This is a genomic window from Nonomuraea sp. MTCD27, assembly GCF_041950495.1.
Classification (GTDB): Bacteria; Actinomycetota; Actinomycetes; order Streptosporangiales; family Streptosporangiaceae; genus Nonomuraea.
Genome location: NZ_JBGNUW010000011.1, coordinates 55,914 through 103,443 on the forward strand (window position 1 = coordinate 55,914; position 47,530 = coordinate 103,443).

General features: G+C 72.4%; 42 protein-coding genes and 2 pseudogenes (1 of these 44 running past the window's edge). 20 read left to right on the top strand and 24 right to left on the bottom strand.

The genetic code is table 11. The features are described from left to right. On the bottom strand, nucleotides 1-723 hold the beginning of the coding sequence (locus tag ACBJ59_RS30000; RefSeq protein ID WP_375113560.1) for an MFS transporter. The gene continues 744 nt to the left of window position 1, outside the view; only the first 723 of its 1,467 coding nucleotides appear in the window; it begins with the start codon at nucleotides 721-723; its stop codon lies beyond the left edge, outside the window. A 303-nt stretch (nucleotides 724-1,026) separates the two neighbouring features. Between ACBJ59_RS30000 and ACBJ59_RS30005 the strand changes: the two are divergent. Beyond that, nucleotides 1,027-1,388: pseudogene (locus ACBJ59_RS30005) on the top strand (helix-turn-helix domain-containing protein); the annotation flags it as partial. 312 nt (nucleotides 1,389-1,700) lie between these two features. Here the strand turns inward: ACBJ59_RS30005 and ACBJ59_RS30010 are convergent. Further along, nucleotides 1,701-2,504, bottom strand: a complete 804-nt coding sequence (locus ACBJ59_RS30010; RefSeq protein WP_375113561.1) for an SDR family NAD(P)-dependent oxidoreductase — start codon at nucleotides 2,502-2,504, stop codon at nucleotides 1,701-1,703. 83 nt (nucleotides 2,505-2,587) lie between these two features. Between ACBJ59_RS30010 and ACBJ59_RS30015 the strand changes: the two genes are divergently transcribed. Both ACBJ59_RS30015 and ACBJ59_RS30020 read left to right on the top strand, forming a co-directional pair. Further along, nucleotides 2,588-3,253, top strand: a complete 666-nt coding sequence (locus ACBJ59_RS30015; RefSeq protein WP_375113562.1) for a TetR/AcrR family transcriptional regulator — start codon at nucleotides 2,588-2,590, stop codon at nucleotides 3,251-3,253. Nucleotides 3,254-3,396: 143 nt separating this feature from the next. Further along, complete coding sequence (locus ACBJ59_RS30020; protein ID WP_375113563.1) at nucleotides 3,397-3,996, top strand: RICIN domain-containing protein; 600 nt, start codon at nucleotides 3,397-3,399, stop codon at nucleotides 3,994-3,996. Nucleotides 3,997-4,212: 216 nt separating this feature from the next. Here the strand turns inward: ACBJ59_RS30020 and ACBJ59_RS30025 are convergent, their stop codons facing one another. The 4 genes from ACBJ59_RS30025 to ACBJ59_RS30040 form a co-directional block, all read right to left on the bottom strand. Then, entirely contained in the window at nucleotides 4,213-4,425 is a 213-nt protein-coding gene (locus tag ACBJ59_RS30025; protein WP_364117273.1) for a helix-turn-helix transcriptional regulator, read from the bottom strand. Next, entirely contained in the window at nucleotides 4,425-5,030 is a 606-nt protein-coding gene (locus tag ACBJ59_RS30030) for a DUF2975 domain-containing protein (RefSeq protein ID WP_375113564.1), read from the bottom strand. Before ACBJ59_RS30030 ends, ACBJ59_RS30025 begins: the two co-directional genes overlap by 1 nt. A gap of 182 nt (nucleotides 5,031-5,212) precedes the next feature. After that, on the bottom strand, nucleotides 5,213-6,112 hold the full coding sequence (locus ACBJ59_RS30035; RefSeq protein ID WP_375113565.1) for a zinc-binding dehydrogenase: 900 nt from the start codon (nucleotides 6,110-6,112) through the stop codon (nucleotides 5,213-5,215). 66 nt (nucleotides 6,113-6,178) lie between these two features. Further along, the gene (locus ACBJ59_RS30040; RefSeq protein ID WP_375113566.1) at nucleotides 6,179-9,256 is read right to left on the bottom strand and encodes a BTAD domain-containing putative transcriptional regulator; all 3,078 of its coding nucleotides are present in this window, start codon (nucleotides 9,254-9,256) and stop codon (nucleotides 6,179-6,181) included. A gap of 128 nt (nucleotides 9,257-9,384) precedes the next feature. Between ACBJ59_RS30040 and ACBJ59_RS30045 the strand changes: the two genes are divergently transcribed. Both ACBJ59_RS30045 and ACBJ59_RS30050 read left to right on the top strand, forming a co-directional pair. Further along, nucleotides 9,385-10,386: an NADP-dependent oxidoreductase gene (locus ACBJ59_RS30045; RefSeq protein ID WP_375113567.1), complete on the top strand. Its 1,002-nt coding sequence runs from the start codon at nucleotides 9,385-9,387 to the stop codon at nucleotides 10,384-10,386. Between the two features lie 412 nt (nucleotides 10,387-10,798). After that, complete coding sequence (locus ACBJ59_RS30050) at nucleotides 10,799-11,611, top strand: class I SAM-dependent methyltransferase (protein ID WP_375113568.1); 813 nt, start codon at nucleotides 10,799-10,801, stop codon at nucleotides 11,609-11,611. Between the two features lie 163 nt (nucleotides 11,612-11,774). On the opposite strand, the pseudogene ACBJ59_RS30055 reads toward ACBJ59_RS30050, so the two are convergent. After that, nucleotides 11,775-13,218: pseudogene (locus tag ACBJ59_RS30055) on the bottom strand (ABC transporter ATP-binding protein). 74 nt (nucleotides 13,219-13,292) lie between these two features. On the opposite strand from ACBJ59_RS30055, the gene ACBJ59_RS30060 reads away from it, so the two are divergent. The 3 genes from ACBJ59_RS30060 (at nucleotide 13,293) to ACBJ59_RS30070 (ending at nucleotide 18,984) form a co-directional block, all read left to right on the top strand. Beyond that, the gene (locus ACBJ59_RS30060; protein ID WP_375113569.1) at nucleotides 13,293-14,066 is read left to right on the top strand and encodes an ABC transporter ATP-binding protein; all 774 of its coding nucleotides are present in this window, start codon (nucleotides 13,293-13,295) and stop codon (nucleotides 14,064-14,066) included. Nucleotides 14,067-14,343: 277 nt separating this feature from the next. Beyond that, nucleotides 14,344-17,688 (top strand): S8 family serine peptidase, encoded by a 3,345-nt coding sequence (locus tag ACBJ59_RS30065; RefSeq protein WP_375113570.1) that lies wholly within the window; start codon nucleotides 14,344-14,346, stop codon nucleotides 17,686-17,688. 189 nt (nucleotides 17,689-17,877) lie between these two features. Beyond that, a complete protein-coding gene (locus ACBJ59_RS30070) occupies nucleotides 17,878-18,984 on the top strand; it encodes a GTP-binding protein (RefSeq protein ID WP_375113571.1) in 1,107 nt (368 codons plus the stop codon). Nucleotides 18,985-19,139: 155 nt separating this feature from the next. On the opposite strand, the gene rpmF is transcribed toward ACBJ59_RS30070, so the two are convergent. From rpmF to rpmG, 5 genes are read right to left on the bottom strand one after another with little or no spacing between them, the layout of a single operon-like run. Further along, a complete protein-coding gene (gene rpmF, locus ACBJ59_RS30075) occupies nucleotides 19,140-19,307 on the bottom strand; it encodes a 50S ribosomal protein L32 (RefSeq protein WP_375113572.1) in 168 nt (55 codons plus the stop codon). 2 nt (nucleotides 19,308-19,309) lie between these two features. Then, nucleotides 19,310-19,609, bottom strand: a complete 300-nt coding sequence (gene rpsN / locus ACBJ59_RS30080; protein ID WP_375113573.1) for a 30S ribosomal protein S14 — start codon at nucleotides 19,607-19,609, stop codon at nucleotides 19,310-19,312. Further along, entirely contained in the window at nucleotides 19,609-19,845 is a 237-nt protein-coding gene (gene rpmB / locus ACBJ59_RS30085; protein WP_364117255.1) for a 50S ribosomal protein L28, read from the bottom strand. The genes rpsN and rpmB overlap by 1 nt, the downstream gene beginning before the upstream one ends. Continuing rightward, a complete protein-coding gene (locus ACBJ59_RS30090; protein WP_364117253.1) occupies nucleotides 19,845-20,090 on the bottom strand; it encodes a type B 50S ribosomal protein L31 in 246 nt (81 codons plus the stop codon). The genes rpmB and ACBJ59_RS30090 overlap by 1 nt, the downstream gene beginning before the upstream one ends. Then, complete coding sequence (rpmG, locus tag ACBJ59_RS30095; protein WP_049563842.1) at nucleotides 20,087-20,251, bottom strand: 50S ribosomal protein L33; 165 nt, start codon at nucleotides 20,249-20,251, stop codon at nucleotides 20,087-20,089. The genes ACBJ59_RS30090 and rpmG overlap by 4 nt, the downstream gene beginning before the upstream one ends. Before the next feature lie 73 nt (nucleotides 20,252-20,324). On the opposite strand from rpmG, the gene ACBJ59_RS30100 reads away from it, so the two are divergent. The 3 genes from ACBJ59_RS30100 (at nucleotide 20,325) to ACBJ59_RS30110 (ending at nucleotide 22,993) form a co-directional block, all read left to right on the top strand. Continuing rightward, complete coding sequence (locus tag ACBJ59_RS30100) at nucleotides 20,325-21,467, top strand: CobW family GTP-binding protein (protein ID WP_375113574.1); 1,143 nt, start codon at nucleotides 20,325-20,327, stop codon at nucleotides 21,465-21,467. Beyond that, entirely contained in the window at nucleotides 21,464-21,691 is a 228-nt protein-coding gene (gene rpsR, locus ACBJ59_RS30105) for a 30S ribosomal protein S18 (protein WP_375113575.1), read from the top strand. The genes ACBJ59_RS30100 and rpsR overlap by 4 nt, the downstream gene beginning before the upstream one ends. Nucleotides 21,692-21,787: 96 nt before the next feature. Beyond that, nucleotides 21,788-22,993, top strand: coding sequence for an MFS transporter (locus ACBJ59_RS30110; RefSeq protein ID WP_375113576.1), 1,206 nt, complete (start codon nucleotides 21,788-21,790; stop codon nucleotides 22,991-22,993). A 64-nt stretch (nucleotides 22,994-23,057) separates the two neighbouring features. Here the strand turns inward: ACBJ59_RS30110 and ACBJ59_RS30115 are convergent, their stop codons facing one another. Further along, a complete protein-coding gene (locus tag ACBJ59_RS30115) occupies nucleotides 23,058-24,998 on the bottom strand; it encodes a heavy metal translocating P-type ATPase (protein ID WP_375113577.1) in 1,941 nt (646 codons plus the stop codon). A gap of 129 nt (nucleotides 24,999-25,127) precedes the next feature. On the opposite strand from ACBJ59_RS30115, the gene ACBJ59_RS30120 reads away from it, so the two are divergent. The 5 genes from ACBJ59_RS30120 (at nucleotide 25,128) to ACBJ59_RS30140 (ending at nucleotide 29,747) form a co-directional block, all read left to right on the top strand. Beyond that, on the top strand, nucleotides 25,128-25,526 hold the full coding sequence (locus ACBJ59_RS30120) for an ArsR/SmtB family transcription factor (RefSeq protein WP_375113578.1): 399 nt from the start codon (nucleotides 25,128-25,130) through the stop codon (nucleotides 25,524-25,526). 379 nt (nucleotides 25,527-25,905) lie between these two features. Then, nucleotides 25,906-26,571 carry a glycosyltransferase family 2 protein gene (locus tag ACBJ59_RS30125; RefSeq protein WP_375113579.1) on the top strand — a complete coding sequence of 222 codons (666 nt, stop codon included), beginning with the start codon at nucleotides 25,906-25,908 and terminating at the stop codon, nucleotides 26,569-26,571. 23 nt (nucleotides 26,572-26,594) lie between these two features. Further along, nucleotides 26,595-27,260 carry a TIGR04282 family arsenosugar biosynthesis glycosyltransferase gene (locus ACBJ59_RS30130; RefSeq protein WP_375113580.1) on the top strand — a complete coding sequence of 222 codons (666 nt, stop codon included), beginning with the start codon at nucleotides 26,595-26,597 and terminating at the stop codon, nucleotides 27,258-27,260. Next, nucleotides 27,257-28,246: an NAD-dependent epimerase/dehydratase family protein gene (locus ACBJ59_RS30135; RefSeq protein ID WP_375113581.1), complete on the top strand. Its 990-nt coding sequence runs from the start codon at nucleotides 27,257-27,259 to the stop codon at nucleotides 28,244-28,246. Before ACBJ59_RS30130 ends, ACBJ59_RS30135 begins: the two co-directional genes overlap by 4 nt. A 55-nt stretch (nucleotides 28,247-28,301) precedes the next feature. Next, nucleotides 28,302-29,747, top strand: coding sequence for a glycosyltransferase 87 family protein (locus ACBJ59_RS30140; RefSeq protein ID WP_375113582.1), 1,446 nt, complete (start codon nucleotides 28,302-28,304; stop codon nucleotides 29,745-29,747). On the opposite strand, the gene ACBJ59_RS30145 is transcribed toward ACBJ59_RS30140, so the two are convergent. Together ACBJ59_RS30145 and ACBJ59_RS30150 are read right to left on the bottom strand one after the other, a co-directional pair. Then, on the bottom strand, nucleotides 29,656-30,138 hold the full coding sequence (locus ACBJ59_RS30145; protein ID WP_375113583.1) for a hypothetical protein: 483 nt from the start codon (nucleotides 30,136-30,138) through the stop codon (nucleotides 29,656-29,658). The two genes, ACBJ59_RS30140 and ACBJ59_RS30145, sit on opposite strands and share 92 nt — an antisense overlap. Next, nucleotides 30,135-31,415: a molybdopterin-dependent oxidoreductase gene (locus ACBJ59_RS30150; protein WP_375113584.1), complete on the bottom strand. Its 1,281-nt coding sequence runs from the start codon at nucleotides 31,413-31,415 to the stop codon at nucleotides 30,135-30,137. Before ACBJ59_RS30150 ends, ACBJ59_RS30145 begins: the two co-directional genes overlap by 4 nt. A gap of 279 nt (nucleotides 31,416-31,694) precedes the next feature. Between ACBJ59_RS30150 and ACBJ59_RS30155 the strand changes: the two genes are divergently transcribed. Both ACBJ59_RS30155 and ACBJ59_RS30160 read left to right on the top strand, forming a co-directional pair. Beyond that, the gene (locus ACBJ59_RS30155; RefSeq protein WP_375113585.1) at nucleotides 31,695-32,321 is read left to right on the top strand and encodes a TIGR04282 family arsenosugar biosynthesis glycosyltransferase; all 627 of its coding nucleotides are present in this window, start codon (nucleotides 31,695-31,697) and stop codon (nucleotides 32,319-32,321) included. Then, nucleotides 32,318-32,929: a methyltransferase domain-containing protein gene (locus ACBJ59_RS30160; protein ID WP_364117231.1), complete on the top strand. Its 612-nt coding sequence runs from the start codon at nucleotides 32,318-32,320 to the stop codon at nucleotides 32,927-32,929. The genes ACBJ59_RS30155 and ACBJ59_RS30160 overlap by 4 nt, the downstream gene beginning before the upstream one ends. Nucleotides 32,930-32,946: 17 nt before the next feature. On the opposite strand, the gene ACBJ59_RS30165 is transcribed toward ACBJ59_RS30160, so the two are convergent. From ACBJ59_RS30165 to ACBJ59_RS30205, 9 genes are all read right to left on the bottom strand, one after another. Beyond that, nucleotides 32,947-34,230, bottom strand: a complete 1,284-nt coding sequence (locus ACBJ59_RS30165) for an MFS transporter (protein WP_375113586.1) — start codon at nucleotides 34,228-34,230, stop codon at nucleotides 32,947-32,949. Then, nucleotides 34,227-35,081 (bottom strand): polysaccharide deacetylase family protein, encoded by an 855-nt coding sequence (locus ACBJ59_RS30170; protein WP_375113587.1) that lies wholly within the window; start codon nucleotides 35,079-35,081, stop codon nucleotides 34,227-34,229. The genes ACBJ59_RS30165 and ACBJ59_RS30170 overlap by 4 nt, the downstream gene beginning before the upstream one ends. A gap of 82 nt (nucleotides 35,082-35,163) precedes the next feature. Further along, entirely contained in the window at nucleotides 35,164-36,291 is a 1,128-nt protein-coding gene (locus ACBJ59_RS30175) for an ROK family protein (RefSeq protein WP_375113588.1), read from the bottom strand. Between the two features lie 226 nt (nucleotides 36,292-36,517). Next, nucleotides 36,518-39,355 (bottom strand): beta-L-arabinofuranosidase domain-containing protein, encoded by a 2,838-nt coding sequence (locus tag ACBJ59_RS30180; protein ID WP_375113589.1) that lies wholly within the window; start codon nucleotides 39,353-39,355, stop codon nucleotides 36,518-36,520. Nucleotides 39,356-39,631: 276 nt separating this feature from the next. Next, complete coding sequence (locus ACBJ59_RS30185; RefSeq protein ID WP_375113590.1) at nucleotides 39,632-41,602, bottom strand: hypothetical protein; 1,971 nt, start codon at nucleotides 41,600-41,602, stop codon at nucleotides 39,632-39,634. A gap of 32 nt (nucleotides 41,603-41,634) precedes the next feature. After that, complete coding sequence (locus ACBJ59_RS30190) at nucleotides 41,635-42,711, bottom strand: LLM class flavin-dependent oxidoreductase (RefSeq protein ID WP_375113591.1); 1,077 nt, start codon at nucleotides 42,709-42,711, stop codon at nucleotides 41,635-41,637. Continuing rightward, nucleotides 42,708-43,430, bottom strand: a complete 723-nt coding sequence (locus ACBJ59_RS30195; RefSeq protein ID WP_375113592.1) for a hypothetical protein — start codon at nucleotides 43,428-43,430, stop codon at nucleotides 42,708-42,710. Before ACBJ59_RS30195 ends, ACBJ59_RS30190 begins: the two co-directional genes overlap by 4 nt. Nucleotides 43,431-43,536: 106 nt before the next feature. Beyond that, nucleotides 43,537-44,580 carry an alpha/beta fold hydrolase gene (locus ACBJ59_RS30200; RefSeq protein WP_375113593.1) on the bottom strand — a complete coding sequence of 348 codons (1,044 nt, stop codon included), beginning with the start codon at nucleotides 44,578-44,580 and terminating at the stop codon, nucleotides 43,537-43,539. 267 nt (nucleotides 44,581-44,847) lie between these two features. After that, on the bottom strand, nucleotides 44,848-45,654 hold the full coding sequence (locus ACBJ59_RS30205; RefSeq protein ID WP_375113594.1) for a class I SAM-dependent methyltransferase: 807 nt from the start codon (nucleotides 45,652-45,654) through the stop codon (nucleotides 44,848-44,850). Between the two features lie 517 nt (nucleotides 45,655-46,171). Here ACBJ59_RS30205 and ACBJ59_RS30210 point away from each other — a divergent pair. Continuing rightward, entirely contained in the window at nucleotides 46,172-46,561 is a 390-nt protein-coding gene (locus ACBJ59_RS30210) for a hypothetical protein (RefSeq protein ID WP_375113595.1), read from the top strand. Between the two features lie 344 nt (nucleotides 46,562-46,905). Beyond that, nucleotides 46,906-47,382 (top strand): hypothetical protein, encoded by a 477-nt coding sequence (locus ACBJ59_RS30215; RefSeq protein WP_375113596.1) that lies wholly within the window; start codon nucleotides 46,906-46,908, stop codon nucleotides 47,380-47,382. Nucleotides 47,383-47,530 lie beyond the last annotated feature (148 nt).

Consider the following 47,530-nt stretch of genomic DNA (forward strand, 5'->3'; position numbering starts at 1 on the left):
GGCGGTCATGCCGGTCGTGGACGCGACGGCCCCGCCGACGTCGAGACGGGCCGGCGCGCGGGGCGCCTCCGGCACCAGCAGGCGTACCCCGACCAGGACGACCAGGCCGATGGGGACGTTGACGAACATCACCCATTCCCAGCCGAGGGAGGTGGTCAGCAGCCCGCCGAGCACCAGGCCGAGCCCGGCGCCGATGCCGATGGACAGCACGAACACGCTCATCGCCCGGGCGCGCTGGGGACCGGGCCTGGTGATCGACATCAGCAGCACGAGGGTGCCCGGCGCGGCCAGTGCCGCTCCCAGGCCCTGCAGGACGCGGGCGGCGATGAGCATCGCCGGCGTCGTGGCCGCACCGCCCAGCGCCGAGGCGACGGTGAAGACGGACACGCCGATCAGCAGGGCGCGGCGCGGCCCGATGATCGACCCCACCTTGCCGCTGAGCAGGACCAGACCGCCGAAGACCAGGGCGTAGGAGGTGACCACCCAGGACAGGCCGGTCGCGGAGAAGCCCAGCGCGTGGCGGATCTGCGGCAGCGCGACGTTCACCACGCTGCTGTCGATCACCAGGATGAGCTGGGTGAGGCACAGCACGATGACCGCCGGGTAGCGCAGCCGCTGTGTGGAGGGCGCCTGGTCGCCGCTCGCCGCCGGCCGCTGATCCGGCGGGGTGACGCGGTCGCGCCCCGGATCGTGCCCGGAGCTCTGGAGGGGTTGGGTGCTCACCGTGAGCGTCCTTTCTGACTGTGGCGGACTCTGGCCGCGGCGGGCGCGGACATGTGGTCGGCGCCCGGCTGTGCTCGGCGCCTGGCCGGCGTCGCACGGCTGGGAGTCTGCGTCACCCCAGGACGCGGACACACGAAAATTTGCCGATTCGGCAAGAGACGCCCTGCGGGAATGCGAGCGCACGCGTGGCCGGTTGACGCCGTCGCCGGACATCAGAGCCGTTTCCGGCTTCTTGCCTCGTTGCCGAGTCAGCATGGATGGCCACTGTGGACGACGATCTCGACGCCGCGCTGTCGGTCATGGGCCCGCGCGGGCATCTCGCAGAGCACCCTGTCGCGCCTGGAGAGCGGCGAGCGGCGGCCGAACCTCGAACTCCCGGCACCCAGGCGTACAAACTGATCATTCCTGGGGCGGCAGGCCCCGCCGACCCCGATCCACAGCGCCACGAAGGCTACGAGTGGCTGTACGTGCTCAACGGCCGGCTACGGCTCGTGCTCGGCGACCAGGACCTGACCCTGGGGCCAGGCGAGGTGGCCGAGTTCGACACGCATGTCCCGCACTGGATGGGCAACGCCGGGCCCACGCCGGTCGAGCTGCTCATCCTGTTCGGACCTCAGGGCGAACGCGCTCATGTACGCGCCCGGCCGCGCCCGAACGGCACCTGACGCGCGGGTGCCTCCGCTGAGACCCCCGCGACTCCCAACGGCGTAGCCGAAGGGCGGCGTCACCCTGAAAAGCATCGCGGAGACGATCACTCGGGCCTCGATCCGCCCCCGGTCTCCGGCTCTTGCACCCAGATTCAGCCCGTCTGGTCGCCCACCCACCCGGCACGGCTCGACGACCTGGAGCACGGCGACTACTTCGCCACGCCGGCCGGCCTCCTGTCCGCGCCTGGCGCGATACCGGGGACCGGCGGGGCGGGCCACCGCTGCCCGTCCCGCCCCGGAGACACAAAGGTCAGTGAGAACCGTGCGCGATCAACGGAACGCGGCCAGCGCGACCGGCTGCCACTTCTGCCACGTGGCAAGCCGCTCCTCGTACTCGGCCGCCACCGGCTCGAACGACCTGCCGAAGAAGATCCGCGCCGGCGGGTCGTCGGTGTCGGCCAACTCCAGGATCGGACCGCGCGTCGCCTTCGGGTCGCCCAGCTCCCACACGATATCGGTGGCCGTGCGGACCTCGGCGTAGTCGGGGTGCTCGGCACTGGTGCGGATGCTGCCGCCGCCGAAGTCGGTCGAGTACGGGCCGGGCTCCAGGCAGATCACGTCGATGCCGAAGTGCGCGACCTCCTTGCGCAGCGATTCCGACAGCCCTTCCACGGCCCACTTCGAGGCGTGGTAGGCGCCGATACCGGGGTACGCCCGGACGCCGCCCTCGCTGGTGACCTGGATGATCCGGCCGTGACCTTGCGCGCGCAGCACGGGCAGGACCGCCTGCGTCACCCAAAGTGTGCCGAAGAAGTTGGTCTCCATCTCGGCGCGGATCTCGCTCTCGGTCAGCTCCTCGACCATGCCGAAATGGCCGTAGCCGGCGTTGTTGATCACCACGTCCAGCGTGCCGAAGTGCTCGGACGCCTGTCGCACGGCGGCGAACACGGCCGCGCGGTCGGTGATGTCGAGCCGCAGGGGCAGCACGGCGTCGCCGTACTTCTCGGTGAGGGGGCGCAGGTGGTCGAGGTCACGTGCGGTGGCGGCGACCCGGTCGCCCCGCTCGAGGGCGGCCTCCGCCCACTCGCGGCCGAACCCCTTCGACGTGCCGGTGATGAACCACGTCTTGGACATCCTCTTCACCTCTCCACAATCGATGCCATCCATTGCAACAGTAGCATGGAATGCATTAATTCCTCTTATGCTATTCTTGCCGCATGGAGGGCAGGCGAGACAGGAAGAAGCGGCAGACCCGCGAACGGATCCAGACCGCGGCACTGGAGCTGTTCACGTCGCACGGCTATCGCAACACGACCATCGCGGCGATCGCCGAACACGCCGACGTCGCGACGCGGACCGTCACGCTGCACTTCCCCACCAAGGAAGACCTGCTGTTCGCCGACGACCCGTTCGCCCCGGAGACGCTGACCGCCCACCTCGGCAGCCGGCCCGGCACCGCCCTCGATGCCGTCGGCGAGTGGATGCGCGACACGATGCGCGCCCTCGACGAACGCGACGCCCAGCAGGGCCGCCAGCCGGGTGAGACGTGGTCCCTGCGCACCAAGCGCGCCACCCTGATAGCCGAGGACGAGGACCTCCGCGGCCGCGCCCGCGCGAGCTACTACGAACTGGAACGCCTGATCGCCGCCGCCATCGGCAAGGACCTGGGCCTACCGCCCGGCGCGCTGGCCCCGCGCCTGACCGCGTACACCGTGGTGGGCGGCCTGCGCGAGCTGTACATGACCCATGAGGCCCATCACCGCGACACCGCCACCGAGGAGTTGCTTCCCCTGGTGGACCGCGTATTGGACTTCGCCCGGGCAGGCCTGGCGACGCTCATGACCGAACCCCCGCTCCACTCGATCCCCGAGTCGCGCCGCTAGCGGCGTCGTCACTCGCCAGGACGAGGTCCCAGCGAGTGACGACGCCGTACGTGTCGCCAACTTGAGTAGGGATCTACTCATGCCTGCCGTGATCCCGAGGTCCAGCCTTCAAGGGACAAGAAGGACGCCGGAGGGAACGTGTCATGCACAATGACGTGAATCATCGATGGAGCGGCCGCCGAGCGCTGCTCGCCGTGCTCGTGGTCCTGTCTCTCGCCGTGCCCGTGTGGTGGCCCGCGCCGCCGGCCGTCGGCGCGGTGGCGAGGAGTGCGCAGGCAGCGGATACCTGGTCCTACCTCTTCGAGATCCGCCGACGTTTCCCCGCGCCGGAAACATGCGTGGACGTCGACAACGGCTACACCCACGACGGCGCCAACGTCAAGCAGTGGGCCTGCGCCAACGTGCCCCAGCAACGGTGGCAGTACCTCCGGGTGACGCCCGGCAGCGAGTGGTTCTTCATCCGCGCCCAGCACAGCGAAAAATGCCTGGACGTCGACAACGCGTACACCCACGACGGCGCGAACGTCAAGCAGTGGGCCTGCGGGAATGTCCCGCAGCAGATGTGGCGCTGGAAGTACGCCTACACCGACGCCTGGTGGAACACCTTCTATCACCTGGAGAACAGACACAGCAGCAAATGCCTCGACGTGGACAACGGCTGGACCCACAACGGCGCCAACATCCAGCAGTGGACCTGCGACCAGTACGCCGGTCAGCAGCTGTGGTACTTCCGGGCCGTGTAGCCGGCGCCGAGCACGCACACAGCACGAACCCGTGCGGAGGGGGTGGCGCCGGCCGCCGCCGACCTCACCCACCTCCGCCGACACCGGCCACCGCGCGTGGATCGCGTCGCCTCTGTCCCCCTCGTTCTCGCCGTCGGTCTCCCACAGGCCCCGCCAGCCGTCGAGGAAGAGGGAGTCGTCGTGCCGGGATCGCCGTAAGGGCGCGACACGGGGGTGTCACCGGTCGTAGCGGAGGAGATCGCCCGGTTGGCAGTCGAGGGCATCGCACAGGCGCATGAGCGTGGAGAAGCGGATCGCCTTGGCGTGGCCGTTCTTCAGGATCGACAGGTTGACGACGGTGATCTGGACCCGGTTCGACAGCTCGGTGAGCGTCATGCGGCGCTCTTTGAGCAGGTCGTCCAGCCGTACGCGGATGGTCGGGTCGGCCATCAGATGGTGGCCTCGACCTCTTCGAGCAGCACCAGGCCACGCCGTACGATCTCCGACACGGCCAGCATCGCGACTCCCGTCACCACTCCGGCCAGCACCTCCCCCGGCGGGGGGTAGAACGGGTGGCTCTTGTCCAGCAGCATCGAGGCCAGGATCGGCTCGGCCACCATGCCGAGCAGGCCTGTGGCGAGCGAGCCGATGATCAGGATCCAGCCGAGGCGGCGCAGGTGAGCGGCAGTGACGGCCGAGAACAGCGCCCTGTCTCCCGATCTGGCCCGGCCCAGCGCGCGGACGACGGTGAACAGGGCGAGCAGAGTGGTCACGACGCCCGGCGCCCACAGAAGCAGGTAGAGCAGGCCGACGAGCGGCGCGGGACCCTGGTGGCGGACGGTCACGTCAGCGGTAGCGCTCTCGATCACGGCATCCGGAGCCGCCATACCCGCGATCGGCATGTCGAACACTCGCAGCGGAACGCCGATGCCGTTGGCGTTGCCAGCGAAAGCGATCAGGACGGTGGAGAGCAACAGGGCCAGGGCGCCCAGGCAGGCCAGGACCAGGAAGAGGGACAGGAGGGTTTGGAGTCGGGTGAGCCATCTCGCAGACATAACGATAATCGTAAATAACGATATTCGATATGTCCAGGGCCGGCGGACGGCGAACCCGACGCGCGGGAGCCTCCACGCCACAATGTCCACCGCACACCTCCGGCGGCCTCCTCAGGCCACCGGGACCTGGCTCTTCCACCGTCCGGAGCGCGGGCCGAGCAGGCTCAGCACGGCTCGGCGGGTCATACGTCGAGGACCGCCTTTCCGGCGACGCGGCGGGCGAGCAGGGCATCGGCGGCCTCCGTCACCCTGTCCCACGGCCCGCGCCAGCCGACCTGCGCGTCCAGCTCGCCGGCCGCCAGCAGCCCGACCAGGTGGGCGAGGTCGGCGCCGAACGGCGTGGTCACGTTGAAGTTCTCGATCCGCCCCCGCGCCGATCGGGTGCCCGCCAGCTCGAAGTCGATGACCGTGGCCTCGCGGGCCGCCCGTCCGACGGCCATGGCCACGCCGTCGTCCTCCAGCCGGTAGAACGCCTGCGCGAGCTGCCGCCCGCCCACGTTGTCCAGCACGCCGTACACGCGGCCCTCCAGGTTCTCCGGGCCGAACACGATCTCCGCGGCGCCGAGCTCACGCAGGCCCCGCGCGCGGGCGGGGCTGCCGGCCGAGGCGACGACCTGCGCGCCCGCGCGGGCGGCGAGCTGTACGGCGAAGCGGCCGACGCCGCCGGACGCCCCGGTGACCAGGACGCGCCGGCCCGCCACCGGGCCGAGCCGGCGCAGGGCCTGCAGCGCCGTGACCCCGGCGACCGGCAGGGCGCCGGCCGGACCCAGGTCGACGGCGTCGGGAACGACGGCCAGGTCGGCGGTGTCCACGGCGCGCAGCTCCGCCCACGCTCCCGACCAGCCGAAGGTGACCACGCGGGTGCCGGCGGCCGGTCCCGTGCCGTCGGCGGCAGGCTGGACGACCACTCCGGCGGCGTCCCATCCCGGGACGTGGCCGGGCCGGGCGTCCGCGCCGGCGTAGGCGATCTCGCCGAAGTTGAGGGAGAAGGCCGCCACCTGGATCAGCGCCTGGGAGGGCGTGGGCACCGGGTCGGGCACGACGTCGAAGGAGAGGTCCGGGTTGAAGGTCAGGGCGCGCATCGTTACTCCTGCATCAGTGGGCGACGGGTACGACCCTGACGCTGCGCGCGCACGATCGGCTGGGGGTCAGCGCACGGGCCCCTCCTCACCCAGCCCAGCGCGGACGGCGGCCGCGATCCGGTCGACGTCGCCGCGTTCCGCGGGTGGCAGGGGCGCGCCGACCGACTCCCTGAGCGCGGCCGCCTCGCTCAGCAGGGCCGCGGCCTCCTCGTGGGCGCCCTCGGCCGCCGCCGCCCCGGCCAGCCCTTCCCGGGCCAGGGCGATGGCGCGCGGATCGCCGAGCTCGCGGGCCGCCGCGAGCCCCTCCTGGTGCAGTGACCTGGCGGTGGCGGGGTCGCCGCGCTGTTCGGCGATGAAGCCGAGCTCGGCCAGCAGCAGCGTCACCCCGTAGAAGGGCACGCCGTAGTCGGCTTCCAGGCGGCGGTTCCAGGCCAGCGACTGTTGGAAGAGCCGGTGTGCGGTGTCGAGGTCGCCCGCGCGGCGGGCGACGAGGCCGAGGCCGACCCGGGCGAACTCCTCGGCGAAGCGGTCGGACTGCTCGGCGGCCAGGCGCAGGCCGCGCTCGTGCAGGTCCCGGGAGCGGTCCAGGTCCCCGGCCAGCAGGGCGAGTCGCCCCAGGCTGGACAGCCGGTAGGAGGCGTCGGTCCACAGCCGCAGGTCCTCGGCGACGCGCAGGCCCTCCCGGTGCAGGTGGGCGGCGCGTTCGTAGCCGCCGGTGATCTCGGCGAGGTAGCCGAGCATGTCGGAGGCCTGCAGCCGTCCCCATCCGTCGCCCAGATCGTCGAAGATGGCCAGGCTCTGGGCGCCGGACCGCTCGGCGAGGGCGTGCTCTCCCCGGAACATCGCCTGCTTGGCCCGCCCGGCCAGCGCCGCCGCCTCACCCCAGCGGTCGCCGGCGGCGCGGAACCCGGCCAGCGCCTCCGTCAGCAGTCCCTCCGCGGTGGCGGCGTCCCCGAAGCTCAGATGCGCGAGCGCGAGGAACCAGCGCGCGCGGGCGTCGCCGGAGCCCAGCGCCCGCGCCGCGGTACGGCTGCGCTCCAGCAGGTCGGTGCCGTCGCCGGTCAGCATCGCGAACCCGGCCTCCCACGCCGCCGTCACCGGGCGCTCCGCTCCGGGCAGCGCCAGCGCCGCGGCGAACGAGGCGTGGCCCTCACGGTGTCTGCCGCGCAGGTACCAGTACCAGCCCAGGGCGATGACCAGGCGCGATGCCAGTGCGGGGTCGGTGGTGTGCTCCAGCGTGGCCCGCAGGTTGGGCGCCTCGGCGTCGAGGCGGTCCAGCCACCGCCGCTGGGCCGCACCTCGCAGGTGCGGCTCGGCCTGTTCGGCCAGGTCGGTGTAGTAGAGGTCGCGGCGCTGGAAGACGGAATCGCCGGGGGCGAGCCGTTCGAGGCAGTAGGCGGCGATCGACTCCAGCAGCCGGTAGCGGTTCCCGCCGGAGGATTCGACCATCGACCGGGCGACCAGCTGGTCCAGCAGATCGGCCACGTCAAGCCCGGGGCCCGCGCAGACCGCCTCGGCTGCCTCCAGAGTGCAGCCGCCCGGGTGTACGGCCAGCCGGAGCAGGATCAGCCGCTGTTGCTCGGTGAGCTGCTCCCAGCTCCAGTCGATCACCGCGCGCAGGGTCTGCTGGCGGGCGGGCCGTCCCCGGCCCGAGACGGTGAGCAGGTGGAAGCGGTCGTCCAGCCGGTCGGCCACGCCGCGGACGCCCAGCGCGCGGACGCGGGCGGCGGCCAGTTCCAGCGCCAGCGGCAGGCCGTCCAGCCTCCTGCAGATCGCCGCCACCGACGGCGCGCTGGCCTCGTCCAGCACGAACCCGGGCGCGGCGGCCGCGGCACGGGCCACGAACAGCTGTACGGAGCCGGCTCGCGCGGGATCCGCTCCCGGCACCGGAAGCTCCAGCGGCGGCACCGCGTACAACGTTTCCCCGGGGATCGCCAGCGACTGCTGGCTGGTGGCCAGCACCCGCAGGCCAGGGGCGGCCCGCAGCAGCAGGTCCACCAGCTCGGCGACCGGTTCTGTCAGGTGCTCGCAGTTGTCCAGCACGAGCAGCAGCCGCCGGCCGCGCAGGGCGTCGGCGAGCCGGTGCGCCGGCTCGGCCGGCCGCACGCCGGGACGCGAACCGGTCGCCGTGTCGTCGCGGACGCCCAGCTCGGCGGCCACCACCTCGGCCACGGTCGCGGTCTCGCCCGAGGTGCCCGCCAGCTCCACCAGCCACACCCCATCGGGGAAGGCGTCGGCGGCGCGCTCGGCGACCGCCAGGGCGAGCCTGGTCTTGCCGACGCCGCCCGGACCCGTCAACGTGACCAGGCGCGCCGAGCCGAGCAGGGCGCCGGCCTCGGCCACGTCCTGCTCGCGGCCGATCAGTGCGGTCAGGGGGGCGGGCAGGGGGGCGGGCAGGGGGGCGGGCAGGTTCGTACGCGGCCGCGGCGGCGCGAGCGAGGGATCCTGGCGCAGTATCGCCCGGTGGAGGGCGGCCAGCTCGGGTCCGGGGTCGAGGCCCAGCTCGTCGGCGAGCCGGTGCCGCAGCTCGTCGTACCCGGCCAGCGCCTCCGCCTGCCGTCCCGACCGGTAGAGCGCGCGCAGGTGGGCGGCGCGCAGGCGTTCGCGCAGCGGGTGCGCGGCGACCAGCTCGCCCAGCTCGTCGGCCAGCAGGGTGTGCTCGCCCAGCTCCAGCCGTACCTCTGCCCGTTCCTCCAGCGCGGTCAGGCGCTGCTCCTCCAGCCGGACCGCGGCGCTCCGGGCGAACTCTTCGTCGGCGAAGTCGGCGTAGGCCGGACCGCGCCACAGCGCCAGCGCGTCCGACAGCAGCCCGGCCTTCGCCCGCGGGTCGGTGGCGGCGCGGGCCCGGTCGAGCAGCGCGGCGAACCGGAGGGCGTCCACGTCGGTGGCGCGCAGGACATAGCCCCGCGTCCGGAAGGCCACCAGCTCGCGCCCTCCCGGCTCGGTCTGCTCCAGGGCGCGGCGCAGCTGGGACACCTTGGTCTGCAGCGTGTTGGCGGGGTTGCCCGGCGGGTCGTCCCCCCACAGGTCCTCGGCCAGACGGTCGGCCGACACCGGACGTCCCTCGTGGGCCAGCAGGTCGGCCAGCAGTGCCCGGACCTTCACCTCGGGCACCCGTACGGGCCGCCCGTCGTCGGTCCACACAGAAAGAGGGCCAAGCACACCGAATCGCACCAGGTCACCGTACCCGCAGCGAACCCTCAGCCGATCATGCGCGCCCCTGCCCAGAGTGGAGGCCGACGCAAGAGAGCACCACGAGCGAGGAGCCCACCATGACCGTGAACCGTGAGATCCACCTGGCCGCCCGCCCCTCCGGCGAGCCTGGCGCGGAGCACTTCGAGCTGGTCACCACCGCGTTGCCCGAGCCGGCCGAGGGCCAGGTACTGGTCCGCAACACCTGGATGTCGGTCGACCCCTACATGCGCGAGCGGATGCACGACGCCGAGTCCTACCTGCCCCCGTTCCAGCTCGGCGCGCCCCTGGACGGCTCGGCGATCGGCGAGGTCGTGGCCTCGCGCTCAGCCGGCGTCCCGGTGGGCGCGACCGTCGTGCACTTCCTCGGCTGGCGCGAGTACGCCGTGGTGGACGCCGCAGCCGTGACCGTCGCCGACCTCACCCTGGCCCCCGCCGAGGCGTGGCTCGGCGCGCTGGGCACCACCGGGCTGACCGCCTACGCGGCCCTCACCCAGGTGGCCCCCGTACGGGAGGGCGACGTGGTCCTCGTCTCGGCAGCGGCCGGGGCGGTCGGCAGCATCGCCGGGCAACTGGCCCGCAAGCTCGGGGCCTCCCGGGTGATCGGTTCCGCCGGCGGGACACTGAAGGCGAAGAAGCTCGTGCAGGACTTCGGCTACGACGCCGCGATCGACTATCGTGCCGGTTCGGTCGCCGGGCAACTGGCCGAGGTCGCCCCCGACGGCATCGACGTCTACGTCGACCACGTCGGCGGCGACCACCTGGTGGCGGCCATCGACGCCCTGCGCCACGGCGGCAGGATCGCGATGGTCGGCGCGATCAGCTCCTACAACGCCACCGAGCCGGTCCCCGGCCCGGGCAACCTGTTCGCCCTGGCCGCCAAGGACGCCACCCTGCGCGGCATGCTGATCAACTCCTACTTCCACCTGTTCCCCGAATGGATCGCGAAGGCGGCCGGCTGGCTGGCGGACGGCTCCCTGCACACCGAGCTGACCGTGGCCGAGGGCATCGAGCGGGCACCCGCCGCGTTCCTGGACATGATGCGCGGCGGGAACATCGGCAAGATGCTGGTCAGGCTCTGACCCGCCGCGGACCCGGTCCGGAAACTTGCCGCCACGCCGCACGGCCGGGCGGGAACGGTGCGCACGCTTTCGACCCGCGGCACGCGGTCACCGTCGAGTCCCGGGCGGGCGTGCGCGCGCGATCATCCGCCGAGCCCTGCCTCGCGCTCCGTTCCCGCCCTCGCCGATGTGATGGGTTACGCATTGATTCGACAATGATTATCATCTGCGGTACTTGTCGCGATCTGGATGACTTCTGCAGCGAAGGATGACCGCATGTCCGCTCCTACGGTTCCATCGGCGCGCCGCGCGCTGCGGGGAGCCGGCACGTGATCCACCTCAAAGACGTGCGCTGGACGTACGCCGGCACCGGCGCGCCCACCCTCGACGGCCTCACCCTGCACCTCCAGAACCTTCCAGACGGAGAATCCGCATGACATCCGCCGGCATCGGCACCATCTTCGACAGCGCCGCCACCCAGTACGCCGAGGTCTCACCCGTGCTGTGGGACCGCATCGGCGAGGCGACGGTGACGGCAGCGGCCGTCCGAGCAGGCGAACGCGTCCTGGACGTGTGCTGCGGCGCGGGCGCCTCGGCCATCCCGGCTGCGAAGGCGGCCGGACCGCAGGGGCACGTGGACGCCATCGACCTCGCCGGCGAGCTCCTCGCCCACGGCCGGCGCCGCGCCGCCCTCGACGGGCTGCGGAACGTGCGCTTCGTCCAGGCGGACGCCACCACCTGGGAGCCTGTCGAGGGCCACAGCTACGACGTGGTGCAATGCGTCCACGGCGTCTTCTTCCTGCCGGACATGGACGCCTCCGTCTCCCGCCTGACCGGCCTGCTCCGGCCCGGCGGACGGCTGGTCGTCACGGCGTGGGCGCAGGGTGCGATGGAGGGCTTCGGCCGGCTGTTCGCCGAGGCGGTCGCGCGAGTGCGCGAGACGCCGACGGCTCCGCCCCCCAGCAAGCAGGCGGCGTCCCGGCTCGACACCGAGGAGGCGTTGGGCGCCTGGCTGGCCGCCCGAGGGCTGACGCAGGTCACCGTGACCCGCTCCCCCTTGCGCATCCCCCTCGACGCCGCGCTCGCCTGGCAGGTGGCGCTCGGCAGCGGCTTTCGCGGCATGCTCGCCGGTCTGGAGGGGTCCGCCGTCGAACGGGTGCGCACGGCCTTCGTCCATCTCCTCGACGAGCGGGAGATGGACGAGCTGGACGCCACGTCCCTGGTCGGAGCGGGAACGCGCCCGTGATCGGCGGCGGCGCCGGATCGCGGTTCTCGCCGCCCCGTCCGATGCGACCACCTGGAGCCGCACCACCCGGGCGATCCGGGCCACGAGCGGCCGCCAACGCCGGCGCAACTGCCCGCCCGCAAGCCATGAGCCCGCTCCGCGGAGCACCGCGTCCTGCCGCCCTTCACGACTGCCGGGCGAACAGAGGGGACAGCCGCTCGCGGAGCTCGTCGTAGGAGCCTTCGGCGGCGACCCGGCCCTCCTCCAGCAGCACGATGTGGTCGGCTTGCCGGATGGTGGACAGGCGGTGGGCGATGACCAGCGTGGCCCGTCCCGTGGCGGCCTGGCGGAGCGCCTCGGTGAGGCGGGCCTCGTTGTCGGGGTCGAGGTTGGCCACCGCCTCGTCCAGCACGAGCACCGGCGCCAGCGTGGCCAGCGCCCGGGCGACGGCCACCCTGGCCCGCTGGCCTCCGGAGAGCGTGACGCCTCGCTCCCCCACGGGGAGGCCCGGGTCGATGGTGAGCTGGGCGGTGTGCAGCGCACCGGCTACGTCGGCGTCGGGGGCGCCGAGCCGTACGTTCTCCCCGATACGTGCCGGCGAACAGGTGCACGTCCTGTGGCACCACCGTGACGTGCCGGTGCAGGCCGGCGATGTGCGGCAGCGGTACGCCGCCCACCAGGATGCGGCCGCCGTCCGGGTCCCAGTGGCGCAGCAGGAGCGACACGCAGGTGGACTTGCCCGCGCCCGAGGCGCCGACCAGGGCGACGGTCGTGCCGTACGGGATGCGGAAGGACACCCCGCGCAGAACGTCGGGCCCGTCCGGGGTGTACCGGAAGCGCACGTCCTCGAAGACCACGTCCGGCCGGGCGGCCACCTCGCGGGGTGCCCGCGGCGGGAGCACGTTGGCGGGTGCGGTGACCAGCGTGTGCACCCGGTCGGCCGCCGCGCGCAGCGTGCCGTACTCCTTGAGCAGCAGCGCCACCTGGGCGGCCGGGCCCAGCGAGCTGGCTGCGAGCAACATGGCCGTCGGGGCGTCGGCCGGGGTTCGGATCACCGTGGCGACCACGAGCAGCGTCCCGGCCGCCGCGACGGCGAGCAGCAGGTCGGTGAGGGCCGCCTCCAGCCCGCCGCGGGCCGCGTTCGCCGCCTGCGCGCGGGCCAGCCGGCGGGTCTTGCGTGCCAGCAGGTCCCTGCGGCGTTCCAGTGCGCGGAAGGCCGTGAGCTCGCGCATGCCCTGGACGGTGTCGACCACGTCGGAGGTGAGCTCGGCGGTGGCGGCCCGCAACTCCTCGCCGTGCCGCCGCGAGGCCTTGCGCAGCCACAGCGGCACGGCGAGCACGCATGCGGCCACCGGCAGCGACACGGTCAGCAGCAGGGGGTCGATCATCGCCGCGGCCACGCTCCCGGCCGCGAGCACCGTGCCCGCCGTGATGAGCTGTGCCAGGGTGTGCGCGAACAGCCACTCCAGGGTCTCGATGTCGGACAGCACGGCCGCGGACAGGTCCCCGCTGCGGCGGCCCAGCAGTCGGGCCGGGGCGATCCTGGCGACCGCGTCGTACACCTGGCCCCTGAGCCTGGCCAGCGGACAGCCTCGCCCAGCTCGCCGGGCACCCTCGACGGCACGCACCGGCTCGGGGTCCCGACCGGCGTGATCACCGCTCTGGCCGGCGCCGCCGTCCTCATCAGACTGGGAAGGTCTCAATGAGCGTCATGGTCCAGGACCTGCACTTCTCGTACGGCACGCGCCCGGTCCTGGCCGGGGTCGGCCTCACCATCGAGCCCGGCGAGTTCGTGGCCCTGGTCGGCGTCAACGGATGCGGCAAGAGCACCCTGCTGCGCCTGATCGCGGGCCTGCTCAAGCCATCGTCCGGCCGGATCCTGCTCGGCGGCGCGGAGCTGGCCTCCCTGTCGCGCAGGCAGGTGGCACAGCGGCTGGCGGTCCTGCACCAGAGCCTGCCGCCCGTCCCCGCGCTGACCGTCCGCCAGCTCGTCCGCCAAGGCCGGTACCCGCACCGGGGGCCGCTGGGACTGCTCCGGGAGACGGACTCCATGGACGAGGCGCTGGAGCTGGCCGGGGTCACCCATCTTGCCGACCGCGTCCTCGACACGCTGTCCGGCGGCGAGCGCCAGCGCGTACGCCTGGCGCTCGCCGTGGCCCAGAACACCGGCATCCTGCTCCTGGACGAGCCGACCGCGCACCTGGACATCCGCCACCAGCTGGAGGTTCTCGACCTGGTCCGCACCCTGCGGGAGGCGCGCGGCCTCACCGTCGTGACCGTCCTGCACGAGCTGGACCACGCGGCCCGCTTCGCCGAACGCGTCGTCGCGCTCCACAAGGGACAGGTCTGGGCCGACGGCGGACCGAGGGAAGTGATCACACCGGACCTGCTGGCCGAAGTGTTCGGCGTGGCCGGGCGCGTGATCACCGACGAACTGCACGGGACTCCCCGCTGCCTGCTCGACGCGGCCCTGTGACCCCCGCCGCTCAAGGCGGGTCGACGGCATGCAGCGCAGGCGGCCGCTGTCGATCGTGAACTGTGCCGGATTCCCGGCGGAATTCTGGCAACTCGGCAGGGTTCCTTGTCAAGAGATCACTGCGTACACTCCGGTCGGAACGGAGATGAGTTTCGTTCCCGCTCGTCACCCGCCGGGGAGGGTCAGTGCTCTCTCCGGCGCGCCTGCGAGCTGGGTGACCTGACGCCTCCCGGGCGGCGCGGCGAGTCCACGCAGCCCCTCGACGAGGAGGATCTCCGTGTCATCCAGCGCCCTGTTATCCCGCGCGCGGCGACTCGTCCCGGTCGCCGCCGCCTTGAGCGTCGTCCTGGCCATGAGCCCGGCGACCGCCACGGCGAGCCCGGCCCCGTCCCCACCGGCGAAGCGGTGGACGGCCACTCCCCTGGCCCCGGCCGAGGTCGTGGACGGCGCCAAGTCCCCGACGGGCAAGCTCGCCAAGAGCGACCCGGCCCTGCTGAGCAACACCTCTCCCGCACCGGTCAACGTCGTGGTCAAGCTGGACTACGACTCGCTGGCCGCCTACCAGGGCGGCCTGCCCGGCCTGCCGGGCACGAGCCCCTCCGTCACGGGCCGAGCCCTCGACACCAGGAGCGCCGACGCCCGCCGGTACGCCGAGCACATCCAGGACGTCGAGAACGCCTTCCTGGCCGAGCTGGCCGCGAAGGTCCCCGGCGCCGTGACCGGCCAGCGGATCAGGACGGTGTACGGCGGCATCGCGCTGCGCATCCCCGGTGACAAGGCGGCCGAGGTGCTGAAGCTGCCCGGCGCCGTCGCCGTCCAGGAGGACAGGCCGCAGCAGCTGCTCACCGACTCCAGCCCCGCGTTCATCGGCGCCCCCGTGATCTACGGCAAGCTCGGCGACACCGGCAAGACGGCCGGCAAGGGCGTGATCGTGGGCGTGCTGGACAGCGGCGCCTGGCCCGAGCACCCGTCGTTCGCCGCCCGCTCCGGCCTGCCGGACCCGCCGCCCACCAAGGACGGCACGCCGCGGGTGTGCGACTTCGGCGACAACCCGACGACTCCCGCCGCCGACCCGTTCGCCTGCAACAGCAAGCTGGTCGGCGGGCGGCCGTTCCTGGAGACGTACAACGCGGTGTTCGGCGGCGAGGTCTATCCCGACAGCGCCCGCGACTCCAACGGCCACGGCACCCACACCGCCAGCACGTCGGCCGGCGGACCGGTGGCCGACGCGACGCCGCTGGGCATCAGCCGGGGCCCGATCCACGGCATCGCGCCCGGCGCCGCCGTGTCGGTGTACAAGGTGTGCGGCGCGGAGGGCTGCTTCCCCTCCGACTCGGCGCAGGCGGTGGCGCGGGCCATCCTGGACGGCGTCCGCGTGATCAACTTCTCGATCTCCGGCGGCAGCGACCCGTACAGCGATCCGGTGGAGCTGGCCTTCCTCGACGCGTACGCGGCCGGCGTGCTGGTCTCGGCGTCGGCGGGCAACTCCGGGCCCGGCGCGGACACCACCGACCACCTCGGTCCGTGGACGACCACGGTGGCCGCCTCCACGCAGACCAGGACGTTCCAGTCCACGATCACGCTGACCGGCGGGGGCGCCACGGCGACGATCAAGGGTGCCTCCATCACCCTGGGGATCGGCTCGCCGCTGCCCGTGGTGCTCGGCTCGGCGCCGCCGTACTCGCGGCCGCTGTGTGACGCCCCGGCGCCCGCCGGGCTGTTCACCGGGAAGATCGTCGCCTGCGAGCGCGGCCCGAACCGGGTGCTGAAGGGCTACAACGTCATGCAGGGCGGCGCCGCCGGCATGATCCTCTACAACAGCTTCCCGTTCGACGTCTTCACCGACGCCCACTGGATCCCCACGGTGCACCTCGACAAGCCGGAGGCCGACACCCTGCTGGGCTTCCTGTCGGCGAACCCGGGCGCCGCCGCGTCCTTCACCCAGGGGGCCAAGAGCACCTGGCAGGGCGACGCGATCACGCACTTCTCCTCCCGGGGCCCCGGCGGGGACTTCCTCAAGCCGGACGTCACCGCGCCCGGCCTGCACATCATGGCGGGCATGACCCCGACGCCCGAGTCGCCGCTGGAAGGGCCGCCGGGCAACCTCTACCAGGTCATCTCGGGCACCTCGATGTCGGCACCGCACGTGGCGGGATCGGCCGCGCTGCTGTTCGCCCTGCACCCGGACTGGACGCCGGGACAGGTCAAGTCCGCGCTGGAGACCACGGCCAGGACCGCGGTCACCAAGCAGGACCGTACGACGCCGGCGGACCCGTTCGACATGGGCGGCGGGCGCATCGACCTGACCAAGGCCGGCGACCCCGGCCTGACCCTGGACGAGAGCGCCGCCGGCTTCGTCGCCTCCGCGGCCGACCCGCTCAACCGGATCGACCTCAACCTGCCCTCGGTGAACGCCCCCACCATGCCGGGCGTCATCACCGCCACGCGCACGGTCACGAACGTCACGAACAGGACGCTCACCTTCACCACCGCCGGCAAGACCGTCAGCGGCGCGAACATCGCGGTCCTGCCGCCGCGCTTCTCCGTCGCACCGGGCAGGAGCGCCAAACTGAGCATCGTCATCACCGCGCCCGACCTGCCCGACGGGCAGTACTTCGGCCAGGTGGACATCAAGCAGGCCGGCGGCTCCCGCGCGCTGCACCTGCCGGTCGCGTTCTTCCGCCAGGAGGGCGCGGTGCCGGTCGACCAGACCTGCGCGCCGGCCACCGTCCCCAGGAACACCGGCGAGTCCACCTGCACGGTCACCGTGCGGAACAACACCGCCCAGGACGCGGAGGTGACCGCCGTCAGCACGCTCGACGCCCGCCTGCGCCTCAACGCCGTCACAGGTGCCACCAAGATCGGCACCCAGGTCGCGACCGCCAGGACGACGCTGGCCGCCAGCCAGCCCGCCAGGCCCTCGATCGCACCGGGTGCGGGACCGGCCGGGTACCTCCCGCTCGACTCCTTCGGCGTCACCCCGATCCCGATCGGTGACGAGCAGGCGGTGAACCTCACCCCGCCCGCGGCGTTCACCTTCGCCGGCGAGAGCTACACCAGGCTCGGCGTGACCTCCAACGGCTACAGCGTGGCCGGCGGAGCCGCGTCGGCGGACATCTCGTTCACCCCGCAGACACTGCCCGACCCGGCACGTCCCAACGGCGTGCTGGCCCCCTACTGGACCGACCTCGACGGCACCGGAGCCCCCGGGGTCCTGGCCACGGTCCTGTCCGACGGCACGAACCGCTGGCTGGTGGTGGAGTGGCGGGTCAACCTCTTCGGCACCGCGGACCTGAAGGTGTTCCAGCAGTGGATCGGGCTCAACGGCGCGGAGGACGTCAGCTACGCCTACGACCCGGCCAACCTGCCCGGCGCGCCGCCCGCCGAGTACGGCCTGACCGTGGGCGCCGAGAACGACGAGGGCACGGCGGGCGACCAGATCACCGGGCCGCCCACCGAGGACCTGGTCGTCACCAGCACCCCGGCCGTCCCCGGCGGCACCCTGACGTACTCGATGAAGGTCAGGGGAGTCAGCCCGGGCGTCGGCAAGGTCACCACGGCCACCTCGACCCCCCAAGTCCGAGGCATCACCGTCGAAGTGGACCGGATCACCGTCCAATGACATGACAGCAGCCGCGGGCGGCGCGACCGCCCGCGGCCGCGGGACGAGCCGGCAACGCGTCTGAGCGCAGGCCTTGCCTGCTCGCGCGAACCCCCGAAGCAGCGCCCGGAACCCCGATTGGGCTGCCCGGATTGGCGATACATGCGATGATATCGAAAATGATTTTCATTTCGTAGAAAAGGGGGTTCAATGCGCACTCCTGTCGCCTTGATCGCGGGCCTGCACCACATCGCCCGGACCGCCGCGGTCGATCGGCTGCTGCGCCGGCACCCGGGAGCCGTCGCGATCCACCACCACGTTCGCTCCACCGGTGAGGGCCGGATCGAGCGTGTGGTCCGCGACGTCTCAGGCGTCCTGAGCCGGACCGAGGTACGCCCCGCGCACGGCTGCGTGACCCGCACCGTGCGCGAGGACCTCCTTTCCGAGCTGCCGCGCCACTCCGCCACGGCGTCACTGCTGGTAGCCGACCTGTGGGACGCGGCCGAGCCCCGCCCGGTGGCCGAGGCCCTGGCCGGACAGGAGCGGCTTCGCCTGGCGTGCGTGCACACCGCGCTGGACGCCGAGCACATGCCCGTGGACATCTGCCGCGGCGACCGCCTGAACGAGACCGGCCGGGCCGCTCCCGGCGACCGGCGCTTCCTGGCCGGGGTGCTGGCCCGGCAGATCGAGTACGCCACCAGCCTCTCCCTGCACGGCGGCGACGCCGAGGACGCGGAGCTGTCGGCCACCGTGCTCGCCCACCTGGCCCCGCACACGCCGATCGTCCGCTGCCCCGGCCTCGCCGCCGGCGCCCTGTGCGTGCACGAGCTGGCCGGACGCGTCGATCCGGCCACCGCGCAGCTCCCCGCCGAAGGGCGGAGCGGGGAGATCACCACGGTGGTGTGGCACCGCCTGCGCCCGCTGCACCCGGTCCGGTTGTTCGACGTCATGGAGGAGCTGGCAACCTCCACGGTTCGCTCCCGCGGCCGGTTCTGGCTGGCCCACCGGCCCCACCGCATGCTGGCCTGGGACGCGGTGGCCGGCGCGGTCTCCGTCGAGGACGCCGGGCCATGGCTGGCCGCGCTGCCCGAGGCGATGTGGGAGCTCACCACCCCGGCCCGGCGCGCGGTCGCCGCCCTGGACTGGAACCCGATCGTCGGCGATCGCGTGCAGCACCTCGTCTTCACCGGGCCCGGCCTCGACCGCGACCGCATCGTCTCCCTGCTCGACTCGTGCCTGATCGACCAGGACGACGCCCTGCCCGGCGCCGCCGAGTGGGCCGGCCACGACGACCCGTTCGCCCCGTACTGGAGGTGAAGGCCTGATCGCGGGCGGCCTTCGACCAAGGGCGATCCTGGAAGCACGCGCCCCCGCGCCGCGGTTCCGTCGCCGCCCTGGCCACCGGGCCCCCGCCGTGCCGCCGCGCCCGGCGTGTCCCTGGCACGGCGGAGCGGCCCGGTGGCCGGGTGACCTCAATCGACCGTGATCAACCCCCGCTGGTAGGCGCGGACGAGATGGCGGGGCACGAGCAGCTCGCGCCCGTTCACGGTGATCGGGACGAGGTCGGGCGCGGCGGCCTTCCACTGGCTGCGCCGGTGGCGGGTGTTGCTGCGCGAGGTCTTGCGCTTGGGTACCGCCATGGCTACCAGCTCGCTTTCGTGATGCCGGGCAGCTCGCCGCGGTGCGCCATCTCGCGGAAGCGCACGCGGGAGAGCCCGAACTTGGTCAGGTGGCCACGGGGGCGGCCGTCCACGGAGTCGCGGTTGCGGACGCGGGTGGCGCTGGCGTCGCGCGGCTGTCGGGCCAGCTCGCGTACGGCGTCCGCCCGCTCCTGCGGGGTGCCGGTGCGGACGAGCTCCTTCAGCTCGGCGCGCCGCTCCGCGTGGCGTGCGACCACGGCCTTGCGCCGCTCATTGGCCGCGATCTTGCTCTTCTTGGCCATCAGACCTTCTCTCCCCGGGCGCGGATCCGTGCGACGGCCGCCTCGACGCCGATCTTGTCGATGGTCTTGATCGCGCGGGCGCTGACCGAGAGCCGGACGAAACGGTCCTCGCTCGGCAGCCAGTAGCGGCGCTGCTGGATGTTGGGGTTCCAGCGGCGCCGGGTGCGCCGGTGGGAGTGGGAGACGTTGTTGCCGAAGACCGGCTTGACGCCGGTGAGCTGGCAGTGCGCGGACATCAGGTCCTTCCGTAGCGCTGGTTGAACCGCTCGACGCGGCCCGCGGTGTCCAGGACGCGGTTGCGTCCGGTGTAGAAGGGGTGGCTCGCCGAGGACACGTCGACGTCCACCACCGGGTACGTCCTGCCGTCGGTCCACTCGATCGTCTTGTCGCTCGCGATCGTCGAGCGGGTGAGGAACGCGAAGTCCGCACCGGGATCCCGGAAGACGACCGGGCGGTAGTCGGGGTGGATGCCCTTCTTCATCGCTCCTCCCTGAACAGCACGTGCCGGCGGATGGTGGGGTCGTACTTGCGCAGGGTGAGCCGGTCGGGGGTGTTGCGCCGGTTCTTCCTGGTCACGTAGGTGTAGCCGGTGCCGGCCGTGGACTTGAGCTTGATCACGGGTCGCACCTCGTTTCTCGCCAAAACGATTCCTTCCTCCTTGCGAAGCTGTGCCATGATAACGAGAACGGTTTTCATTATTGCAACAGGAGGCTGAGTGCCCACCCCCGTCGTCCTCGTCGCGGGCCTGCACGGCACCGCCCGCACCGCCACCGTCGAGCGGCTGCTGGCCGGACATCCAGGCTCGCTCGCCGTCCATCACGACCTGAGCGCGGTCGCCGACGGACTCGTTAGGCGCACCGTCCGCGACGCGACACGCGTTCTGGACACAACCGACGTGCGGCTCGCCCACGGCTGCATCACCTGCACCGTGCGCGAGGACCTCATCCCCCAGCTCGTCATGCTGGCGCCCGCATCAGCGCTGCTGATCGTGGACCTGTGGGACTCGGTGGAGCCGCGCTCGGTGGCCGAGGCCATCGACTGCGACGAGGCGAAGGAGAGCCTGCGGCTCACCGCCGTGCTCACCGCGGTGGACGCCGAGGCCATGCCCGACGACATCACCCGCGGCGAACGCCTGCGCGAGGTCGGCAAGCCCGCCGCCGCCGGCGACCAGCGCTACCTGGCCGAGGTCCTCGCCCGGCAGCTCGAATACTCCACCGGCCTGGTCCTGCACGGCGGTGACGAGGACGATCGGGAGCTGTCCCGCACGGTCCTGGCCCATCTCACCCCCGTCACCCCCGTCCACACCGTCGGCTCCCTGCCCCCGGTCACCGGCGCCGCCATCTGCACCGGAGAGCTGGCCGAACGCGTGGACCCGGCCACCGCCCAGCTCCCCTGCGACGCCGAGACCGACGAGATCGTCACCACCGTCTGGCGCAGCCGCCGCCCCCTGCACCCCGCCCGCCTCTTCGACGCCGTCGACGAGCTCGTCACCGAGTCCGTACGCTCACGCGGCCGCTTCTGGCTGGCCACCCGCCCCGGCCAGCTGCTGGCCTGGGACGCGGTCGCGGGCATCGTCTCGGCCGAGGACGCCGGCCCCTGGCTGGCCGCGCTCCCCGAAGCCGCCTGGGACCTGGTGTCCCCCGCGCGCCGCCTGACCGCCGCCCTCGACTGGGACGACGCGCACGGCGACCGCGTCCAGCACCTCGTCTTCACCGGCCCCGACCTCGACCCCGCCCGCTTCCACGCGCTGCTCGACTCCTGCCTGCTCACCCAGGAGGAGGAAGCAGCGGGCCCGGACGCCTGGGCCGGCTACGACGACCCGTTCGCCCCCATCCTCAACATCAAGGAGACCGCGTGAAGATCCGCCGCGCCCCGCGCAAGAAGCCCAACCCGCTGCTGAACGTCGACCACGTCGACTACAAGGACACCAACCTGCTGCGCAAGTTCGTCTCCGACCGCGGCAAGATCCGCAGCCGCCGCGTCACCGGCGCCACCGTCCAGCAGCAGCGCCAGATCGCCAAGGCCATCAAGAACGCCCGCGAGATGGCCCTGCTCCCCTACGCCTCCCGCCCCGGCGCATGACGGTGTTCACCGAGCTCCGCGGCACCGACGTCACCGGCGCCACGCCGGGGTCATCGTCCCCCACATGAGCCACGTTTCGGAGAAGGGCCCTTCCTGGTGCGCAAAGCACTGATTCCGCTGCTCATCGCCGTCCTGGTGGTGTACTCGGCACAACAATTGCTCACCCCGGTCCTGGCGCCGCTCTCGCGCGAACTGACGCTGACCGAGACCCAGCTGGGCCTGGTCATCACCGTCGCGGCCACGGCCCTGACCATCGCCAGCCCGCTGTGGGGACATGCGCTCCAGAAGCTCGGCCTGCGCCTGGTCCTGCTGCTGGGGCTCGGGCTGACCACGGCGGGTCTGACCGGATTCGCGATCGTCGCCGCCGTCGGCCTCGACGGCACGATGCCCACGCCCATGGTCTTCGCCCTGATGCTGGCCACCCGCAGCATCGTCTTCGGCGCCGGCGTCGCCGCCCTGCCGGTCGCCGCCCTGGCCGTCGCGGGCACGGCCACCACCACCGAGGCAGAACGCACCCGCGCCACCGGCCTGGTCGGCGCGGCCCAGGGCGTCTCCATGGTCCTGGGTCCCGCCGGAGGGGGCGCCCTGGCCGTGGTGTCGCTGACGCTCCCCCTCTACCTCGCCCCGGTCCTGTGCCTGCTCCTCTCCCTCTGGGTCCTGGCGGCCGTACGCCCGCCGGCGGCCAAGGCGGCTTCCGGACCCGGCGGCCCGCGGTTGCGCCCGTGGGACGCGCGGCTGTGGCCCCTCCTCGCGATCGGCTTCTTTCTCTACCTGTCCCTCGGACTGGTCCAAGTGATCATCGGTTTCCTGGTCGCCGACCGCCTTCACCTCGGGCCGCAGGAGACCGCGGGCGCGGTCGGCATCGCGCTGTTCACCGCCGGGCTGATCCTCGTCGCGGTGCAGGGCGGCGCGGTGCCGGCGCTCGGCTGGCCGGTCCTGCGCCTGCTCCGGGCCGGCATCCCCATCACCGTCGCCGCCTTCGCGCTGCTCGCCGTCGCCGACAGCCTCTGGCTGATCTCCGTGTCCTTCGGCCTGCTCGCTCTCGGGCTGGGCCTCGCGATCCCCGGCTTCACCGCCGCACCGACCCTCGTCGCCGAGCCCGCCCAGCAGGGCTCGATCTCCGGGCTCGTGAACGCCACCATCGGCGCCACGTTCATCGTCGGCCCCCTCCTGGGCACCGCCCTGTACGAGATCAGCCCGGCCATCCCCATCCTCACGGCCCTTGGCGCCGTCGCGACCGCGCTCGTCCTGGCATGGGCGTCGCCCGCCGCCCGGCGCGCACGTGTGGCACCGGCCCGGTAGCGGTGTCACGCCCCGCGGCGCCCGGTCGTCGGCGCTCGGGACGGCGTCATCATGGGGGGACCGGTCAACGTGGCGCAACCTCGCGGGGAGGCGGCGCCGAGGCCGCCTTCCGCCAGGCCGCGTCGCGCAGCAGCCGCAGGCCGTTGAGCCCGACGATGACGGTGGAGCCCTCGTGCCCGGCCACCCCCAGCGGCAGGGGCAGATCACCGAGGAGGTCCCAGGCCACCAGGACACCGATGAACGTGGCCGCAATGGCGAGATTGGCCACCACCAGCCGCCTGGCACGGCGGGACAGGGCGATGACGGCGGGCACCGCGGACAGCTCGTCCCGGACGACGATGGCGTCAGCCGTCTCCAGGGCGAGGTCGGATCCGACGCGGCCCATCGCGACCCCGGCATGCGCGGCGGCCAGCGCGGGAGCGTCGTTGACGCCGTCGCCCACCAGCAACACCCGCTGCCCGCCGTGCTGGAGTGCCCGCACGGCCTCGACCTTGCCCTCCGGCAGCAGCCCGGCCCGTACGTCGGTGATGCCCACCTGCGCGGCGAGCCGTTCCGCCGCGCGCGGGTTGTCACCGGTCAGCAGCACGGGCCTGGCCCCGGTCAGGGCGACGATCCGCTCGATGCTCTCCGCCGCGGCCGGGCGCGGCCGATCGGCCAGGCCGAGCACTCCGGCGGCCTGACCGTCCAGCCTCACCAGCACGGCGGTCTGCCCGCCGCTCTCCAGTTCGCTGATCAGGTCCGCCATCTGGTCGCCGGCACCCGGCAGGTGGGCGGGGCTGCCGACCTCGACCCGGCGGCCGGCCACCCGGGCGCTGACGCCGCGGCCCGGAGCCGAGGAGAACTCACCGGCTTCCGCGACCGTCAGGCCCTCCTCGCGGGCGGCGCGCACCACCGCGCGGGCGATCGGATGCTCCGATGGATGCTCCGCCGCAGCCGCCAGGGCGAGCAGTTCCCTCGCGTCGACCGGGGCGCCGGGCAGCGGGCGGGTCTCGGCCAGGCGCGGCATGCCCTCGGTGAGGGTGCCGGTCTTGTCGAAGGCGACCACGCCGGCGGCTCCGATCTGTTCCATGGCCACGGCGGACTTGACCAGCACGCCGTGCCGTCCTGCGGTGGCGATGGCGGCCAGCAGCGGGGGCATGGTGGCCAGCACCACCGCGCACGGCGAGGCGACGATCATGAAGGTCATCGCGCGCAGCAGCGTCGACTCCAGGTCGGCGCCGAAGACCAGCGGAACCGTGAACAACGCCAGCGTGACGGCCACCATCGCGATCGAGTACCGCTGCTCCACCTTCTCGATGAACAGCTGCGTGCGGGCCTTGGTGGCGCCGGCCTGCGCCACCATGGCGACGATCCGGGCGACCACCGTCTCGCCGGCCGGGCGTCCGACCCGCACCCGCAGCGCGCCGGTGCCGTTCAGCGTGCCGGCGAACACCTCGTCCCCGGTGGCCTTGGGCACCGGGAGCGGCTCGCCGGTGATCGTGGCCTGATCCACCTCGCCGGCTCCGTCCAGCACCGTGCCGTCCGCGCCGATCCGTTCGCCCGGCCGGACGATGATCACGTCGCCGACCGCCAGTTCGGTCGTGCGCACCACCTGTTCGGTGCCGTCCTCCCTCAGCCTGGCCGCCGTGTCCGGGGCCAGGTCCAGCAGCGCGCGGACCGAATCCTCGGTGCGCTGCGTGGCGTAGGCCTCCAGCGCGCCGGAGGTCGCGAAGATCACAATCAGCAGGGCGCCGTCGAAGACCTGGCCGATCGACGCCGCGCCGATCGCCGCGGCGATCATCAGCAGATCGACGTCCAGCCGGCGCTCGCCGAGCGCTCGCAACCCGGACAGCGCGGGCTCCCAGCCCCCGGCCGCATAACAGGCCAGGTACAGCCCCCACCACACCCAGCTGGGCGCACCGGCCAGCTGGGCGACCCCGCCCACCGCGAACAGACCGGTGGCCGCCAGGGCCCACCGCACCTCCGTCAACCGCAGGAAGCGGGTACGGCGACGGCCTGCCGGCACCGTTCGGTCACTTCCCGCGTGCTGCCGCCGCCCGAGAGCGGCGGTATCCGATTCGATTATCACCGTGGCAGCATATATGCGCACATGCGAAGGTAAGCAAGTAGTTCGCCCTTGCACTATCCTTCAGACATGCACGAGTCGATAGCGGACTTCCGGATGCCGACGGAGGAGCAGGTCCATCTGGCGGCCGAATCGCTGCGGCTGCTGGCCGATCCGACTCGCATGAAGATCCTCTGGGCCCTGCTGCAAGGCGAGTCGTCGGTGGCGTGCCTGGCGGAGCTCGTCGGCGCCGCCCCCACCGCCGTCAGCCAGCACCTGGCCAAGCTCCGCCTGGCGGGGCTCGTCCGCGGTCGCCGCGAAGGCACCTTCGTCTACTACTCGGCGGCCGACGTCCACGTCCGCCGCCTCCTGGAAGAGGCGCTCTTCCACGCCGATCACGCCGACCGCGACCTGCCCCACCATCCCCCGGACGACACCTCCGCCCACCGGCCGGCCCACTGGCCGACAGCGACTCCCACTCCCGGCTGAGCGCCGCCCGCACGCCGCGCAGGACGGCCGCGCGCAACACGCGACATCGAGGCCGGCGGGTGAGACGGTCATCCCACCGTCCGCCCAGGCCCGCACCGGTCCCATGAAGGCGCCGGGCACGCGGGTCGGGCGAGGCCGGTGCCGAGCCGCAGGGGACAGCGCGTGTGGCGCCCCGTTCGCGGCAGGTCCGTGGTGCCGTGCCGCCGCGCCGAAGGTTGGAGCGGCCTTTGCCGGAGGCGTAGGGTCGCCGACGTTCTGTTTGCGATCAGCGGCCTCGGTCGCGCCGCGGCCCTCGTGGTGGGTCTGAGCTGGTCATTTCTCGGAAAGGCAGTCCTCTTGGCGAGGGTGCGGGCCGGGGTGTCGCGTTAGCGTCGGCGGCGTGGAGATCGATGTGGTGCTGCCCTGCCTGGACGAGGCGGCAGCCCTTCCGTGGGTGCTCGAGCGGATGCCGGACGGCTTTCGCCCGATCGTGGTCGACAACGGCTCGACCGACGGTTCCGCGAAGATCGCGGCCGGGCTCGGCGCGATGGTGATAAGCGAGCCCCGTCGCGGGTTCGGCGCGGCGTGCCATGCGGGGCTGGTGGCCGCGGTCTCGGACGTCGTCTGTTTCATGGACGCCGACGCGTCGCTGGACCCCGGTCAGCTGCCTCGGGTGAGCGGACCTGTCGTGGCCGGTGCGGCGGACCTCGTCCTCGGCCGCCGGGTTCTCCGGCCGGGCGCGTCATGGCCGGTGCACGCCCGGCTCGGCAACGCGGTGCTGGCTCGGCGGCTGCGCCGACGTACCGGTGCCGAACTGCACGATCTGGGGCCGATGCGGGCGTGCGGGCGGGTCGCCCTGCTCCGGCTGGGGCTCGCCGACCGGCGTTTCGGCTATCCGCTGGAGATGGTGCTACGCGCGGGGGCGGCGGGCTGGCGCATCCGCGAGACCGAGGTGGACTACCTCCCCCGCGAGGGCAGGTCGAAGGTGACCGGCACGGTACGCGGCACGCTGCGGGCGATCGGCGACATGCGCCGGGTCATGGCCCGTCGGGACGGGGCGGCGTGAATCCGGCGGACGATCGGGGCGGCGTGAATCCGGCGGACGATCGGGACGCCGGGCTCCGCCCGCAGATCCTCGTGATCGCCAAGGAGCCCGTGCCAGGAAGGGTGAAGACCCGGCTCGTTCCGCCTCTCACCCCCGGTCAGGCCGCTGCTCTGGCCGGCGCCGCGCTGGAGGACACGTTGCGGACCGTCGCCCGGGTGCCGGGCGTCCACCGGGTGCTCGCCCTTGACGGCGCTCCCGGGCCCTGGCTTCCCGGCGGCTTCACGGTGCTCCCGCAGCGCGGTGACGGTCTGGACGAACGGCTGGCCGCGGCCTTCGAGGACGCCCACCGGCTGCGGCCCACCCCCATCGTGCTCATCGGCATGGACACCCCGCAGGTGTCCGCCGCTCTGCTGACCGAGGCCGTGTCCCTGCTGGCCGGCCACGACGCGGTGCTCGGCCCGGCGGCCGACGGCGGCTTCTGGCTGCTCGGGCTGCGTGTTCCCGTCCCGGCGCTGCTGCTCGGCGTGCCGATGTCGGAGCCGGCCACCGGTGAGATCCAGCTGCGAAGACTGAGGGAGGCGGGGATGAGCATCGCCTTGATGCCGTGCCTGACGGATGTGGACACCATCACGGACGCGATCGAGGTGGCGGCGATGGCCCCGCGGTCGCGCTACGCCGCCGCGCTCGCCGGGATCGGAGCGGCGACATGACCAGGGTGCTGGTGACCGGTGCGGCCGGGTTCATCGGGAGTCATGCGGTCGAGGCGCTGGAGGCGAACGGCCACGAGGTGGTCGGGCTCGACCTCCGGTCCGGCGACGACGTTCGCGACCGGGCCGTTCTGGACCGGCTGCTGCCGGAGGTCGATGTGGTCGTGCACCAGGCGGCCAAGGTCGGGCTCGGCGTGAACGTGGCGGACCTGCCGGACTACGCCTCGGTCAACGTGTACGGCACGGCCGTGCTGCTGGCGGCGATGGCGGAGCACGGTGTTGGGCGGCTGGTGCTGGCGTCCTCCATGGTGGTCTACGGTGAGGGCGCCTACGAGTGCGCGCGGCACGGCCGGGTACGGCCCGGTCCCCGCTCCGCCGCGGACATGTCGCGAGGCTCCTTCGAGCCCCGCTGTCCCCGATGCGGTGAGGGCGTGGCCTTCGCCGCCATCGACGAGGACGAGCCGGTGGATCCGCGCAACGCGTACGCCACCACCAAGCTGGCGCAGGAGCATCTCGCCGCCAACTGGGCGCGCGAGACGGGCGCGACGGCGACCGCCCTTCGCTACCACAACGTGTACGGCCCCAGGATGCCGAGGGACACCCCGTACTCGGGCGTCGCGGCGATCTTCCGGTCCGCGCTGGAGTCCGGTCGCCCGCCGCGGGTGTTCGAGGACGGCGGGCAGCTGCGCGACTTCGTCCACGTCCGCGATGTCGCCGACGCCAACGTCGCCGCCCTCACCCGCGACGAGCCCGGAACGCTGGCCGCCTACAACATCGCGAGCGGCGAGCCGCATACCGTCGGCGAGATGGCCTCGGCCCTGGCGGCGCAGCGGGGCGGCCCGGAACCGGTCACCACCGGGGAGTTCCGGCTGGGCGACGTTCGCCACATCGTGGCGGCACCGCACCGGGCAGCGGTCCAGCTCGGCTTCCGGGCGCGGATCGGATTCGCGGAAGGGATGAAGGAGTTCGCCACCGCGTCCCTGGCCTGACCGCTCGAATGCCGACTTCGGCGGATCCGTTCCGGCGCCTCCCGCGGACGGGGACATGACGCCGGGCGGCGTGGCCCGCTGCCGCCTCGCCGGCACGGTCGTGCTCCTGCTCCTTCTGGTCTGCGTGCTGGCGCTGACCGTCGGCGCGGGCTCGTACTACACCGACCGGGCCGGCCTGCTCCGGTGGTACGGGCTCGCCTGGGCGCTCTTCGCCGCGGCGGCGTGGACCCTGCGCAAGGTGCCGCGACGCCAGGCGACGTTCCTCGTGCTCGCCGGGGGCGTCGCGGTGACCGCCACGGGCCTCCTCGCGCCCCCGGCCACCAGCACCGACGCCTACCGCTACGCCTGGGACGGCCGCGTGCAGGCGGCGGGCGTCTCTCCCTATGACCACGCCCCGGCCGACCCCGCGCTCGCGCGGCTGCGCGACCGCTGGCTCTTCCCGGAGGGCGCCGGCTGCGACGAACCGGGCCGCTACCCGATCCCGTCCGGCGAGGGGACCCGGTCGTGTACGCGGATCAACCGCCCCGCCGTCCACACGATCTACCCGCCGCTGGCCGAGGCGTACTTCTGGGTCGTGCACCGGCTCTCGCCCGAGGGGTCACGGCACAAGCCGCTCCAGATCGGCGGCGCGCTGCCGGCGCTGGCGACGGCCCTCGTCCTGCTGATCGCGCTCCGGCCCAGGGCTCCCGCGAGGGCCGCCTGGTGGGCGTGGTGCCCCGCCGTTCCGATCGAGTCGGTGAACAACGCCCATGTCGAAGCGCTGGGCGTGCTGCTCGCCGTCCTCGCCCTGATCATCGCGCACCGGCACAGAGCCGGCGGCGGCCTGCTGCTCGGCGCGGCGACCGCCGTCAAGCTCCTGCCCGCCACGGTCGCACCCGGGATGCTCTCCGGGCTTCTGGCCGGAGGCGGGCCTCCCCTGCGACGGCGCGTGATCGACGCCCTGGCGGTCCTCGGGCCCGCCCTCCTCGTCGTGACGCTCGCGTATCTGCCGTACGTGCTGGCGTCCCACGAGTCGGTCCTCGGCTATCTCTTCGGTTACCTGAATGAGGAGGGTTACGCCGGAACCGGCGACAACCGCCGCTACGCGGTGCTCCGTCTGGTCCTGCCCGACTCGTGGGCCCTGCCCGCCGCCCTTGCCGTTCTCACGGCCGCGGCGCTGCTCGTCCTTCGCCGGGGCGACGGCCGCCGCCCGTGGCGGGGAGCCCTGGTGGTCACCGGTACCGCGTTCCTCGTCTTCACGCCCGGCTACTCCTGGTACGCCCTGCTGGTCGTCGCGCTGGCCGCCCTCGACGGCCGCTGGGAATGGCTCGGCATCCCGCTCGCCGGTGCCGTCTCCTACCTGAGCCCTCAGGCCGGCCTCGGAACGGCCGCCTACGCCGTCGCGGCACTGGCGGTCGTCGCCGGCTGCGTCACACGCAGGGTGCTCGACGATCCGCCCTGCTCGACACACCGCGCCGCACCGCGTACAGCAGCCCCGAGACGCCGAAGAGCACCACGGTGATCAGCAGCCAGCGCGCGAGATAGGGGGAGGTGCTCAGTCCGACCGCCCCGCGATAGTCGCGCTCGGCACCGCGGAGGACGAGCGGGAACCACACCAACAGCAGCAGCCCGGACAGCGCGGCCGGCACCCGCAGGTGGTTGATCGCAGCGGGCCGTGGCGTCCGGCGCGATGCCCGCCTGGTCAGGGCCTGGGTGGCGGCGTCGGCGGCGGAATACACGGGATACAGCACCAGATCGTGCAAGATGATCGCACCCACGAGCCATGCGGCGAACCCCAGCCAGATGCCGGCGGCGACCACCCGGGTGGTGACATAGCCCGCGACCATGAAGCAGGCCACCAGCAGGAGAAGGTGCCACAGGGGGGCACCGTAGCCGCTCACCCGCCGGCTCACGCGGTCTCCACGCGGAAGTCCAGTTCGCGCACCCACTTGGTGTTGTGCACCCCCGGGGCGTTCGGCACGATGATCCGCGCCGGGTATCCGTGGTCGAGCGACAGGTCGGCGCCGTTCACCCGCAGCGCGAGCAGCGAGCGCGGGTCGGCCACCTGCCGGGCCCTCAGCGACGCCTGGCCGAAGTAGCCCACACGCTGCAGGGACCTGGCCGTGACCCCCGCCGAGCCGGGCGGCACTCCGGCCAGGCGGGCCAGGTCCGCGAGCCGTACGCCGGTCCAGGTCTGCTCGGTCGACCAGCCCTCCACGCAGGCGATCGGAAGCGCGTAGGTGTGCAGCGGCATCGCCAGCAGGTCCTCGCGGGACAGGTGGAGCCGGCCCGGGCCGGCGACCGTCAGCCGCCACCGCGCGCCCGTCTCCGCCGCGGTGACGCCCAGGCTCGCCGCCGTCTTGTTGATCTGGAAGTCGTTGGGCCCGGTGCCGTAGTCACGGCCGTGCGGGGCCAGCAACGCCGTACGGCGCAGCGGCCCGTCCAGCGTCTGCCCCACCGACAGGCCGAACATCATCACCGACCCCCCGCCGACGAACGCCAGCAGCCCGCGCCGGGACATGGTGGGCGGCGCCGGGTCCGTGGCCACCAGGCCGTCGGGGTCGGGCGGTTCCGGCCGCGTGCCGGCCAGGCCCGTGCGCAGCTCGCGGCGCAGGTCCCGCGACCGCACCGCCCGGATCGCCTTCGGCAGCCGCACGACGACGTGGACGGCGAGCGCGGCCAGGAAGATCCACGCACCGTACAGATGCGCCGGGTAGAAGGAGAACGGGAAGACGTAGAAGATCTGGATGTTGAGGATCCCGGTGGCGAACTGGAACACCGCGCCGCCCACCAGGAGCACCAGGCTGGCCCGCTCGACGGCCTCGGCGATCGAGCGCGCGGGCGGCCAGGCGAACAGCTTCGGGATCACCGACCACAGCTTGGCCAGCAGCACCGGCACCAGCGTCAGCCCGACGACGACATGGGCGCCCTGGGTGAGCCGGTACAGCCAGGCCGGATCCGTGGGCCAGTCGAAGAGATAGAAGCCGAGCAAACCCTTGGTCGGGGTGGTGTCGTTCCCCGGCAGTCGCGGCTGGTAGGCGGCGTACGACAACAGCCCGGTGACCGCGACGATGACCAGCCCGGCCAGCAGGACCAGGCCGAGCACCGACGTGAGCCACGGGCCACGCAGCGGGCTGCGCCAGAACCCGGGCCGGAACGGCCCGGGAGGCCCCGCCCGCAACCACGCCACCGGCCGCGACTCCCGACCGGTCGCGTCCTGCTCCCGGGCACGTCTGGGCGGCGTATCCGGCATTGATCCCCCCGAAGCCGATGTCGGATGCTGCTCTCCTTACCGGTTACCTCACCTTCTATGCCTCGTCACGGTACGCATTTGGCCGGTCCGATCCCCTCGACCGGCGACTCATTTCGGGACTCGTGGCCGCCGTACGCCGCCATCCTGCGGACCGAACGGGCCGCCGTCAGCATGTCGTAAGGATTGAGCACCCTGCGTCGTCTTACTGTCGATCACGTGGTCCAAATTATGATCATCGCCAAGGAGCCGGTGGCCGGGAGGGTCAAGACCCGGCTGACCCCGCCGTACAGCCCCGACCAGGCAGCGGCCCTCGCCGAGGCCGCTCTCCGCGACAGCCTGCTCGCCGTCTCCGCGGCACCGGCGACCCAGCGGATACTCGCCCTGGACGGGCTGCCGGGCAGCTGGCTGCCGCCGGGTTTCGTGGTGATCCCGCAGCGCGGCACGGGCCTGGACGAGCGTTTGGCGGCGGCGTTCTCCGACGCGTACCGGCTCCGGCCGGAAGCCGTCGTGCTGATCGGCATGGACACTCCGCAGGTGACTCCCGCGCTGCTCGGGGAGGCGGTGACGGCCTTGGAGCGGCACGACGCCGTGTTCGGCCCGGCCGCGGACGGCGGCTTCTGGCTGCTCGGCCTGCGCGAGCCGGACCCTTCGCTGCTGCGCGGGGTGCCGATGTCGCATCCGGAGACCGGCAAGCTCCAGCTCGACCGGCTGGATCGGGCCGGGCTGACCGTCCACCTGCTGCCCGAGCTGACCGATGTCGACACCGCGGCGGACGCCGTCGCGGTGGCCGAGCGGGCGCCCGCGTCCCGCTTCGCCGCCACGCTACGGGAGCTGAGCCGATGATCGGGCAGATCTACGCCGACGCGCTCGCCGGCGCGACCGCCGAGATCGAGTACGTCGACGGCACCCGCGTCCCGATGGAGACCGCGCGCTGGTTCGAGCCGGTGGACGGCGACGACGCGCTCCTGAGCAGGTGCGCCAGCCCGACGCTGGACATCGGCTCGGGTCCCGGCCGGCTCACCGTCGCGCTGACCCGCCGCGGCGTTCGGGCGCTCGGCATCGACATCACCCCGCGCGCCGTCGCCCTCACCCGCAGGGCGGGCGGCTTCGCGCTGCTCCGCGACGTCTTCGACGAGGTCCCCGGCGGTGGCCAGTGGGCGACGGCGCTGCTCGCCGACGGCAACATCGGCATCGGCGGCAACCCCGCGACGCTCCTGCGCCGGGTCAGGCAGCTGGTCCGGCCGGGCGGGAACGTCCTGGTCGAGGTCGCGCCACCCGAGACGAAGAGCCGGGTCGACCGCGTACGGCTGCACCGCGGCCCGCTCGCCGGGGACTGGTTCGGCTGGGCGACCGTGTCGGTGAGCGACATCCAGCGGGTGGCACACGCCGGCGGCTTTCCGGTCGTGGACTGCTGGACGGCTCAGGGCCGCTGGGTGGCCTGCCTGAGCTAGCCGGCTGCTCTACCTGCTCAGACCGGCGACCGCGCCCATGGCGTGGGCCTTCCGGGCGCCGCCTTGGCGATCGGGTAGAGCACGAAGCACAGGAAGGCCAGCGCCAGCACCGCCGGAGGCACGCCGCCGAGCAGCAGCCGCACGCCGGTGACCACGCTCTCCGGCTGCTCGGCGGCGCCCGCCCGGTAGCCGGAGGCCGAGAGCACGACGCTGAGCATGACCGCCTGCAACGAGGTCGACCAGCGCACGACGAAGCCGTTCATCCCCATGTACATGCCTTCGCGCCGCAGCCCGGTGCGCCGCTCGTCCTCGTCGATCACCTCGGCGAGCAGGATCTCCAGCAGCACCATCATGCCCGCGATGCCCGCGCCCACGGCGGCGCCGGTCGCCACGGCCAGCGGCAACGAGCCGACGACCAGGAAGGGCATCAGGGCCAGGCCGTAGACCACGATCGCGATGAGGACGGCCTTGCGCGGGCCGACCCTCGTGGTCACGCGGCTCCAGACGTAGACCAGCGGGATGGCGGTGATGAAGACCGCGCCGAGGATGAGGGTGTTGGCGGTGTCGGGCTCGCCGAGGGCGTACTTCGTGAAGAACGGCACCCCCGCCTGCAGCAGGGCGAAGGTCACCTGGAGCAGGAAGCCGCCGGCCACGTAGGCGAGGAAGGCCCGGTTGGCCAGGGTGTAGCGCACGGCCGTGAGGAAGCCGAAATGCTCGCGGCCGGCCTGGGCCCGCTCGCGCGAGCCGGTCAGCGACAGGGCGAAGAACGCCAGCGCCACGACGGCGAAACCGATCCCCATGGCTGCCCAGCCGACCGCCTGGTAGAGCAGCGGCGCGGCGGCGACACCGACGATCATGCCGACGATGCCGAAGAGCTGCCGCCACGAGGCGGCCCTGGCCCGCTCGACGATGGTGACGAACATCTCCGGGAACAGCGCGACGTAGTTGAGCACCACCACCACGTGGAGCACGTCGTAGACCAGCACCACGACCAGGAAGTACCAGAACCGCGCCGTCGAGCCCTCGACCAGCGGGATCCAGATGAGGGCGAAGGTGGCGGCGAGCGGCGCCATGCCGATCGTGATGTACGGCAGGCGCCGGCCCCACCTGCTGCGCGTCCGGTCGGACAGGTGGCCGACGAGCGGGTTCAGCACGGCGTTGAGCGCGCCGTGGATGACCATGGCCAGCCCGATCAGCGCCGGGTCCACGCCCAGGTGGTCGATGTAGTAGAAGGTGGCGTAGGTCGCGAACGCCTGACCGAGCAGGTTGACGGCCAGGTTGCCGGAGCCGTACCTGATCAACGGGACCTCTGCAGGTCACGCAGCTCGCGCCAGCCGATCAGGCTGACGTCCTCGTCCGCCAGCGCCTGCCGTACCTCCGGGTCGGTGAAGACGCGCAGCTCCATGGCGCGCTTCTCGTGGTGGGGCATGATGTGCCGCAGCTCGTCCGTGTCCTCGAAGGGATGGATGTAGATCTCGGTGACGCCCGGCCGCAGCGAGCGGATCAGCTCGATCATCTCGGCCTTGAAGCTCTCGTAGGTCTCGCCCTCCCGCTGGTGGAAGGGGAGCGTCCACAGGCGGTCGAGGATCACCACGCCCGCCGCGTCCGCCCGCGCCGCGGCCGCCTCCGCGAAGGGGTCCAGCTCGGGCGGCAGGCCCATGCCGTCCAGCGTCCTGGGCAGGCGGAACGGCAGGCCGTACTCCGCGCAGACCTCCAGCGCCTCGGTGAGGAAGTCACGGCCTGTGGCCAGGCCGTACAGGCTGCCCATGTGGTTGTCGGCGTGCGACGGGTCCAGGCCGAGGGCGACGGCGCGGTCGATCTGGGCGACCAGCTCGGCGCGGATCTCCGCCGGGTCGGCCTGCTCCTCGACCGTCTTGGACTCGCGCGGGAAGTAGCCCGCCGCGTCGCGCAGGCTCGCTCCGCCGGTCAGCGGGCTCCAGCGGTAACCCTCCCACTCGCTGGTCAGCGTGAGATGCACGCCCACGTCCCAGCCGTGGCGGGCGGCGGTGGCGATCGCGTCGGGGGCCCACGGGCACGGCGTCATCACCGTGGCCGAGCTGATCGCGCCCGCCTGGAGCAGGGAGGTGATGCCGGTGTTGGCCGCGCGGCACATGCCGTAGTCGTCGGCGTTGATGATCAGCTGTCGGGTCACGGGGGGCTGCCCTTTCAGTCGGTCGCTTCGGGTGACGCGCTTCAGTCGGTCGTTTCAGGTGGTCGTTTCGGGAAAATGTGCTTCAGGTGGTCGCTTCGGTGAACACGCGCTCGCGGACGTGCTCGTGGGCCACCAGCGCGGCCCCCTGCACGACGGCGCCGCCGGGCACGCCCGACCCGGTGACGTTGACGGCCAGCTCGGGAGCGTCCCCCACCAGGTGGCGGCGGACCGGCTCCAGCAGCACCTCGGTGCCCTCTCCCCCGACGACGAACAGCTCGGGCTCGATGACCAGGGCGATGGCGCCGATCACGTGCGCCAGCCGCCGCGCGATCGCGTCGGCCGCGTCGATCGCCACCGCCACACCCGCTGAGGCCATCGCGAGGAGCTCTGCCGGGCTTCCCTCGAACCCCTGCTCCCGGGCGATCCCCCGCGCGTTCAGGACCTCGCTGCCCAGCGCCGTCGCCGGGTGCGGCAGGAAGCCCACCTCGCCCGCGCCTCCGGCGAACCCCCGGTGCAGGCGGCCGCCGATCACCACCCCGGCGCCGAGCCCCGCCCCGACCCTGAGCAGTACGAAGTCCTCGATCCCGCGTCCCGCGCCCCTGCGCTGCTCGGCCACCGCCGCCAGGTTGACGTCGTTCTCCAGCAGGATCGGGTACGGCAGGCGTGCCTGGAGCTCGGCACCCAGCGTCGCGGCCCCGGGCAACCCGCGCGAGGCCCGGACGCTCTTGCCGTCGCGCCCCACGATCGCCGGCACCCCGACGACCGCCTCCCCGACCGTCCGACCAACGGCCACCTCCGCGGCCAGCTCGGCGACGATCCCGGCGAGCCCCCCGGCCGCGGGACCGCCCGCCGGGGCCGCCCGCTCCTCCCCCTCGCCCCCCAGCTCCCGCTCCGCCCGGGAGACCTCCGCGCCCGCCAGGTCGACCAGCACGGCGCTGACCCGCTCGGCCGCGACATCGATCCCGATGGCGTGCCCGCTGCCGGGAGCGGTCTCGTAGAGGGTCGCCGCCGGACCGCGCCGCTCGGTGTCGAGCCCCGCCTCCCGCACGACCCCGCGTGCCAGCAACTCCTGCAGCGCCTGGGCGACGGTGGTCTTGGACAGCCCCGTGGCCCGGACGAGCTCCGGCCGGCCGGTCGGCCCTTGGGCGTCGATGGCCTCCAGCACAGCCCGCGTGTTGATGGACCACAACAACGCCTGCGGTCCCGCCATCGTCACCACCCAAGATCAGTAGGTCGGGAACTTTCCTACTGGCCGCATTTCTATCCTTATCCGGGCAAGGCTGGCAAGGTGTCGGCTGCGCCTCGATCAACCCGAACCGGCCCGCGATGTGGTGGAAGAGGCGGCGAATACGCGAAGCCGACCGTCTGACGGTGGGGCGCCGGCCCGGTACGGCCGGCGCCCCGTCACGCATGCCGGGCGGAATCCACAGGATTCACTACCGACGGAGCCGGGCCTTGACGGCCGCGGTCACCACCGCGTCCTTCTCGGCGGAGGTCATCAGCCCGGCCCGGATCCAGTCGTCCGCGGTGCGGGCCACCGTGGACACGAAGCGGCCCTGGTTGGCGAAGGGCGCCCTGGCCCAGACCGCGTCCAGGAACGTCACCGAATCCTCCCGCGCGTAGTTCGGCACCCCGGAGTCCTGCTTCCCGAACACGATCTTCGGTTCGACGCGGTGGAAGTAGGCGTGGTAGCGGTCGGTGTCGCCGATGTAGAACGGCACCAGTGGCAGGTCGTGCGTGGTGAATGTCATCGACGCGGTGGGCGTCATGGTCTGCGCGAGGTCACCGGACAGCGTGAAGTCCTTGTAGAAGGAGAACTCGCGGAAGGTGGTCTCGTTGCTCTTGGCGACCATCGGCACGGGGCCGTACGCGATGCTCTGGGTGGTCGGGATGTCCAGCGCCTTCTCCACCCGCAGCGAGAAAGGCATCGAGATCCTGATCCGGTCGCCACGCCGCCAGTGCCGGTCGAGCGTCACGTATTCGCCCGGCTTGGCATCCACCTTCTGCTCGGCCCCGTTGACCAGCACCTTGAACCCCTTCTCCACCCAGTACGGAACGCGGAGTTTCACGGCCAGCCGGCCCGTGCCCTCCACGGTGAGCGTGGTGACGCCCGCGGGGTCGGTCGGGTAGTTCGTGCTCTGTTTGAGGGTGAAGCCCTTTTCCGCCCAGCGCAGTTCCGAGGCCAGGTAGAGATTGACGTAGAGCGTCGAGTCGTCCGCCGACCGGAAATAGATCGAGTCCTGGAACTTGGTGTGGCTCTCCAGCCCGGTGCCGCCGCAGCAGGTGCCGAGATTGCCGTAGCTGCGGGAGGCGCCCGGCCGCATGGGGATGAAGTAGGTCACCAGCGGGTCCGTGGCGCTGTCGACGTTGCGGCGCGAGGCGAGGATCTGGCCGTAGAGGCCGCGCTCGTAATACTGCATGTACTTCGGGTTCGCCGTGTGGAAGAACAGGTTCCGGCTCAGTTTCAGCATGTTGTAGACGCAGCAGGTTTCGGCGTTGTTCGTGCCGAGGGTGCCGACGATGACGCCGCGCGCGCCGAACAGCTCGCCGTTGTCGGTCGGCCCGGCCGTGCCGCCGTCGGTGAAGGTGCGATGGGGTACGACCATGTCCCAGAAGTTCACGGCGGCGTCGAAGTAGCGGCGTTCCTCGTTGCGCTCGAAAACGGACAGGTAGCCGATGAACTGGGGGATGTGCTGGTTGGCGTGTTTCCTGTTCAGCGTGTCCTCGTTGGCGACGGTGGCCGCGAGGAGCGCGGTGTTGTCGAAGCACCTGGCCGTCGCCAGATATTCCTCCTTGCCGCTGATGGCGTAGAGGTCGGCCATCACGCTGTTCATGCCGTTGTACTCGCCCGCGATGTAGATGCTCCACATGCGGTCGAGCTGCTCCCGGGGAAGATGGCCCAGCCGGCTGTGGACCCAGTCCCCCATCTTCATCACGATCTCGAGCGCCTGCTCGTTGCCCGCGTACTGGTAGGCGTCGAGCAGCCCACGCATGATCATGTGGCAGGTGTAGTAGGGCGCCCAGATCGTCGGGTAGGTGGCGTACTGCTCCAGCAGGATGAACTGCGTCTCGGGGTAGGCGGCCAGGAAACCGGGATGGCTGGGGCCGGGGTGCCCGCTGGGCTCGGACACCAGCCGGGCGTCCCTCCCGTTGCCGGAGGAGTCGCCCGCGCTCTCGCCGCTCTCCTCGTCGAAGCGGTACCACGCGACGTTGCCGCCGCCCAGCCCGCCGTCCGCACCGGTCGTCAGCGCCGCGATCTCCGCCCCGGTCAGCGCGCGGTCGTAGATCTGGAACTCGTCCACCGAGGCTTTCAGGTACGCGTCGCCGTACTGCGATTTCCCGATCCAGTTGTTGCCGGTCGGGCCGAGGCTGGACGGTTTGAGGGTCATGGCGGTGTTCGTGCCGACCGGGGCGCCGTTCACGTAGAGGGTGCCGGTCCCCGCCGACAGGGTGACCGCCACGTGCGTCCACTGGCCGGCGGGTAACTGGCTGGTGCCGTTGATGCGCTGCTCGCCGCTGCCGCCGCTGGTGGTGATGGCGAATCTCGGCGCGGAGCCGGCGCTCACGGCCAGGAACATGTTACGGCTCGTGCCGGTGCCGAAATCGAAGATCCGGGACCAGCTGGTGACCGCGGCCGGGTTCAGCCAGACGGCGATGGTGAAGTCGTCGAGGCCGCTGACGATTCCGGCGGGCAGCGACACGTACTGGGGGCCGTCGAGCTTCGCCGCCCTACCGAACTTCCCCGCCACCCTGGCGACCGGGGCCGGCGGAGGCGCGGGTTGCCCCACCTTGGCGGCCAGCGCGTCCTGGCACTCGCCGAGCGCCTTGACCATGTAGTCGACCTTGTCCTTGAAGAACGGGTCGCCGGAGCCCGCGTACGCCAGGGCCAGCGCGCTGACGAAGTGCCCGCTGTAGTGGCCGCGCAGGTTGCCCGTGGCGTCCTCCCACCCGCCGGGCGGCTGGGCGCCCAGCGTGTCCAGCTCGGCGTTGGCCCGGAAGTTGGCCAGCATCCGGTCGGCGGGATAGGACCTCAGGAAGTTCAGCATCCGGTCGCGGTTGACGCTGAACAGGCTCTCCCCCAGGGTGACCTGACTGTTCGGGAACGGCTTCACGATCCAGGCGCCCGGCTGCGGCGGGTCGTGTTGCGGTGGCGGGGCCGTCGTCGTACGAGCCGCCTGGGCGGCGCCGGGCGGGAGCAAGGTGAGTGCGGACGGCGTCGCGACCGCCAGCGCCGCCAACCGCAGCGCCTCGCGCCTGGGCATCATGTTCGGCATCTCACTGTCCTGTCTTGCTCGGGACCGCCGGATGATAGCGCTAACATTTCCGCGCCGAGCAACCTGGCGATACGTGATGGGTCACATTTCGCGAGTGTTAACGATCTCCTTGCGTCCGTCAAGGTTCGAATCCGCCGTAGTGATGGACCCGCCGTAGTGATGGACCCGCAGCAGTGCGGCGCCGGCCGCGATCAGGGCAAGCACGACGGCGACGGCGGTCCGGACGGGACGCGTCATTCCTGCTCGGGTCGATGACCGGGCCTGGACCCACCGGTGTCAGCGGGGGTGGTAGCAGCAGCGCCCGCCGGTCGCGATCGTGGCGCGGAGTTCCTCGCCGATCGCGTTGTCGGCCTCGGTGATGCGGGTCAGCGCACGCCGGATGGCCTTGCCCACCGCGATTCTGGCGCGTTCCGCATCGTTGGTGAACGGGCGGACGCGCCCGCCGAGGCCGGTGGCGGCGGCCAGTTCGGCGGCCAGCCAGTCACGTTCGGCGCACAACGCCACGGTGCGCTCGGTGTCGTTCAGCGACTCCAGCTCGGCGATTTCGGCCTGCAGTTCGAGCAGCCGCTCCTTGTAGGTGCGTTCGGCGAGCTGGTCCAGCACCGGCTGGACCGAGACGGCCATGCCGGTGTCATCGCCCCGGGCCGGGGTTTCCGCCCGTGTGGCGCGGGAGGCGTGCCGGGATGCCTGGCCGGCCGCCAGGTCGGTCGCGCGGATCTCCCGCCCGGGGTTGGCGATCAGGATCGCCAGGTACCGGATGCCGACGCTGTCGTCGGCCCGTACGGTCCGGCCGTTCAGCTCGATGTGCCACTGGCGGCCCTGACGCCGGCAGGTCGCGCGCGGAGTCCTGGCGCGGGAAGCGATTCCGGCGGGGAGGGCCATGCCCAGCTCGGTGGCCTCCTGCTCGGCCAGGGCCAGCTGCTGTCGCGCCGGCGGACAGCCGGTTCCGTGGCGCATGCTCAGGGTTTGTCCCAGCCGCCACCGCGACAGCGCCGCCGCCGGCCAATGGCCCAGGCCGAGGTTGGCCTGCACGGCCTGGCCGAGATGCTCGACGGCGGCGCCCAGGTCGCCGGTGGTGAGCGCGGCCATGCCCAGGGCGTGGTGGGTCGAGCCGAAACAGGCGATGCCCAAACCGGCCATGGCCGGCAGCCGGGCGTACGGGGTGAGCAGGCGGTAGGCCTGGGCCGCGGTGTCGGCGTCCTCGAGCAGGTGGGCCGCCTCGGCGACGCCGTGCATCGCCGCCAGCCAGCTCTGGGAGCGTGACGAGCCGGCCAGGGCCGGGCCGCGCGACCGGGCCAACATCCCGGCGGCCAGGCGGCGATCTCCCGCGCAGGCGGCGGCCACCGCCAGGGCGGGGAAGTAGGCGTGGTCGGCGAAGCCGACCCCCGGGGAGTGGACCAGCTCCGTGAGTGGTTCGACGAGTTCGGCGACGCGGCCCTGGTACCAGCGGATCGCCGTCAACTGCATGCCGTGCCGGCCGGGCGCGTCGTGGTCACCGGCGTCCGTGCCGCGCCGGGCGCAGGCGGCCGCGAGGGTTTCGGCCTGGGTGAGCCGGCCGGCCCGGATGGTCAGCATGACCTTGATGGCCTCGGCGACGAACCCGGCCGCCAGGTGATCGCGGTGCGCCAGGTGCTCGCCCAGTTCCCGCAGCGAGCGTTCGGCGCGTGGGTCGGCGGCCAGGAACAGATCGACGGTTCGCCACAGCAGCCCCGTGAGCAGGTCACCGCGGCGGCCGGTGCGAGCCGCCTGGCCGATCAGGTCGAGGGCCAGCTCCCCCCGGAGGGCCTCGTGCTCGGGGCTCATCAGGCAGTGGTGGGCCAGGCTCAGCGCCTCGGCCGTGGCCACCGGGTCGCCGCTCTCTCTGGCCTCGGCCAGCGTCCGGAGGATCGAGGCGTGCTCGCCGAGACGATGGTCCTCCTCGCCGTGCAGCCGGGCCCGCAGCCGTACGGCCAGCGACGAGTTCGGGTCGATGCCGGTCAGGGCGTGTCGTTGCCGGGCCCGCACCTGGGTGGCCTCCACGGCGGTGCGGTGTTCGTGCACCCATACGCCGCTCATTCCCAGGGCGGCCCGGGCCATGGCGAGGTCGTCGCCGTGGCGCTCGGCCGCCTGGTAGGCGGCCTCGAACCGCTCCCGGCCGGCTCTCAGGTCACCTTCGACGTGGAGTGCCCGCTCCGCCCTGAGGAGCGAGAGCTCCACGTCATCGGACGGGGTTGGGTGCTCCTTCAGCCGGCTGACAATGCTCACCATCAATCCGTTACGAAGAGTCGTGACGGCGTGCGTCATCCTGCGACTCCCCCGTCCGGCAACAGCGCGACGGCTCGGTCGGCCTCGACGGGATCGACCTCCGGTACACGACCGGCCGGTCCGGGCGCGGCGGCCCGCAGCGTGGCCTCGATCTTCGGCCAGGCCATGCCCGGCGGTACGGCGACCATGGTGATGTCCGCGACGCTGTCCCATCGCCGGAGCTGTTCCCGCACGCCGGCCGCATCTCCGTACGCGGTGAACTCGTCCAGCAGGACCTGTGCCGCGTCGGGCACGATCCCCGGTTCCCGGCCGGCGGCCGGGTTGACGGCCCGGACGAGTTCGACCTGCTCGCCGAGGCCCTGCGCCGAGACGAGGCGCGGGTACACCTCGCCCATGGCCGCCAGGTAGAACGCCGTGCATGCGGCCGCGGCGGCTCGGGCCGCGCCGATGTCCGGGTCCACGATGGTGAACGGCCCGGCGGCCACGGTGATCGGCTCGTCCTGCCGGCCCGCGGCGGCCCGGAGCCGCCTGATCTCGGCGGCCAGTTCACGGCACCGATCGCGGCGCAGGTAGAGCGGGAACCAGCCGTCGGCCAGCTCGGCGGCCACCCGGATGGTCCGCTCACCGGTGGCGGCGAGCCAGATCGGCAGGTTCGCGACCGGCGGCTGGCCGAGCCGCAGGGGTCGGGCCTCCGGTACGACCGCCGGCCGGGCCCGCTCACCGGCCAGCAGAGCACGCACGTTCTCCGTGACCTGCCGCAGCCGCCCCGCCGGCTGGGCGAACCGGACGGCGTGCCAGCCCTGCACAAGCTGCCGGGTGCTGGCACCCAGGCCGAGCACGAACCGACCGTCGCAGATCTGGTGCAGGGTCGCGGCGGTCATCGCGATCGTCCCGGGGGTGCGGCCCCACACCGACAGGACGCCGGCCATGAGCTTGATCCGCCGGGTCACGGTCGCGATCTCGGCCAACAGTACGGTCGAGTCGAGGCCCCACCCCTCGGCCACCGAGAAGATCTCGTAGCCCAGTTCGTCCGCGAGCGTGGCCATGCGCACAATGACGTCGCGCCGGATCTCCATCGGTGTCAGCGCGACGCCGCGCCGTTCGGCCGTCATCCCGGCACCCCGGTGCGCGCGATCGCGATCCAGGTCTGGCGGGAAAAGCCTTGCAAGGCACCGGACGGCGAGTAGAGGGCCGAGCCGGCGTACAGCTTGCGACCGGACACGCCCTCCAGCCATCCGACCACGACGTGTGCGTCGTGCGCGGCGACCGGCTCCTCCAGCCACGCCGCCATCCGGCCGAGGACGATCGGGCCGTCGACGTGGCCGAACCACATCGCGGCCCAGCCCGCCGGGCAGTCGAGCGCGGCCCAGGCGTGCGCCGGCCTGATCGACTCACCCGCCAGCGCGCCGCCGGTCGGGTGCCAGGCCGCCGCCAGGAGATCGCGGGCGGCGAGCGGACCGGGGAAGATGCGGAAGGCATCGGCGTCCGTGCGTTCGGTGCCGCAGACCACACAGCGCGGGAAGCCGCTCGAGGTGAAGCCCGGGAAGGCCGCGCCGGCCGCCGATGCCTCGGCGACCGTCGGCGGCTTCGGCGCGCGGCTCGCCAGCCGGGTCGTGACGGCCTCGGCGACGAGGGTCCGCCCGTCGTACAGTGCGAGACCGCCGTCGCGCGCTTCCAGCCCCAGCGCGACGCCGAGCCGCACCGGCTTCCTGAGCGTTATCTCGGCGTCCGCCGGCAGGTACGGCGACAGCAGCCCGCAGGTGTAGCCGCCGTGGGCGGAGGCGGGTGGACCCTCGAAGGCGGGGTCGATGACGATTTCCTTGTTCGGCACCCCACGAAACTAGGTGCCGCGGCATCTGGGCGAATCAGACGTTCTACCTAGACAATGGCCGGCTTCGCGCCGGGATCGGCCCCGCCCATCGGGTCTGGGGCGGAAACTACCTACGCAACAGCCCGCGGCTCTGCCGCTGCTCGCTCACCCATACCGCCATCTGAGCGCGCGATCGCACGCCGAGCTTGGTCCGCACGTGCTCCACGTGCGCGTCGACCGTCCGTACCGACACGCCCAGGAGCCGGGCGATCTCGGCGTTGGTCAGCCCTTCGGCGATATGGGCCACGACCTGGAGCTCACGATCGGTGAGCCGGGAGTCGGTGGACAGCCGGCCCGCGCCGCCGGCCCGGTCGCGCAGGAACGAGAGAATCGTGGCCGCTGCGATGTCCTCGCCCTCGAAGTAGATCGGCTGCATCCGGCCCTCCAGCGCGACAAGCTGCGCCCCTGGGATCAGCGAGGCCAGCTCGCGGCCCAGCTCGAAGGGCACGGCCCGGCTGCCACGCCGGTGGAGCACCAGCGTGGGAACCCGGATCGCCGGCAGGATGTCGGCGACCTCGATGCGGTAGAACATGTCGAGCAGGGCCGCGGCCATCTCGGCCGTTGCGGCGGCCCGCTGCACTCGGGCGAACATGTCGGTCACCTCGGCCGGGGCGCCGGGAAACCAGATGTCGGCCAGGACCCGCGAGCCCATGCCCCAGTGCGCCCCGATCAGCGACAGGATCGAACGCTTGACGGGGTCCGGCGCGAGATCGCCGCCCCGGGCACAGCTGCCGTAGACGAGCAGCGACGCGACGGCTTCGGGGTTGCGGACGGCATGAGCGGCCGCCACCTGCCCGCCCTCACAGGACCCGAAGACGGTGTATCGCTTGAGGCCCAGATGACCGGTCAGCGCGTCGAGTGTCTCGAGTTCGGACTCCAGCGTGAAGGCCTCCCGCGGGCGGTCGGACAGGCCACAGCCCAGTTTGTCGTACCGGATGACGGTGTAGTCCTGTGCCAGCGCTTCGACGAACCGGCGGTGGGAGGGTATCTCCCACGCCAGGCCCAGATGCGACACCCAACCGAGGAGGTACACGATCGGCGGGCCGCTGCCGACAACCGAGTAGGCGATGCGACCACCTGGCGTGGAGGCGAACCTCACTACCTGCTTCACCGGGCCAGCATGCCACTGCGATCGCCGCCTGTCACAGGTCGAACGACCATTTTCCGGCCGCTTGCCGTTCGCGGGTGGAGCCAAGGAGCCACGGCCGGCGCTGTTGAGCAGCCGGCCGAGGGGCCCACGTAAAGGCGCCCACCACTTCGCCCCTCGGGCGCTCCCGCCCGGCACACCCTCAGCGGTCCGCCGAAGCGGCCGGCGTACGGCGGATGCCCCGGTAGAGCGATCACGGTCTCTGAACCGGAGGCGCGGGCGGCTGCACCTTCACCCACGTCTCATGGCCGTTGCCACGCCGCGTACCGCCCAGGCTCGGGCCGTCAGCGTGATGGAGCCGTCAGGGCCGGCGGCCAGCCGGGAACGGAGCAGTTCCCGCAGGGCGCTCCGGCGTTCCTCGGCCAGGGCCATGACGTACCCCGGAGCCGGTCCCTGGCCGCCGAGGAACGGCCGCCAGTAGTCGTCGAAATCGGCGAACGTGGTGAGGACCTCGATGGGCTGTACGGTCACGTCGCCCAGACCGGCGTCCGCCCACAGCGCTCGGAGAGCTTCCGGTCGGCACAGCGGAAAACGGTGCCCCTCGTCCAGCTCGGCCGCGGCCGGGTCGATCTCGGTGGCGGCGTCCCAGAAGTACCGCATCATCTCCATCCCGGCGGCGTAGTCCCAGACATAGGCGGCGACGGTTCCGCCCGGAGCGGCGACCCGGGCCAGCTCGGCCGCGGCACGGCCCGGCTCGGGGACGAAGTTGAGCGTCAGCCCGCTGACCACGGCATCGAAGCGGCGATCGGTCAGAGGCAGCGACTGCGCGTCGCCCTTGCGAAAGGTTGTGCGCGGATCGGTGATGCGGGCGCGAGCGCTCGCCAGAAACCCTTCGGAGGTATCGATGCCCAGGACATCCGCGGGATCCGCCACCGCCAGGATCGTTGCGGTCAATGCCCCTGTGCCACATCCCACATCCAGCCAGCTCCTGCCGCCGGGCACGCCCAGCCAGTGCAGGAAGGCCTTCCCGACTCGGCGGCTCCATCGGCCCACGTACGCCTCGTAGGCGTCGCCGACGGCCCAAACCTCGGTGGCCATGCAGTACCTCGATCTCTTGAGAGGACATGTGCCTTCCGCCGACGCCCGACGCCGTGGCGACGCGGTCCGCCGACAAGGTCCGCGACTTCGTGGCCGGACCGTCCCACCACAGTCAGGTCATGCCATTCTTCACCTCCTTTGCCCACCCTCCCTCCCGACGGCATGGTGCTGATGGCCGGCGTGAACGAACGCCGAGACGCGCCGGCAGTCCGCCGGGCCATGAGCCGCCGGCATGCGGCATGGCCAGGCACCCGCTGGGCCGTCCACCAGGTGGACGACGCTCCGGGCACCGGACCGGGTGACTCAATGGCCGCACAGACCATCGACGGGATCGAGGAGCCGGTACGACGGTTGGCGACCGACGCGGGATTCAGCCGATTCCGCCGCGTGGATCGACGGTCGCCGCGACAGGCGCGACGCGGGCACATGCTGCGACGGGTCCTCGAAGCGATGCGCGGTGGAACGGGATGTCACGCCTATATGGCGACACCCTTCAACGGGCATTCAGAGGAGTCCCATGGGATCTGCAGACTCTACGGACGGTGCCACCCCGAGAAAGTCCCGGCTCCGCAAGCGGCAGCTGTGGACAGGAGTGCTGGGCGTGCCACTCGTCCTGGTGATCACGCTGAAAATGGCCGACACGCGCGGTGCTGCCATGGCGGTGATCGCCGGAGTGGTTTGGAGTGCCTTGGTCATCAGCGAGGTGGCGTTCTCGGAACGTGTCAGGTTCCTCGAGCGTGCCCGGCCCGTGCTCTACGGGCTGGCCGTCTACCCCCTCCCGGTCTTCACCGTCCTCGCCGTCGTGTCGCCGTTCCTGTCCCTGGCGATATGCGCGATCGTCGCCGGGATCGTCACGCTGTCCGTGGTCGTCCTGCGCGCGTACCTGACCCCCAGGCCCCCTCCATAGCCCGGGAAGGCCGAGGAGGTGGGCGGCGATCGACGAGAGCGTCGACCTGGCGGGCCGGCCGGTGGTGTGTCGCCGGATTCACCGATGACCGCTCAACCCCTGCCCCGGCCGCTCCGCCGCCCTTGAGGTCACGGCCGCCGCGGAACCGGGCCGTCGGGTGGTGGACGCCGCAGTCGGTGCCGGCGATGGTGCCGGTGCCGGCCGGGTCGACTGCGGCGTACGTGCTGTACGTCTTGACGATGCGTTCATCAAGAAGATTGCAAGCGGGAGGCCACTTCGGGCAACCCGCTTGAAATCGTTCCGTCGCACAGTCTGGTCATCGCGTTAGGAAAGGACGCCTCCCGATGACCGTCACCCGGACCCTCGCCCTCGCCCTCGCCACCACCGCCGCCCTCGCCGTTCTGGCCCCCGCCGCCCAGGCGGCGACCGCTGCCGATTCGGCCGCCACCGCATGGGGCCCGTACTACGCCCCCGCCCATGCCGCCAAGGCCGCGGGCACCCTGAAGGCCACCGGCGAAGACCACGCCGACCTGCCCACCGCCGACGTCGTCCACATCTCGGGCACGGTCCGCGACTACACCCGCGCCCCCGCCACCTGCGGCTGGGCGGTCTTCCGCATTACCTACCGCTCCGGAAACAACCTGCCGTTCAAGCACCACTCCATCCGCGACTGCTCCTACCGCACCCCCAAGCACTTCTCCTTCAAGCACCGCGACGTCTACCAGGTCGACATCAAGGTCTGCGCCGCGGCCAAGACCACGAAGCCGACCCTCAACTGCCTCTACGCCGGCACCTGGAAAACCCTGTACCTGTCGAAGTAGGAGCAACCGGTCAGCGGCCCACGACGCTGCACGTCGCAGCCGCCCATGCTCGCTGGTGGAACGGCCGGCGTACCCGGCCCGGAGCGGGCGGATCCCGGAGCGGGACGACGGCACAGGCCGGGGCCACATCAACCCCCCCCGCAGTAAT

Coding starts and splice junctions, on each gene's coding strand:
- ACBJ59_RS30010 (WP_375113561.1), bottom strand. CDS start 2,504: ATGTCCAAGACGTGGTTCATCACCGGCACGTCGAAGGGGTTCGGCCGC.
- ACBJ59_RS30015 (WP_375113562.1), top strand. CDS start 2,588: ATGGAGGGCAGGCGAGACAGGAAGAAGCGGCAGACCCGCGAACGGATC.
- ACBJ59_RS30020 (WP_375113563.1), top strand. CDS start 3,397: ATGCACAATGACGTGAATCATCGATGGAGCGGCCGCCGAGCGCTGCTC.
- ACBJ59_RS30025 (WP_364117273.1), bottom strand. CDS start 4,425: ATGGCCGACCCGACCATCCGCGTACGGCTGGACGACCTGCTCAAAGAG.
- ACBJ59_RS30030 (WP_375113564.1), bottom strand. CDS start 5,030: ATGTCTGCGAGATGGCTCACCCGACTCCAAACCCTCCTGTCCCTCTTC.
- ACBJ59_RS30035 (WP_375113565.1), bottom strand. CDS start 6,112: ATGCGCGCCCTGACCTTCAACCCGGACCTCTCCTTCGACGTCGTGCCC.
- ACBJ59_RS30045 (WP_375113567.1), top strand. CDS start 9,385: ATGACCGTGAACCGTGAGATCCACCTGGCCGCCCGCCCCTCCGGCGAG.
- ACBJ59_RS30050 (WP_375113568.1), top strand. CDS start 10,799: ATGACATCCGCCGGCATCGGCACCATCTTCGACAGCGCCGCCACCCAG.
- ACBJ59_RS30060 (WP_375113569.1), top strand. CDS start 13,293: ATGAGCGTCATGGTCCAGGACCTGCACTTCTCGTACGGCACGCGCCCG.
- ACBJ59_RS30070 (WP_375113571.1), top strand. CDS start 17,878: ATGCGCACTCCTGTCGCCTTGATCGCGGGCCTGCACCACATCGCCCGG.
- rpmF (WP_375113572.1), bottom strand. CDS start 19,307: ATGGCGGTACCCAAGCGCAAGACCTCGCGCAGCAACACCCGCCACCGG.
- rpsN (WP_375113573.1), bottom strand. CDS start 19,609: ATGGCCAAGAAGAGCAAGATCGCGGCCAATGAGCGGCGCAAGGCCGTG.
- rpmB (WP_364117255.1), bottom strand. CDS start 19,845: ATGTCCGCGCACTGCCAGCTCACCGGCGTCAAGCCGGTCTTCGGCAAC.
- ACBJ59_RS30090 (WP_364117253.1), bottom strand. CDS start 20,090: ATGAAGAAGGGCATCCACCCCGACTACCGCCCGGTCGTCTTCCGGGAT.
- ACBJ59_RS30120 (WP_375113578.1), top strand. CDS start 25,128: ATGCACGAGTCGATAGCGGACTTCCGGATGCCGACGGAGGAGCAGGTC.
- ACBJ59_RS30135 (WP_375113581.1), top strand. CDS start 27,257: ATGACCAGGGTGCTGGTGACCGGTGCGGCCGGGTTCATCGGGAGTCAT.
- ACBJ59_RS30140 (WP_375113582.1), top strand. CDS start 28,302: ATGACGCCGGGCGGCGTGGCCCGCTGCCGCCTCGCCGGCACGGTCGTG.
- ACBJ59_RS30160 (WP_364117231.1), top strand. CDS start 32,318: ATGATCGGGCAGATCTACGCCGACGCGCTCGCCGGCGCGACCGCCGAG.
- ACBJ59_RS30175 (WP_375113588.1), bottom strand. CDS start 36,291: ATGGCGGGACCGCAGGCGTTGTTGTGGTCCATCAACACGCGGGCTGTG.
- ACBJ59_RS30180 (WP_375113589.1), bottom strand. CDS start 39,355: ATGCCGAACATGATGCCCAGGCGCGAGGCGCTGCGGTTGGCGGCGCTG.
- ACBJ59_RS30185 (WP_375113590.1), bottom strand. CDS start 41,602: ATGGTGAGCATTGTCAGCCGGCTGAAGGAGCACCCAACCCCGTCCGAT.
- ACBJ59_RS30190 (WP_375113591.1), bottom strand. CDS start 42,711: ATGACGGCCGAACGGCGCGGCGTCGCGCTGACACCGATGGAGATCCGG.
- ACBJ59_RS30205 (WP_375113594.1), bottom strand. CDS start 45,654: ATGGCCACCGAGGTTTGGGCCGTCGGCGACGCCTACGAGGCGTACGTG.
- ACBJ59_RS30210 (WP_375113595.1), top strand. CDS start 46,172: ATGGGATCTGCAGACTCTACGGACGGTGCCACCCCGAGAAAGTCCCGG.
- ACBJ59_RS30215 (WP_375113596.1), top strand. CDS start 46,906: ATGACCGTCACCCGGACCCTCGCCCTCGCCCTCGCCACCACCGCCGCC.